Raw genomic sequence first — 42,205 nt, forward strand, 5'->3', positions numbered from 1 at the left:
ATCAGGAACTGTGAGCCTGTTGGCGAAGTCCACCTAAATCCAGAAAGAGAAGCTGCTTAATAAGCAAGCAAATGATGACAACTACCTTGAAAAACGCCGCTTGTCTCCAGTCATTGTTACGTTCGTCATATTTACTGGAGTGACAGTTAGCTGCACGTTATTTTGCATGACGGATTTATCGACACAATTGAGGACTATGTTAAAGTAACTGCTTACTTCATCTCTAATACCTTTAACCAGAGCGGGGACTTGAACGTTTGTAGGATGTGTCACACTGCATGATGCATTATAAACTGGAATGGGAGCGGTATCTGGAACATTGGTTGGACTAAAGTAGACGCCACCAGTTGTCGCCGTATTGTAGATAAAACTGACTAACCTAAATGGATTTTGAAGATTTAGTGTTACCGATGTAGCACTGCTTATTTCACCAGATTTAATGACATCAAATAATGGTTGGTTGAACGTTCCACTTACATTTTGATTGTTAGAATATTGCGGCTTTTTGAACTGTTTGAATATAACCTCATTATTAAAGCTTGCCGCCTGTGCTACTGTGAATTTTGCCTCAAGAACAATCCCAGCAACATTACTGTTATACCGCTTAGCACTTATGTGACTGTTTCCTGCTCCTCTAGTTCCAACTTGGAGTACCACACTATTATTTGTTATCGAGTTTGTCTTACAAGAATAGTTGGTTGACAATATAAGTTGCCCCAAAACCTCACCATCTTTATACACGTCATTTGAACTAGGAAGGTTAACCCCTGAGTATGTTAGTTTTTGATTAGAGTATGTACATTCACCACTATTTAGTGCATAAGTATAGTAAGAAAAAAATAACGACAACGAAAATAGTACGAATTTAATTAATTTCATTGATTGTCAATCGCTTCTGGTCTAAGAATACATGTCTATTATATATTCTGTGCAATTATCTTTAAGTAAGATTTTTCCCACCTGAATGCCGGCATTTTCCTTCACTAAATCATATCGTACGCTTAGTATTACTAAATAAAAGGCTCCTTAATAGGAACCTTTTAAATGTTTAAGCTAGGTAAATCTTGAATCAATCCCCAAACTTGAGTTGTAAACCACTTACCAACCAACCATTGGACCAAACGTTCAAACCTTTGACCTCCTGCCCCGCAGGCACAGCCGCACTTTGCTCTGTACGATTAGTCGCATAGCGCTTAGAACCGATCAACTTTTGACTACCATTCTGATAGTGAAATGTTAGAGCAACTAACTGACGGCCACCCCATCGAAAATCACCTCTTGTCGCCGTAACCGATTTTAGACCCGTTAGGCTAACTTGATACAAGCCGCCACCTGAGCCACCATGAAGGTTACTACGAGAGGTTCCTATGGCATCAATGGCAGCTCCCGCTCGAATATATAGCACTTTCGAAGAGGAAACTGACTGCGTAGCTGCGTTGTTACTTTTTACGCCTAAAACCGAACTCCAAGTAACCTCGCTATCGCTTTTATCACCACTTAACACCCACTGATTATTGATATAGGTAACGACTAAGGTTTCACCACGTTTAGGTGTGTAAGTTGTATCACCATTAACCACATTAAAGTGGTATGTAGATTTACGCTCAAACTTCAAACGGGTGAATTCTGGAACGCCCTCAGGAAGTACAAAGTTTCTAGTCCAATGCCCATCAGACGTGACCAGGTGTAGATCGCCCTTCTCAGTGATGAGGTTTTTTAAAGCCAGGCTACTGTTTTCGAGACTGCGTAACAGCGTATTACCGTTGACTAGGTAAAAACTGTAGTTTTTATCTACGGAAATACTAAACGACTTCGCGCGATCATTTGGATAGCCAGAGCCAGTCCAAAATCGTGCTTGGTTGTAAGTTCCGAGCTTACTGTTACCACCAAGGTCAGAATATAAAGTAATGGTAAGACCCGGATGCATTGTGATGGTAGAGAGCGTACGCTGAAGTCCAGATTTCAGCGGGGTAAGTTGCTCGATTTTCTCTCCAACTTCTACACACTGGCTGATTGCCCGTTCGAATTCACCATAATGCAATGCATGGTGCTGAAAGAAACAACCATAAGTGTCATCTCTCTCAAGAAAAACGTGTTTACCCTTATCCCCAACTGTATTACCTAGGTAAGTAGCGGATTTATTCCATGTGTCGTTAATCGTTGAGTTATGGCCAGAAAAATTACCGACCGTTGCTCGGTACCCTGATTTGATAGTAAGGCTGCTCGAATCTACCAATCCATAATTTGCCATTAAGTGTGGAAACTTCGGCGAGGTCATGTCCTTAGAATGGTTTATCTCTTCTTCATCAAAGCACTTCTTGTTGCCCTTATAGTTGGGGTGCTGATACAAGCATAGAACAGATTCTTCAGGCTCCGGTTCTACTGGAGAACTATCAATTTCATAACTTGGTGTGCATGATTCAATGTAAGTCGGCTCATCTAAATAGAAACCACCGACCGAACACGCTTTAATGGTCTTCATATTAGACTCAATAGACGGCAGCGTGAGGAAAATTGAAGGTTGGCTGTAGCTGATCATATTCATTACCACATGACCATGTTGATCGAGTTGTTCGGTGTAGTGAAAACCAAACCTTCCACTAATAATGTCGAAGTTACTAATCGAGGTAGCAGGTTCCTCATATTTTAACGAATCATTATCGAGTACGCGCACTGTTAGATTAGCGGTATTTCCCGCAGTGAACTTAGGCGACGAAGCTGACCTTAACGCATGGTTGGTCGACCATGATGTCGAACAGGTTGCTGTCTGTTCACTTGACACACAAAAACGTATATCTTTCATCGAACTGTTGGGAATTAAATAAGGTTTAGTGGAAATCGTTTTTCCTTCTTTCGTCACCCATTTAAGTTCAATGAGCTTATCGCCGACATAGTTTGTTGCAAGCTCATTATTTATTCTACCTAACAATATTTCACTGTCTTCAACTTTACTTTCAATATCAACTGACATTGCGTAAGCGCTTCCTAAAGGGCCAATTGCACCCAAGAGGAACAATAACGATGTTTTATTCATCATTAACTCCAATTTTGGTTTTATTATTTCCAAAGCTCTTTTAAATGAGACATAAAGCTTTTATTTAGACTCATCTTTAACAATACAACTTAGATATCCGTTATAGACTTCGCTTGGGGCAATTTGGGTTGTATTCGTGCCTGAGATAGATACTGTTTCAGCCCAAGTAATTCCAGCAAAGGTAAACGGACCATTAGTCGTTGTAGTATTGGTCCAATAGTTGGTCATTCCAGGCCAGCTATCATCAAATATCGATGTGTTTTGAGCTAAAGACTTAAGCTCACTACTTGTTGGTGGAGTGGCGCGTGGCGAAATGTATTTACAGTAGCTTTCAACAAGGTTGATACCTGTATTGGTCAAACGTGGTGATGCTACATACGTTTTACTGCCGACGGTTTCCTGCAGATAGCTCTGACCAGGGAACAACAGAGTGAATTGCTCTTTTGTTGGCGGCTGTACCCAATTACCAAGGTTTTCCGGTCTTTCTGTTACGAGTCTAGTGCTGCAAGACGAAGGTTCGATTGTAGGACTCGCCCCATGTGAGGATAAGCCAAAAGTGCAAAGACTAACCAAAGGTACCGATGAAAGGTTCAACTGTGAGATTGTTGTGTTATAACTTGTAGATTGATTGGAGGTATTATGAGTAAAACCTGGCAAACGAGAGGTTGACTGAAGTACTGTAGTATCAGACTTCAGTGTATAAAATAGATCTGTGACATATGGAGAGCCAGATGGTAATTCATCTATACTTGCTGCTCCAATGTAATCCACACTTAATTTGATTTTTACAGAGGTATCTTCGTCATTGATAATCTCTTCATTGGTTATCGTATTATTCACCTCCCAGTAATCATTAATATCAGTATTAGGTGCTCTGCTGTTTCGAAGCTGAGCATCGTTATTACCAAATTTAGTAATTATCTTTAATGTATTTGAACAGTTAAAATCACCTTTTTCAATTAAACAGAGTTTTATGTCTTTATTTGTATCACTCTCACTTGGAGTATAAGCCACTCCCTTCGATATGATTTTATCATCGACCATCCAAACATAGTCATTAACACTACCATCTTCTTTATAATGATAGATTAAGTCTGAATTATCTGACGCAATAATAGGAAATCCTACAGTAGTAAACTCATCCCCTCTTGTTACTGATTCAATTTCAAGCCCATAAACTAAAGACGAACTTACTAAACTACCAAATACTAATATGTAGTTTTTCATACTTACCTCATATTTAAGATTCAATGTAAATCGAAACGACTTACATATCCAAGCTTAAACACAAGAAAATAACAAACCATCCTATTATTCGGTGTTAATTATTATTAATCCAAAACAGAGATCAACATCACTCAATTGACTTCAATATTTAAGTAGTAGCTCTATTTATCAGATGTAGCTGACGATTAGAACAGAAGCACTTTCGACTGTTCTCTCATTAAATACTTCGATTTTTTCGGCTGTATACTCAACACAGTTATTTGTTTTCTTTTGTATCTTGGTTGAGAAATCCCTTACATTTAACGCACAAGGTTCCTGCATGATCTTTCCTTTAAAGGTAATTTGGCCACTAACAGGGTTGCTGTTCACCTTCGAAACCTCGTTAACTGGCTTCTTTAACATACTTTCTGATAGTACAGATGTAGAGGTTAAAAGCAAAAATAATGACAAATACTTCATTTCTTACACACCTTATATTTTTCCTACATCTATTATTTAGCAAATATTCTCACGTAAGCAAGTTATTTCTTACATATAAATAGATTAATAAATATTATTTTTCTCACGATTCAATAAGTGATTATTTAATATGGGTATTTTTTAGAGAGAATTAGTACTTATGTAGGAAGCAGATTGCTGAAGTAATCTGCTTTAAAGAGATTGGATAGTAATGAAGAGAGTTACCTTCTTAGATACTAAAACGGCACTTCCACCTGCATCATCATATCGCCTTGGTAGTCTTGATGCCAACGGTAGTCCAAGCGTAAACGTGGTTCTTTACCTTTTTCACCAAAGCCAACGCCGAAATGAAGCCCTTGTGCCATCAGCCATTCTTGCATCGACATTTCGTCTTTATGACGAGCGATTTCCTCAGGTACCCATAAACCAATACCAACAAAACTATTTTCTATGTTACCTGTTAGCACAGGTTCGGATTCTTGCGTAAGAAGCCATTGATCCCAATAAGAATCTTGTAGAGAGTTGATAGGAGGTTCGTCTTCTATTAAACCACCAAGCGTAATAACTTGGTTGCCAATATAGTTGAAGGGTTTAGAAATAAGCGAGCAAAACGACTCTTCCTCCGTCGCTTTTAAAACAACAGATTTGTTCGTATTGCTCTCACAAAATGCGAATGCGAGAGGACTATTCACCACTACTACTAAAGCAATACAACTCCACCTTGCTTTCATTTTTATTTTTCGTCCTTGTTATAATCTTTATCAATATAGCTTATGTGCGACCAAATGTTGAGCGACGCTAAGCGTCGTTAAGTGATCTACATTCAAACCTTGTGACAAACTATATCGTATCGTCGTCGAGCGGATCTTCACTTTTTCAGGGCAAGCGAGAATGGACCACCGCTCAACAATATCTTGCGCTTTATAAAACTTGCTAAAGCTGAAGAAATTGTCGGGACCAACAACAAAAGTTAGTTCAGCTTCTGGGTATCTTTTTTCTAACGCCTCCAATACAGCAAAAGTTGTCACAGAGGTTCCTGGTTCGTAAAGAGACTCTTCAATGTTGGAACGTTCAACATTGGCTTGTCCAATGTCAGAGATAAACATGTCCACTAACTGACAACGTATGCTGTAATCGAGCATACTTTTCCCCCATGCATGAGAGATACTAGGAACTAATAGTACTTTGTCAAAATGATTCAGAGATTGAATAACACTCTTATGCCCAAAGCTAGGAGGATTAAAAGCGCTACCAAATATCGCTATTTTTGTCATATGTATCTCAATAAATCGTCTCTCTGCATAGATTGACCCTAACTGTAACTTTTTTTCAGCGATTTTCGTAGGTATCATACGAGAAAATATTTTTTGCTTGCAGGAAAAGGGATCCCACATGGAACAACTAATTCGAGACGAAATGCGCGTGCTTCCGTCTATTGACCCACGCTTTGAGATTGAACGCCGCGTTGCTTTTATCAAGTCAAAACTTCAGCAATCTGGCTGCAAATCTATCGTCCTGGGTATCAGTGGTGGTGTTGACTCAACAACTTGTGGTCGCCTTGCTCAACTTGCAGTGAATGAACTGAATGAAGAAAGTAATTCTAGCGACTATCAGTTTATCGCTGTTCGCCTACCTTATGGTGAACAAAAAGATGAAGACGAAGCACAACTAGCCTTGTCTTTCATTGAACCAACTCATTCTGTTTCTGTGAACATTAAAGCGGGCGTTGACGGTTTGCACGCCGCTTCACATATAGCTCTAGAAGGCACAGGTCTACTACCAGAAGACAGCGCAAAGGTCGACTTTGTAAAAGGTAACGTAAAAGCTCGTGCTCGCATGGTTGCTCAGTATGAAATCGCGGGATACGTGGGAGGGTTAGTGCTAGGTACGGACCACTCGGCAGAAAACATTACTGGTTTCTACACCAAATTTGGTGACGGTGCTTGTGACCTTGCCCCGTTATTTGGCCTGAGCAAACGCCAAGTTCGTGAAGTAGCGGATACCCTTGGCGCGCCAGAGCAACTCGTTAAGAAAACACCGACTGCAGATCTGGAAGAACTCGCACCTCAAAAAGCGGACGAAGATGCGCTCAACCTGACTTATGATCAGATTGACGATTTCCTCGAAGGTAAGCCTGTATCTCAAGAAGTCAGTGATCGCCTCGTTGCCATTTATAAAGCAACACAACATAAACGCGAGCCAATCCCAACGATCTACGACTAAGTTGATTTCCTTCATAGAGCCAGCAATTATTTGCTGGCTTTTTTTAACCCTGTGATTTACCTCTCTGAAATCAGATCTTGCCATCGCTCAACTTTTAATCAGCTTAAAGATGTGCCATTGTTATAACAGCACTAGTGATCACAAGTGCCGTTGGCACCCAGAGTCACTTGTGCGAATGCCCAAGCGAAAACTATTGTTCACCAATAAAAGGGGTTGCTATGTTAGGCGAAGATCACTCTCTTCTGAAGGAATTTCCAGAGCATCAAGACGTTATTCATGCCCTTGCGGCAAGCGATGAAGGCTTTGCAGCTGACACGAAAAACTACAACGCGCTGGATAAAGAAATTCGTGTGTTAGAACTGAACGGTTCTCCTATCGAAGATACCGAAATGCATCAACTGAAACACAATAGAGCGGTACTAAAAGATTCGTTGCATCAACGTATAGTGAGTGCTTCAAAGTAGGCAATAAATAGAAAGTCGGTGCCAGTTGGACACTGGCACCAAACAGCCTCGCAATTCCCTATTTAACTGACAATATCCACATCTGTCTGTGGTACTGCACAACAAGCTAAAACCTTTCCTTCTGCAATTTCACTGTCTTGAATCGCCGGTACATCAGGCTGATGAACTAAGCCCGACTCTACCGTAACCTTACACGCGCCACAAAACCCCGCACGGCAACTGTGAGCAACTGCAAGACCGGCTTTTTCTGCTTGCTCTAGAATCGTTTGCTGATTGTCCCCCTCAAACACCGTACCATCTAAACTAATTTGTACGGTTTTAACCACTTGTTCCGTTGCAGTAGCGACCCCAAAAGCCTCTTGGTGGTAGTGATCTTCAGGTAGTCCTTTCTTCAACATCAAGTTCTTTGCTTTTTGCATAAAGCCGTCAGGTCCACAAACGAAGACTTGTCTCTCAGTAAGGTCGGCAATTTGTTTTAGATGGGACAAACTAAAACGTCCTTTTAATCCCTGCCAATCCTCTGATGGTTGCGTCAGTGCCAATATCACCGTGAGATTTTTATTTTGCTTCTCTAGGTTTTTCAACTCATTCGCAAATGGGATATCAGCGTAAGTCGAACATTGATGGTAGAACACCACATCTCGTATATCGTTTTGGTCGGTAAGGTCGCGCAACATCGACATCATCGGAGTTACGCCACTTCCTGCAGATAATAATAACAGCGGCTCATGTTCAGAGTTGGCAATATGGAATGAACCGTTAGGCTTATCGGCAATCAAGGTGTCACCTACTTGAAAATGATCAAACAGCCTATTCGATACTTCTCCACCATCAACTCGTTTCACCGATATCGCTAAGCGTCCAGGACGACTTGGACTTGATGATAAGGTATACAAGCGCTTGACCGCTTTACCATCCATATTGAGTTCTATCGGTAAATGCTGGCCTGCTTTGTAGCTTGGCATTGCACCTTTCTGAGGTTCTAACCAAAAAGTTTCAAAATTCCTCGCGACATGCTCTCGCTCGACACAAACAAATTCTTGTTTGTTCGCATCCAGATCCTCGTAGTACTCTTTGTCTTTGTATTCCAGTACTTCGATAGCATCACCAGTGCGAATCATACCCTCATTCTTTGCCACAAGGTTTTGACCAAAGAACACGCCACCGCGTTCATTGGCACGGAAGCGTGAGAAGGTCGTTAGCGGTTCTTTGCTGGCTCTGAATTCCGCTCTTTCGACATCAACTGTTGTCAGAATGCAACGCTCACATGGCTTTACAGCTTCAAACTCTACATCACCGATCTTAATTCTCTTCCATGAGTCCTCGATAAATGGCTCGTCCGAGTCAACCACTAAGTTGGTTCTGAATTGCTCCATACTATGTACTTCACTGCTTCGCTTATTCAATTCCGCTAGTGAACCGGAGCTAATGATAAGTAAAGGATAGCCGTCTGCAAAGCTCACATTATGACCCAGTTTTTCTCTTACCCGGTTTGATTGCTCGCCAGTGAAAAGTAGCTCAACCCTTTGATTCAATACTTCACTGAACCAATCATCCGCTTCATCTGTTGTCGTGTAAGCAGAGAAACTGTCTGCCCATACTGTAGCGGCCGTATCCTGCATTTTAAATGTACTGTATTGCAGCTTTAAAGGAGGCAGTCCAGGGTAAGTGAAGATAATACCTGTCGGTAGAAGGCTGGATGACACTTTTACCATGTTAGGGTATTTGCGTGCGGTCACCATTGAACCATCGGCCAATGCCACCATAAAACGACGGTCAAAACAAAGCCCTTGTTTTTCAACCCATGAAGAGGAAAGAGAAATACCTCCAACTGACTTAACTGGATAGATATTGATTTGGGAAAGCAGAGTAGATTTTGCCACGACTGAGCCCTTTTTGTTGTTATGTCCATTTGCAGAGCACAATGTTAACGCCTTTTTGCACATTGTCCCAGAAACATAGTGAAATCTAAGTCGTTTTCCTCTATCATCCTGTCGCCTAAACGTAAGCGATTGCATTCACATTTTTCGCGGCCGTTTAGGCTCCGTTTCAAGAAGAATCTAACTTGGTGGGAGCCCAAATGACTACATTGACTATTACTCGTCCTGACGACTGGCACGTTCACCTTCGCGATGGCGAAGTACTAAAAGATACCGTTCGTGACATCAGTCGCTACAACGGCCGCGCATTGATCATGCCTAACACTATCCCACCTGTCACTGACACTGAAATGGCACTTGCGTATAAAGCGCGCATCATGGCCGAAAAACCATCTGAGCAGTTTGAGCCTCTAATGGCGCTGTACCTAACCGACAACACCTCTCAAGAAGAAATTCGTAAAGCCAAATCGGCAGGTGTGGTAGCGGCAAAACTGTACCCAGCAGGTGCAACAACGAACTCAGATTCTGGCGTGACTTCAGCAAAGAACATCTACTCTGTATTAGAGACAATGGAAGAAGTTGGAATGCTACTTTTGGTTCACGGTGAAGTGACTACTCACGACGTTGACATCTTCGACCGTGAAAAAGAGTTCCTCGATACGGTACTGGCTCCAATCGTTAACGACTTCCCTAACCTTAAGATCGTTCTTGAGCATATTACGACAGCCGATGCAGCTCAGTTTGTTAAAAATGCCAATGACAACGTAGCAGCAACAATTACCGCACACCACTTGATGTATAACCGCAACCATATGCTCGTTGGTGGTATCAAGCCACACTTCTACTGCCTACCAATTCTAAAACGCGGTACGCATCAACAAGCATTAGTAGAAGCGGCAACTAGCGGAAGTAAGAAGTTCTTCTTAGGTACTGACTCTGCACCACACGCTAAAGGCAAAAAAGAAGCGGCCTGTGGCTGTGCTGGCTCATACACTGCTCACGCAGCAGTAGAGTTATACGCAGAAGTATTCGAGCAAGAAGGCAAGCTAGAGAATTTAGAGGCATTCGCAAGCCACAACGGCCCAGACTTCTATGGACTACCACGTAACACAGATACTATCACGCTAGAGAAATCTGAATGGAACGTGCCAGAAACCATGCCATTCGGTAATGACATTGTTGTACCTATCCGTGGCGGAGAAACGGTCAACTGGCAAGTGAAGTAATTTTTACTGATGTACTTATCGTCAAGGCTCCCATTCTCAATGGGAGCCTTTTTTATTGATTAGGGAACGTTACTGAATCGGCAGCGACGTCATCCCAAAATGAATCGCAACTGGCAAAATTAAAGCTTGAATGAACAAGATAAAACTAATATTGCGGCTTTTTACTCGCACCAAAATTGGCGACAGTGCAAACAGCAGCAAACAGATTGCCGTTAGGGTGGAGTTATCCAAATAGAGCCACAACACTAAATATCCACTTAACAAAGCGAGCGCTATGTTGGAGAATGCAAGCTTGCGAGCTAAGGCGAGAATAAACATCACGCCAATAATTAAAAAGAGTGTCGTCATTTATTTTTTGCAAATGATAATTATTACCATTTAATTCTACCGCTCTAGAACAAACTGTGCAACCTATTGATTTAAATCTATGACTAAAACTATTGCTATCGCCACTCCCTGTAAAGCCGCCTGTAAAAACGAAGGTGGCATGTGTTCTGGTTGCTTTCGTACCATGGACGAGTTGTCTGCATGGCGTTTAATGGAAGAAGAAGAACGCGATGACAAAATGGAGCAGTTAGCAGGTTCTGCAACCACACACGTTTGCCCCAAATGTCGAGAAGCCGCCTATTGTGACATCTCGGCGGGCCACGATACCTGTTGGTGCTTTGAACTGGACAAGCGCGATACGTCTTCCATCGAAAAATCCGATCTGTGTTTGTGCCGAAAATGCCTCTCAACCCTACCTATTGAATAAACCCCCAAACGGGGTACTCAACTTCGCACCGTTAATGTTGCATTATTGTTAATTCCAAAATAGAGTAAATGCACAAACTTAATAAGGGATAACAATATGGAATCATTACTTAAGGACTACTCTGTCGTTACAGAGATCCCTGTCGCTTGGGGCGAAATGGATGCACTTAATCACGTCAATAACGCAGTGTATTTTCGATACTTTGAAACCGCGCGACTCGACTACTTCAGTCACATTAATCTAATGGAAGACATGGCAGTCACGAATATAGGCCCAGTACTTGGGGAAACCTATTGCCGCTATAAACTGCCTGTCACCTACCCCGATACATTACTTGTCGGCTCTCGAATTACTGAGGTACAAGAAGACCGCTTTAAGATGGAATATCAAGTGGTCAGCAAGAAGCTTGGCAAAGTCACCACGACGGGGACAGCCACGATCGTCATGTTTGATTTCACCACCAATCAAAAAGCCCTGATTTCTGACAAACTCATGTCAGCGATTGAACAAGCAAACCGCGATTAAACGCGATCAATCGAACCGTTTGGACCGCTAGCTCAGTGGTCCGAAAATGATTTGTCACAATCTTCACACCATGCTCGTTGCACGTTAAACCTTGCAAAGCTATTCTTGCAGCACAAGCAATATCGAGAATGGAAACCATGAAAAACCAGTTTCACTACCCTATCGGTACCCCAGGACAGAAATGGACTGAGGAAAACGTTATCCAATGGCGCGAATCGACTACTGTTAAGCGTCTGTACAGCGAAGATGTACTCCCAAAGATCGCAGCGTTAAAAGATACCTTCAATATTGAGCAATATGGTGCGCTTTCATATGATGTTGATCGATTCCCACTCTTCGTATTAAAAACCAAATCTTGGGATTCACAGAAGCCAACGGTTCTTGTTACTGGTGGTGTTCATGGTTATGAGACTTCTGGCGTCCACGGTGCGCTTCAGTTCGCCAGAGAAAACGCCTCTCACTACGAGTCCCTGTTCAACATTGTTATCGCACCATGTGTCAGTCCTTGGGGTTATGAAACGATCAATCGTTGGAACCCGAATGCTGTCGACCCTAATCGCTCTTTCTATACAGATTCACCAGCAGAAGAGTCTGCGAACCTCATGGCGATGGTTGCATCGTTAGATACCACTGTTTGGGCACATATCGATTTACATGAAACAACGGATACAGATGAAAGCGAGTTTCGACCAGCACTAGCGGCACGCGATGGTCTCGACTACATCGAGGACAATGTTCCTGACGGTTTCTATCTTGTCGGCAATACCGAGAATCCCGCAGATGAATTTCAAGCGACGATCATTCAACATGTAGAAAAAGTGACTCATATTGCCCCGCCAGACCAAAATGGCAATATTATCGGTTCTAAAGTCGTTCAGCATGGCGTCATCAATTACCCACTGAAAAAGCTCAGCCTTTGCACCGGCATGACGGATTGTGAGTACTCAACCACAACTGAAGTTTATCCAGACAGTCCAAAAGTCACCTCACAAGAGTGTAACGATGCTCAAGTAGCGTCTGTGGTTGGGGCTTTGGAATATTTAAAGGCACGTATGTAGTAATCTTCACTCGCTACTCTATAACCCAAGCCACGGCTTGGGTTTTCTATATTTGCACGTATAACCACTAAATTTACAAAACCATTGTTAAAAAGCCGCCAAAATAACCACTTAGTGTTTTCTATCTCCTAAAATAACGTTAGGCTATTTATCGTTACACCATAATAAGAATGAAAAATCTCACAAGGAAGTCTAACTCGTATGACATATCGCCGTATTATAAGTGTCATCGCTGCTATATCGTGCTCACTCACTGCAGTGGTGGCGCAAGGAGCGACACCAACTAACGTCAAGTCGCGTATTGACCGACAGGAAACGCCAGACAGAATTAGAGAATCCATGGTACTACCTTACCTATTTAGTACAGAAACCATGGGGCTTAATGTCGGTGTTGGCGGCATGATAAAAGGTATCTACCAAGACCAGATGACCATAGGTGGCACTGTCTTTGGAGGTGAAACCAGTTATGCACTAGCTGGAGGTGTTTGGAACTACATGATTCCAGGAACCGAACGCGTGTTCTTGAGTGCATACGGCATGTTTGGATATTACCCAAAACAACGTGCTTATACTTCAGGTAATGCCTATTACACCCCACCTCGTCCCGGTAGCAATGGCTCATCTAATCTAGATTATTTGGAAGCGGATGGCGCATCTAACTGGTTTGATATCAAGATGGAGTATGTACTTCCTATTGGTGTAACCAGAGACAAAGGACTCGTTGACTATCAGATCCGCAACGGTTTGTTAGTCTCAGAGCCTTCCGGAGGTAAAGAGTGGAATCCGTTGACCAGCGGCTCAACTATCTTTGTAGCTCGCCAATTTAATCGATACCAATCTTTTGAGTTTCAACAAGGGGACGTCGACGGCGCGATTCATGCGATGGAGTTTGGCATACTCTACGATAATACCGACTTTGCCCCCAACCCTTCCTACGGTAGCCGACAATACATCGCAACTTCTCACGATTGGGGCTGGTTTGAGTCTAAAAAGCAGTGGTCGTTCAACGAACTTGATATGAGCAAATACTTTTCGCTCGGCAAGTCGGATTGGGCATCACAACGAATTATCGCGATGAACTTCTGGACCGGTTATTCACCTACTTGGGAAGTTACGGATAACCCTAATGGCACTCAGTCTATAAACGGAAATGCACCTTATAATGAGGGGGCAACTTTAGGTGGCTTTACTCGTATGCGTGGTTACGACAATAACAGATTCCACGACAAAGCCGTGATTTATGGCTCTGCAGAATATCGTTATACGTTGGCCTATAACCCTATTAAAGATATCTCTTGGTTGAATTTCTTGAGAGTAGACTGGATCCAACTTGTAGGCTTTGTTGAGGTAGGTCGCGTAGGTTCTGCCTACACGGCGAACGAACTTCTTACCGATCTCAAGTACGATGGCGGCGCATCAGTTCGTGCATTGATGGCCGGATTGGTCGTTCGTGCCGATTTAGCTAAGTCTCCAGAAAGCACTAACTTCTGGATTATGGTTGATCATCCATTCTAAATTTTCGTTCCGATAGCCAACATTAGAGTTGGCTATCGATCCAATGAATAAATGTCCGGATTTTTGGTCTTTCTTCATGACCATTTAGACATACCAAATCATAAGTTTGGCTAGTGCTCATTGAAGGGTAAGGGCAAACCAACTCGCCTCTCTCAATATAGTCTTTAACAAAATAATACCTCCCCATCGCTAAGCCAAGTGAGTTCAGGGCTCCGGTCAGGTCTAACCCTCGATGCCCAACACAATAAAAGTGTCTAAAGATATTGAGATCATAGTCGTGATATTTAATCCAGCGCTCCCAGACATTTGACCCTAGTGCATGTATAAGATTGACCTCTTTCAGTCCATCTAGGCCACGTTCAAAGAGCTTAAATCGTTGAGCGTATTCAGGCGAACAAATAGGAATATAGCGCTCACCAAAGAGAGGTTTAACGAAGCAGTCCTTTGGTTTGTCATCGCCATAATAAAACGCGATATCAACTTGGTCATTCTCGAAGTTCTGTTGCTCTTCGTGGACAAGAATATTTACATTAAAGTTGGGGTAGCGCTGATTAAAATCTTTGAGTCTTGGTACTAACCAAGACGAGGCAAAATTTGGCGAACTGGCTATCGTGATCTCCCCACTCATATCCGTCGATTTAATTTCTTCGATCTCACCAAAAATGGAGTACAACGATTTTGAAAGCGTTTGATGAAACCGTTCGCCCTCCTCTGTAAGCCCCAGCTTCCTTGTGCCTCGGGTGAATAGATTAAAACCAAGCGACTTCTCAAGCACCTTAATTCGATGGCTCACCGCACCCTGAGTCAAGTGCAATTCCTTCGCTGCAAGGGTAAAACTCAGTACTTTTGCTGCGACATGGAAGGTATGCAGATTCCTCAATAAGGTTTGTTCATTCGCCATAACACGGCCTCTACTTATTAAAAATTTTAATTCATAGTACCCGAAAATTAGTTTGTTCGCATCGATAAATAAGTTTCAAATAGCAACTAGAAAACGAATAAACACCCTGTCGTTGTAAGCAAGTACAGGGCGCAAGTTCCGTGGATAATAAACACAAAGAGGTTTGAATGAACATACTCGGCTATATGCAAAAAGTAGGTAAGGCATTAATGGTTCCAGTGGCCACCCTGCCTGCCGCTGCGATTTTAATGGGGGTTGGATATTGGTTGGATCCAACAGGTTGGGGAGCAGACAGTACCCTTGCTGCGTTTTTAATTAAGTCCGGCGGTGCAATCATCGATAACATGGCAGTGTTGTTTGCCGTTGGTGTTGCATTTGGTTTAAGCAAGGACAAGAATGGCTCTGCTGCATTGTCTGGTTTTATCTGCTTCTTAGTACTGACAACTCTTCTTTCTCCAGAAACCGTGCAGCAACTTAAAGGTATTAGTGCTGACGAAGTTCCGGCAGCCTTTGGCAAAATCTCCAACCAATTTGTTGGTATTATTGTCGGTATAGTCTCTGCTGAAATCTACAATCGCTACTCAGGTGTAACGCTACCTAAAGCGCTGGCATTCTTCAGTGGAAAGCGCCTAGTCCCTATTCTGACTTCTATTGCGGGTATGCTGTTAGCCTTCGTGCTTCTATATGTCTGGCCTGTAGTGTATGACGCTCTTATCGTGTTCGGCGTTAAACTTCAATCTATGGGTGCATTAGGAGCAGGTCTATTTGGCTTCTTTAACCGATTAATGTTGACCGTTGGCATGCACCACGCCCTGTACCCTGTTTTCTGGTTTGATGTCGTTGGCATTAATGACATTCCTAATTTCTTAGGCGGTGCTCAGTCTATTGCTAACGGAACGGCTACGGTTGGTGTGACTGGCATGTATCAAGCGGGCTTCTTCCCAATCATGATGTTTGGTCTTCCTGGTGCAGCATTGGCGATTTACCACTGTGCAGATAAAAAGAACAAATCAGCCGTGTTCTCTATCATGCTTGCTGCTGCGATGGCCTCTTTCTTTACAGGAATTACTGAGCCACTAGAGTTTAGCTTTATGTTCCTAGCTCCAGGTCTGTACTTACTTCACGCCGTACTGACTGGTATTTCACTATATATTGCTGCAAGTATGCAGTGGATCGCAGGATTTGGTTTCTCCGCCGGTTTTGTCGACCTAGTCCTGTCTAGTCAAAACCCGCTTGCTGTTCAGTGGTATATGCTTATTGTGCAGGGCTTAGTTTTCTTCGCCATTTACTACTGCGTGTTCCGTTTCGCTATTTTGAAATTCAACTTAAAAACGCCAGGTCGTGGTGAAGACATGGCTCCAGAGCAAGAAACAGCGGTAGGCGGTGATCAAGGTATCGAAGGCTTAACTCACCAGTATATTGAAGCCCTAGGTGGTAGTGACAATATTACTGAAGTAGACAATTGTATTACTCGCCTACGCCTATCAGTAAAAGACTCTGGCATTGTAGACAAAGAAAAACTCAAACAACTTGGTGCCGCAGGTGTTGTTCCAATTGGTAAGAACGGTATTCAAGTCATCATAGGACTAGGAAAGGTCGACAAAGTCGCCGAACAGATGAAAGTCGCTTTAGCGCAATGATAACGGACTCGTGATGTAAACCCTTTCTCAATTTGTTGAATCACCTTCAACAGAGAAAAATCGGCGGTATCACCTTACCGCCTCCCCCTCGAAGTGCAGAGTCGCTTAGTCACCGACTTTGCACTTCTTTTTAATCCGCTAACCTACTAATTTATAATATAAATATTCTCATAACATTCAGGCTAATCAAATTTCGACTATTTCTATAAAATCTGCGCTAGTTTGCTATTCAAACCTACTGTTACTCTTCAATCAACGATAAAAAGCACCTCTAAAGTGGTAGTACGAGTGCATTACTGCCCCCGCGGTAATGCCACTGTTTCTTGAGATGTGCGGTCAAAAATATTATTAAACATTGAACGAGGTAGAGCATGTCTAACGCTTTCTATATTCCATCATTAAACCTAATGGGTGTCGGCTGTCTTGAAGAAGCGGTAAACGCTATCAAATCACATGGCTTTACTAAAGCTCTTATCGTTACCGACAAGGTTTTAAACGAGCTGGGCGCAGTAAGTAAACTCACTACTTTGCTTGATAGTGCAAACGTAGCAGCGGTTGTGTTTGACGAGACTAAACCAAACCCAACTATCGAGAACGTGAACGATGGCTTAGCGCTACTAAAAGGCAATCAGTGTGATTGTGTGATTTCATTCGGTGGCGGCTCCCCTCATGATTGCGCAAAAGGTATCGCATTGCTTGCGACTAACGGCGGAGAAATCAAAGACTACGAAGGTGTTGATGTATCAGCGAAGCCTCAGCTACCGCTGATCTCAATCAATACAACGGCAGGCACTGCTTCTGAAATGACACGTTTCTGCATCATCACAGATGAGGCTCGCCACATCAAAATGGCGATTGTAGACAAGAATGTGACGCCAATTATCTCTGTAAACGACCCTGAGTTGATGCTGGCTAAGCCTGCGTCTCTTACAGCGGCAACTGGGATGGACGCACTTACGCACGCGATTGAAGCTTATGTGTCTATCGCAGCTACACCAGTCACGGATGCCGTTGCGATCAAAGCTATCGAAATGGTGCAAGCAAACCTTCGTGAGGCGGTGCAAAACGGTGACAATCTAACTGCACGTGACAACATGGCTTATGCGCAGTTTATGGCAGGTATGGCGTTTAACAATGCTTCACTGGGCTATGTTCACGCTATCGCTCACCAACTTGGTGGCTTCTACGATCTTCCTCATGGTGTATGTAACGCAATCTTGCTACCACACGTTCAGCAGTATAACGCTAAGGTAGTACCTGCACGCTTAGCTGACGTCGCGCGCGCCATGGGTGTTGATACTAGTGGCATGACTGATGAGCAAGCCGCGAATGCAGGTCTTGATGCTATTCGTCAGCTATCTAAAGATGTGAACATTCCGGCTGGTCTTGAACAGCTTGGTGTAAAACGCGACGACTTCGATGTACTTGCAGAGAACGCGCTAAAAGACGCTTGTGGTTTCACCAACCCTAAACAAGCAAACCACGAAGAAATCGTAGCCATCTTAGATTCAGCGCTGTAATTATTCGACACGTTTAACGTGCAACATCACAAAAATGCAGGCCAACCGATTGCCTGCATTTTTGCGTTTAAAAAGCTCCCGCCTTTCCTAACTCAGATCAATGTTACCTTCTTGCCATCTCCCTACTATTAGCTTTCAGGCGATGAAAACAGAAAGACGCATTATTTATGCATAAACTAAACAGCTTTAGTCGAGTGGCAGAACGTGAGTACGCACTATCTACCGGTAGCTTAAACTTACTCTATTACGATCTTCCAAAAGACTTTCACGATGAGTACCGCTCTTACGATGCTCCTCGCCTGTGTACCATTTTAAAAGGCACCAAATCGGTGAGTGTCAATCAGTCGCAGAGCTTCCAATACAACCGTGACCAATTTGTTCTGTTACCACCTAATTCGAACATCTACATGAAGATGCCTGAGTACACCAAAGCACTGGTGTATGAATTCGATGAACAAATGATTGATGGCGTCAGTCAACGTGTTGCTGATACTCTAGAAGTCGATTCACCAACAGCATTAGAGTCACAAAGTTTCGCGGTCAATTCCATCGACAAAAGAATCGACAAACTACACACTCGAATGCAAGAGATCCTTCGAGAGCAAGAAGCCTGCATGGACTTTCTGATCGACCTGACCGGACAAGAATTGGTGTTTGAGTTGCTGCGCAATAATACTTGCCAAAGTATCATCTCGAACCATCGCTCTCACCCCATCAGTAAAGCGATTAGGATTATGAATTCACCTATGGGACTAAAGATGACGTTAGCTCAGGTAGCAGAAGAAGTGGGATTGTCTCAGTCGAGTTTTTCTCAGAAATTTAAAGCAGCAACACAGCTAAGTCCTAAACAATACCTCACTCAACTTAGACTGCAGTCCTCAAAACAAAGTCTCAACAAATTGAGTGTTACTGATGCTGCCTATGAAGCCGGATATGACAATATTTCTCACTACATAAGACTGTTTAAGAATGCTTACGGCCTAACTCCAAAGCAATACCAACGTTCGCTAATTCATGGCAGTCATTAAAAATGGTGCCTTAATTAAAAGGCACCTCCTGTTCTAATCGTCGCTAGAACACTATTCAGCGTTATTCTTGCCTGAACTCCAGCGACGAAGTTCAAACCAAAACATCATAAAGGCCGCACCGATTAGAAACGCCAAAATAAAACTGCGGTCATCCATGACACACATGGCAACAATGTCTAGTGTGTCTTCCACAGGTTTACCTCAACTAAAAGTAATAGCTGGCTTGTAGCCAACTGACCGTGTCTTTCTTGCTCACTTTATTGTCCGCGGTATGCTCAACTTTGAAACCAATGGACGCGTAATCAGTCACCATATAGCCGCCGCCAATTTCTATTTGTGAAACAAATTCTTTGGCGCGAGTAATGTATGTCGCTTTAGGGTTGGCATAGAGCCAGTGACCAGCATCAAACCCATACATCGCATAAAGACCGCCTTGAACTAACGCCGAGTTTTTAAAGGACGATTTACCTTCTACCGCGATGTCGTGCTTGCTATCCATATAGCCACCGTAAAGCATTGGAAACACAGAGATATTAGGGGTAAGTTCGATCTTGTAGATAGCACCCGCTAGCGTCGTCGTGATATTTCGATTTCCGATGACATCCAAGGAATAACCTAGGCCGTCGTTAACCTTAAAATAGCGAACGCGGTAATCTATATCTGTCTTGCCTTCAATATCTTTCTTGTCACCGATACCTAAATCAGCGAAGACCATATGCCCTTGTCCCCAACCAAATACACTGTTGAGTTGAGTACGATCGTTTGATCTAGACAGTCCAACCATTGAGAATAGAGCCGTCGGGTCGCCATAGTTAATATCTTGAACCGAAGCTTCTGGAGCGACATCTTTTTGGTGAGTCGATGTCACTTCATTTGCCCAAACGCCCGCAGTAATCAAACTTAGAGCCATGGCAGTTATAGTGTTTTTCATATTTATACCTAATTAAACAAAAATCCCTTTAATTAGGTCATCCGTGGATTTCACAAGGCATTGCCAGAGTGATAAGAAGGGTTAACTACACGTAGAGAAGGTAGCGATATTTGATAGCTCAGCTTGTTCTACTAAATCAGCGCACGATACGGTTTTGATGTCGTTAAGCTGATTGAGGTCGATGCGAATCTCACTGTACGTATCAAAGTTGCGCATCTTGAATGAGCCATTTTCGAAGTTGTAGGTATATTGAATCCAGCTGGCATATGTTTCACCGTTTGCTGGGTCAATAATGTCTTGGGGCACCAGATTCCCTGAATCGAATGTGGATTGGAGCTTACCTTCTGTCTGTGCCCATGAAGCCTGTGGGTCAAACTTAACATGAGCAGAGTTGTACAAGCCTCGTAGCATTCTTTCTGGGGATGAGATGGTAGAACCGATGTCATGACCATTTTCGACATGATTAAAGTCACCTACTTTTGTCGCATTCTCATCGTGATATTGCTGCAAAGGGGCGTTCGCCATTACTCGCAGTTTGTCGTTCACAGAACCGCGATGCACCATCATTTTGCCGCCTTCATTGAGCTCAAACAAAGCAATGTCACCAGATTTGTCCTGTACTGAAATATGCAAGCCATGCTGGGTACCATGAATACCATCGGCCCAAGCAAACTGGAATTCATTTGCTTCAAACGCAGTGACCGCTTCTTCTACCGTTTTAAAGTTTTGCGCCATAAAAGCTGCGGCATCACCCCAGTTAACTGCCGGAGCACCGGTGTCCTTGTAGTCCTTGATGAATGCTTGCGAATCGTACATATATAAAGTTGAAGCAGATAAACCTTGATTGTTGATAGCCTCACCCGATGTATCAACAAACACGACACGTTCTTCTAAGTTCAATGTCGGATACTTCACCGTCCATTTCGCCGCAGTTTTGTACGATGGAACCGCTTTAGTTGCCACCTCAACACCCGCTGGTGACATAATCGCATACGTACCAAGTTTCTGTCCCCAATCAAGTGTTCTAACTTGAGATACACCATATGGCGTATCAAGCGTGATGCGAGAACATGCGTTGGCGGTTCCAACGAGTACACTTGATGCTGTAGCAGCTAATGTAAGCGCGATAATTGTCTTCTTCATTTTCAACCCTCTAATATGTTCACGGTAGCAAAACCGTGTTTTGTCACCTGTTGATAGAGCAAACTTTAATCGCTGACTAGAAGTACATCAAAGTGATTAGTATATAAATATCGAATAGGTCAATCAGAAAGAGGAAGTAGTAAGGTAGGAATATCAACCCTTTCCCTCTGGCATACAGCACCAAAGGGAAAGGTTAGTTTTAATGATTACAATGAATTAAAATCGAAAACCATCACAACAATCATACTGCTGTTGTGTTTTGATTATCTTTAACTGGAAAGTACACTCGTTTCAGTTTGCTAAAAGCTTTGCCTATATCCTCAAGAATCACATATAAGCACGGAACGGCAATGAGAGTTACGACGGTGGCGTACATCACAGCAAAGCCTAAAGCAACTGCCATAGGTTTAACAAACGCCGCCTGAAGACTGGTCTCGAACATGATGGGCAACACCCCAAAGAACGTAGTGATAGAGGTCAGCGTTATCGCCCTAAACCTCGCACAGCCAGCTTCAACCACGGCTTGCTTCGCACAATCACACCGCGCTTTGATTTGGTTGACGTAATCAGTCATCACTAACGAGTCATTAATCACAACCCCCGCCGCCGCAATCAAACCAAATGTGGACATCATGCTCATATCAAGGCCATAGAAATAGTGCCCCCATATCGCACCCGTTAGGCTAAACGGAATAACAGACATAATGATAAACGGCTGGGCATAACTTTTTAATGGCACAGCTAATAGAATGTAAACCGTTATCATCCCTGCAATAAAGAACACTATCTGCTCTGCTTTTTGCTTTTGTTGTTCTTCAATCGTGCCACCTAACTCAGTTTTCACTTCAGGGAATTGAGCGCGTAGTTCCGGAAGCACATTATCTTCAATATTCTTCACTGCTCTATCGGGTTCAATCACCGCTTCATCAATAGAACCATAGATATAAACCGTTCTAAAACCATTCTCACGTCGTATTTGGTTGATGCCCGGCTTACTGGTGATGTTAACCACATCGCCCAACATCACTTTTTTGCCTGATGGGGTATTAATCAAGGCATAGCGCAGTGAAGAGAACGCTTCTCGGGTCAACTTAGGGTAGCGAACCATTACCCTGACTTCTTCAGTATTCCGAAGTACTCGCTGCGCCTCTCCACCATAAAAGCTGCCTCCAACCTGCGACGCTACATTAGCGAGATCCAGTCCGAGATCATAAGCCACAGGTTTTAGCGAAAGTTGTACTTCGCGACTGCCCGTATCCATCGAAGAACTGATATCAAACAACCCCGTCTGGAGCTGAAGCTTTGAAATCAGCTCACGTCCAGCGGCATTCAGCACTTCCATATCAGGGCCATACAGCAAATAACCAAACTCATCGCCCTCTTCGCCACCAGCCACATTATCGTTAATAACAATGGACTTCAGACCAACAATCGTCGGCATTTTTTCACGCCAACGACGAGACAGCTCAAACGCATCAACTGGACGTACGTCTTCATCAACAAGAGGAAGGATGATCATGCCTTCGGTGCGACTAGTGTTAATCGTCATCATGTCGCGAATAACAGGCTGCCCGTACTCTTGCTCTATATCCTTGTCGACCTCACTCACCACTTTTTCAAGAGTGAGTAACGCATCAATCGTTTGTTCATCGGACGCATTGCTGTTCATCTCAATTTTGATCATTGGAAAGTCAGACGGAACTTTAGGGCTAGGGATCATACGTACATGCCCTGACGTCAGCATTGCCGCACTGATAACCAAAATTGCGATAAAGCCAGCCATCACAGACCAACGCCACTCCACACACCACGACACGGTACGCTTGTATGGCCCATTAACAAAGCGGAAAAATGAGCGATTGAAACGGGCACGATAACTGTTCTCTTTGACTGGGGTAAATTTGGTATGAGCCAAATGCGCTGGCAGGATGAGTTTCGACTCTATCAAGCTGAAAATCAGACAGAAAATAACAACGATAGAAAGACCATAGAAAAAAGCCTTCTCTGGTCCTGTCGAGAATAAGAACGGAACAAACACAGCAATAGTTGTCAGTACCCCAAATGTTGCAGGGGTTGCGACACGCTGAGCGCCACGCACGACATTAGTGACCCCTCCACCTTCTTTTTCAACCTCGGTGTAGACACTTTCTCCTATGACGATGGCGTCATCTACCACAATACCGAGCACCATAATAAACGCGAACAGTGTGATGATATTGATACTGACATCAAACAGCGGCATCAGCATAACCGCTCCTAAGAAACAGACCGGTAAACCAACCATAACCCACATAGCTAAGCGGAATCGCAGGAAAATGGTCAGCAAAACCGCTACCAGAACCGCACCTTGCAACAGGTTCTTAAGCATCATATCCAGTCGAGCATTCAAATAGAACGTCATATCCATCAAAGTGTTGAGTTGAATACCATGAGGTAACGTTTGATTTCTTGCGTCAATAAAGCGCTTCACCGTCTCGGCCACAGGCACCATATTTTGGGTTTTGGTTGCCTTAACCGTCAAATAGATACCGTTCTCACCTGAATACTTAAAGTAGTGTTGCCCTTCAGTAAACTCGTCTTTTATTTTGGCAATATCACCCAATAAGACCTTGGAGCCATTGGCGCCAACTTTGACGGGTATCTGCCGAAATTCAAAACCATCGTAGTACTGGTTCTCAATTCGAATCGACACTAAACCCGTACTAGTCCTGACTTGTCCTGCGGAGAAATTTGCCGAGTATTTTTGAATCGCCGCAACTACATCGTCAAGCGTTAGATCATAGGTTCGTAGCTCATCTGGGTGAATTTCAATACCGATTTCATCGGGTGGAGAGCTGACTTCAACCAAAGAAACGTCATTAAGCTGTAATAGTTCTTTCTCTACCTGCTTCGCAATGGTTTTCAGCTCTGATAACGACGTATTGCCTGACAGCACCATACCAATAACGTCTTGCTTAAACTCTATCTGCGTGACCTTAATCGGCTCCATCGCCTTGGGGAAACTAGCTATGGCATCGACTCGCTGCTTTACCTTATCCAGTACTTCCATAAGGTTTGCCTTGGTATCAATTTCCAAAGTTACCGCACCGCCACCTCGATAAGCGTCAGTCACCGCTTTTTTAATCTCGGTGACATCTTTCAGAGACTCTTCCACTTTGATTAGGATCGTCTCTTCTATTTCCTGAGCAGAAACCCCTGGGTAAGACGCTGTCACATTAATGTAGTTGATTTCAAAATTTGGGAACATCTGGCGCTGAATCAGAAAGTAGCTGACGGTTCCCATGATCAAGATAAACGCCATCAAAAGGTTGGCGGCTACCGAGTTATTGGCAAAAAGGGCGATAATGCCGCGTTGAGTGGACTTACTCACTGGCTTCTCCTTGGTTCACCAATACCTCTGAATTACTATTCGAGCGAATCACCGACATTCCAATTTGCGGGAACTCGGGCACAGTTAATACCAGCTCATCGCCTGTTTTCACACCAGAATCGATAAAGAAGTTTGCCTGCTCTTCACGCAAAACATGGACACTTTTAGGGACGAGCTTGTCTTCTTGATCGACAACCCAGACTCGCTCATCAGTGACCAACTCTTGCGGCACTTTAAACAGGTTTGGGATCTGTTTACCGTTGAAGACCACTTCAACATATGAACCAAAAGGTAATGGTTTGGCATCCGTTGTCAGCGCATAAGGGTCCTTGATTCGAATCACTAGGTTTGCCATACGCGTAGCACTGTCTACCACTCCTAGATCTCGCATAATCACACCATCTCGAACCGAGTTAGTGCGACCTTTAGAAATGACGTCGGCTTTCACTCCTACAATATTGTCAGGTAAGAAAGGCGCATCGAAGCCTGCAATGGGTACCATCACCTCTGCTGATTCAATGTTATTCAGCTCCGCAACTTGTGCGCCTGAAGTAATGTACTGACCAACACCGATGCTTCTGGAGACCACCAACGCATCATAAGGCGCTTCAACTTCACAGTTGGCAAGATCACGATTGGCTCTGCGCAATGCAGCCTGCGCCGATTTAACGCTGGCCTCAGCGCTTAGCACTTGAGGAATACGCAGATAGAGGTCCGAGACTTGGGTATCTTTGATTTTCTTTGCCTGTCTTTCGGCAACTTTCGCCTTAGCACGCTCTTCAATTAAGGCCGCTTGCGCCTGCGCGAGTTGTGCTTGGGCTTGCAGCACCGCTGCTTGATAGTTATCTTTTTCGATGGTGAAAAGAATTTCGCCGCGTTTTACCACGCCGCCTGCCACAAAGTTCGGATGCCAACTGGTAACTTCACCGGAAACTTGTGTTGATAACGCAGTGCGCTCAAGTGGCACTACCTCACCAAAACTTGAGATTTGCACCTGATGATTTTCGGCTTTTAGGATTTGGGTTTTAACTCTTGGGACGGTATCGACTTGTTTTTGGTCTTCAATTTCTGGAGCCGTTTGCTCCACTAGCATAAAGCCACCAGCGGCCACACCTAAAATCGCGAATGGTAGAATCCATTTAATACTGCGCTTGAACATAGCTTCCCTTGATTTATATTCTTCTGCTTTGATTATTGTACGTAATTTCAGCTAGAGAAACTGTAAGGAAACCTCATCTTTTTCTGTGTTTGTGTGAAGAGCAGCAATAAGAACAAGAAGGTATGCATCACAACATACCTTCTACACTAGATTCATTCGATGGGATTATGAGTGCGACAGCGAATCACATTTAGCCGCGCAGATAAAATCGTTTTGGTGTAATCCTTTTATTGAGTGGCTCCACCAAGTCACGGTTACCTTCCCCCACTCCAAAAGAATTGCAGGGTGATGAAACTCATCTTCTGCTAGCTCAGCAATCTTATTAGAAAAGGCCCAAGCCAATTTAAAATTCTTAAAACTAAACTGTTTTTCTAACTGAGGAATCCCATCTCTCTCGATAATGCTCCAGCCGTTCAGTTCTGTCAGTAGTTGTTGCTGTTCTTCCTTCGTTAATGCCAGTGCATCGCTACTACACGCTTCACAGCGCAGTTCATTAAGCATGAGTCTTATCCTTTGGTTCAAATAGTGGTGGCAACAATCCAGCGTTCATCGCTCGATTAACGTATTCGGTGAGACCGCCCGATCGTAGTTGGTATAGTTGGTCAATATCGTCCAGTACAAAGTAGGTCGGCTGCATGATATCAATGCGGTACGGAGTTCTTAACACGGTATCCAAGTCGAAAGCTTGGCGCAGTGCTCGTTCATCATCTAACGCATAGAGAGTTTCTCCCGGTGAAGAGAGAATTCCACCGCCGTAAATTTTAGTTAGACCGTTTTGTTCCACTAAACCAAACTCAACGGTAAACCAGTACAGTCGAGCCAAATATACTCGCTGTTTGGCGTCAGCATCACTGCCTAGCTTGCCGTAGATTCGAGTAAATTCGGCAAATTGCGGATTGGTCAACATGGCACAATGACCAAATACCTCATGAAAGAAGTCGGGCTCTTGTAAGTAGTCAAACTCTTCTCTCGACCGCAAAAACGTCGCAACAGGAAACTTGCGGTCGGCCAATAACGCGAAAAATCGGTCAAAATCAATAAGCGCCGGTACTGGCTCCACTTGCCACCCCGTTTCTCTATGTAGCACTCGGTTAATTTCAGGTAGCTGCGGAACACGATCAAGGGGTAGATCTAACAAGTCTAGGCCGTGCAAATACTCCTTACACGCTCTCTCTTTCACCAAATCGAGCTGTCGAACAACCAAGTCATGCCATATCTGATCTTCCTCGCTGCTCCACTCCACAAAACCGAGCTCGTTCACAGGTTTTGATACGTACTGAGTCATCTCGTCACCATTAACAACTTTGTTACATTAAGCCTATGTGCGGAGAAATTTGCTGACAATAATTCAATCAGACTCTAATGCGCATCGCGGTGTAACAATTTATTTACATTTGAACGAATTCTTTCGACTTATCAATATATTGTTTTCAGCTCCCTCAATTTGACGTATTGAGGATTCGCACCAAAACTTAATCACAATTCATCGCATTAAGTACAAAGGAAGCGCATGCCAAATAACGACATGGATCACATCCCACTCTGGTCGCCTTCTCCCGAGCGAGTCGAGGGTTCTCATCTCAAAGCGTTTATGCAAGTACTGGAACAACAAGGGCTCAGCTTTAGTGATTATGCTCATTTGCATCAGTGGTCCATCAGCCAGCCAGAGTCCTTTTGGAATGAAGTATGGGATTATTGTGGTGTAGTTGGAGACAGGCATGCGCCGAGTTGCCAGTTAGGTTCGCCAAAATGGGACAAACCTGTCGTCGCTAGAGACACGTTCTGGTTCCCCAATGCGACATTAAATTATGCCGAAAATCTCCTAGCTTACGGCAAGGCTCACCCTTCTGAACTTGCTATTTACTTTCAGAACGAAAATCATCAGTCGTCTCACCTTACTTGGCAGCAGTTAATTGAGCAGGTCTCCATCGTCCAACAATGGCTTATTGAGTTGGGTATTGCTGAAGGCGATGTCGTAGCGGGCTATTTGCCACATATTCCTCATACAGTTATCGCCATGCTCGCAGCAACCAGTTTAGGTGCGATATGGACTTCCACCTCTCCCGATTTCGGCGTGGACAGTGTCATCGAACGGTTTGGGCAAGTTGAACCTAAAATCCTATTCTGTTGCGACGGTTACCATTTCAATGGCAAGGCTTTCGGAATGATTGAGAAAAACCAAAGCCTTATCGACGCTCTGCCTTCGATTAACCAAGCTTGCCTGATTCGCTATTCTGACCAGCACGATGCCCAAATGGAAAATGCTGTGGATTGGGACTCCCTAGCACAGCGTTTTTCGCCTATGCCAGTCACCTTCCATCGCGTTAAGTTTAATGCACCTTTGTTCGTTCTCTACTCTTCGGGTACAACAGGCAAACCCAAATGTATTGTGCATTCTGTCGGTGGCACTACTATCAACCACTTGAAAGAGCATCAACTCCATTGTGATATCAAGCCCCAAGACCGCGTGTTCTATTACACCACTTGTGGTTGGATGATGTGGAACTGGCAAGTCTCTGCCTTGGCATCGGGGGCAACATTGGTGATATTTGATGGCAGCCCTGTCTATCCCAAAGTAAACACCCTTTGGCAACTCGCTCATAAAGCTGAGGTTACTCTGTTTGGCACATCTGCAAAGTACCTTGAGACTTTACAAAAGCTCCATTACCAACCCAACGAACACTTCGCTTTACCACAACTCAAAACACTGTGTTCAACAGGCTCCGTCCTTTATCCGCAACAGTTTGATTTCGTCTATGACGCGATAAAACCAGACTTGCATCTGGCTTCTATATCAGGGGGAACCGATATTTGTGGCTGTTTTGTCTTGGGTAACCCTGTGTCCCCAGTCTACAGAGGAGAATGCCAAGCACCGGGACTAGGGCTGGATATAAGAGTATTCAATGAACAGGGTAATAGCGTGGTTGAACAGCGTGGAGAGCTGGTATGTCGCAACAGTTTTCCCAATCAGCCTATCGGTTTTTGGAGCGATAAGGGCGAACGCTATCACAATGCGTATTGGGCTGAATTCCCAGGAGTTTGGAATCATGGCGACGATGTAATGCAAAGTCCTACTGGCGGTATGACCTTTTTTGGTCGAAGTGACGCTACTCTTAATCCGGGAGGTGTTCGTATTGGAACTGCAGAAATATACCAGCAAGTGAACCAGTTGGAGGAAATCAGTGACGCTATCGCGGTTGGTCGGGTTCAGAATGGCAATGAAACCGTGGTCCTGTTTGTTCAACTTAGCGACACGGCCACGCTTGATGACGTCTTAAAACAACGCATTAAACAAACCCTGAAAACACACTGCTCTCCACGTCATGTTCCTTCAGAGATCTATCCGATCAGCGAAGTACCGCGAACCAAGTCAGGCAAGTTAGTAGAGCTAGCGGTCAAGCAAACGCTACATGGTCAACCGGTCAAGAACCAAGGGGCGATTGCTAACCCCTGGGTTCTAGAAGAAGTGAAAAGCCACTTTGTATAACGTAACTTCAAGGTTTGATCACTAATCGCTATACACTCATACGCAATGCGAAGAAAAAGAAGAACGCTAGATAGCCAGTGAACACCAGAGCCAGTGATAAATACTTCATTGTTTCTACCTTAGTCAGCTATTTCCGATGTTATAACAAACTCACTAGTGCAAACCGAGGAATTGGAGAAATTCATTTCTGAACCGCAAAACTGAATTTCTCTAATTCATCGTAAAGGCTTTCGGAACCGTGAAGAATAGCGCTCAACAATTAAACAAAAATCAATCTATGTTGAGAGCCAGTATGAGAAACTACATTACTAAAACGATGACCGCACTATCATTAACGGGAGTGATGACCGCCTCTGTTATGGCAAGCATCACAATACCCGAGCGCACGATTCCGACCCCTCCCGGAGTGTCAGAGGAACTTGCTTCGATAATAGAACAAAAAGTTTATCCGACAGGTGTTCCCATTCCAACAACGGATGAAGAGTGGCAAGCCGCGCGATCTGCTCTAGACTCTCTCCATGCGGACATTGCTGTTACAGCGGCAGAGCGACTTGGCGTCCATTATGAACGAAAAATCTTCGCGGGTGTCGATACCTTTTTCGTTACACCTAAGAAAGTATCACCTCAATATCAAGATAGATGGCTGGTACACGTTCACGGAGGGGCATTTGTCTTTGGCGGCGATGAGTCCGCATTACGTGAGGCTATTTGGGTTGCTGATGGATTAAATGCAAAGGTTATTTCGGTGAACTACCGACAACCACCTGAACATCCATTCCCAGCAGCGATCGACGATACTGTTGCCGTTTGGAAGGAACTAATAAAAATACAACCAGCAGAAAAAACCGCTCTATTTGGTACGTCAGCAGGTGGTAATATTACTCTAACCACAACACTCAAACTCAAAGAACTCGGTGCACCACTGCCCGGTGTTCTGTTTGCAGGAACCCCTGCCACTGACCTGAAAGAAACATCGGATAGTTGGCTTACATTGCAAGGTCTCGACCCATTAGGCGGACGAGACGGTATTATTAACGCAGCTTTCGATGTCTACGCCAATGGAGAGCCACTGGACAATCCTTTATTGTCTCCAGTTTATGGCGATCTTTCTAACTTCCCACCAACGATATTAATTTCAGGCACTAGGGATTTGTTGCTAAGTGACACGGTTAGAATGCATCGAGCGTTAAGAGCTCAGAACATTGACGCACAGCTGCATATCTACGATGGTCAAACACACGCTGATTACTTACAGAGCCTCGTTCAGCCAGTACCTGAGTCTGACGATGCCCTCAAAGAACTATCACGCTTCTTTGATAAACACATCAACTAACCGTCACATTGCTGAGTTGAAGCGAGTACTCTCGCTTCAACTCCCCTCCTCTAGCAATTGTCAGGAGTATTACATGTCACTCACTCATCGATTTCGCTGGTTAACACCACTGCTTCTTTGCGTACTTTGTTCTCCTAGCTTTGCTGCTACTTCTAGACAGCTATCGAGCACCTCTTCCCCTCAACAAACCCTTAATAGCTTCATACAGGCTTCTGATGAGCTCATCCAATACTGGCAACAGGAAGAACTACGTACTATTGGAGCCGAGCTTGCATTAGCACAAGCTATTCGAACCATGGACCTATCGCTCGTTCCGAACCGAACTCGAACCGTAGTCGTGATGGAGCGCATTATTTTACTTCGTGAGATTATAGATCGTCTTGATTCAGAAGCCCTAAAAGCGCTACCAAAATCGTCATCCTACGATTTTTGGCGCTTTGATAATACAGACATAACAATCACCAAACTGACTGATGGTGAACGTGCAGGCCAATACGTATTTTCGGCAAACACGATCCAGCAATTACCTAGGTGGTACCGAACACTACAGCCTTTGCCCTATAACAGCTCAGAACGGCTCGACTATTATACGGTTTTCATACATTCACCAGGCCCACTTTTCCCCAAACAATTTATCGCGTCACTGCCTGATAAGGTCCATATTCTTTACGGCCCATTACCACTTTGGCAGTGGATTGCTGTTCTACTACTTGCCAGCACCTGCTATGCGTCCATAAAAATGAGTGTTTATTTAGGCCAACGTTGGAACCAACATTGGGCACAGAAAAATTTGAAATGGAAAGTTGGCAAACTGATTTCATTAATCAGCTGTGGCTTTATTCTTTACCTCACTCGTCAAGTCATGGATCAAGGTATCTGGTTAACCGGAGGGGTATATCAGTTCATAACAACGTGTTTCTTTTTAGCACAGTTCTATATTTTATCTTGGCTCATTATGGCTACTTTTAAGTACGGCGCGGCCTTATATGCCTTTAAAAGAAACAATGGAAAACACGTAGACTCCTCACTAATTACCGTTTTGTCGCGTATTTTCGGTGGCCTCACTATCATCATACTTGGTATTTATGTCATCGAATTTATGGGGTTTTCCATCTCCCCTTTACTCGCAGGTATTGGTGTAGGAGGTCTAGCCGTTGCCTTGGCAATTCGACCGGTACTGGAGAACGTCATCAACGGGTTAACGCTGTATGCTGATGGCGGTATAAAAATTGGTGAGTTGTGTCGTTATGGCGACAAGCTCGGCACTATCGAGAGCATTGGTTTACGATCAACTCGGATCCGTACTCTAGAGCGATCATTAATCACCATACCTAACTCTGAGTTTGCAAACATGGAAATTGATAATCTTGAAAGGCGTGACAAAAGGAGGATGGAGCACACTCTGCGCATTCGACCAGAGCTCACTCAAGAGCAGCTTAAAGTTCTCATTGTTAGCATACGCCGAGTACTTTTACAGCACCCTAAAGTCGAACCCGAGCCGATACGTGTACGTTTTTGTGGTATAGGTGAGTTTGCTATTTTGGTCAACACTATGTGCTATATCCATTGCAAAGACAACGAAGAATTCTTGTCAATACAAGAAGATATTCTCTTTCTTATGGCCCAGAAAATTGAAACTATTGGTGCGCAACTCGCCTTCTCGACCCAATACCAGTTCGCCGGGCACCTCTCCAAAACTGACCAAGGATTAGCCGAAGAAGCGAAGCAAATTGTAGAAACTTGGCATACCACCAATAACTACCCATTTCCTGACTTTAGCTACGAATACAAACATGAAATCAAAAGTAGTACAGTGTTTCCGGCGAAGACCTCCTCGGTCAATAGACATGGTTAGACTAATATTCCGGCTGTACTACATCATCAAAATAGGACTGTAACGCTTGGTGCACCAGTTGATTCAATGGGTACCCTCGTTTTGTTTGCAGGTATCCACCAACAATATTGACTTCACGTAACTCTTTAGGAAACTTAGGCAGAGGGTAACAAGCTAACTCAGGCTCCAGCTCCGTCATATAACTGCTTCCGTAAAGAATCGCGTCAGAGTTCTTTAATTTATGCAGCAGTACCTTAACGCTGTGGGTAACCAACGCAACATTCGCTTGGTAACCTTTTGATTGGTAGATATCTTCGATGGGTGATCGCTTTGAGTTAATTCCATCCATCTCAACTCGTGTTAAAGGCAGAGAATGGATCGCATCCCATTCGCTAGATTTAGTCAGAACAGGGTGATTCTTTCGCGCTACCAGACATAGTTTAATCGCACTCAGGTGGTGCTGATAAATCTCTTGTGGTAGAGGGTAACCCTCAAAATGAATAAGGTAGTCAATGTGACCGTTAAAAACATCCGTCAACGAATCAGGCTGCCAATAAACAAGCTTGAGCTTCGCTTTAGGCAGTACCGCCCTAAGCACCTCAAAGATACCTACCCCATATACTTCTAAGAAAAAGATATGCATCGCGATAACAAGCTCACCATCAAACTCACGCGGTTCAAAATCTCGATACGACTCAACAACTTTTATAATCGGCGTGAACATTTCATCGGAAGCTTGAGCCAGCTTCTCAGCGAGCTCTGATGGTTCGACTCCATGCGCTTTACGGATAAAAAGTTGGTCGCCAAATACTTCTCGAAGTTTAGCTAAACCTCGGCTAACACTGGTTTGGGAAATCCCAAGCTGACTAGCGGCTGCATGAGTATTTTTTGTTTCTACCACGGCACGGAGCAGCTTCAAGAGATTAAGATCCAACTCTTTGATTTCTTTCATTCTCTAACCTATTTATTTCCTTATATATTCAACTATGAGCGAATATGACAATCGAAGCAAATGGTATTATTGCTGTTATATCCTCCCTCTCCTTCTGCTCAGTAAATCAAAGACTGAAAGGATCTTCTCGCCCCTACACAACATTTAAGCCACGAATGAATTTCTCTAATTCATGGTCGGCACCCTTTCTAGCAATTAATGTTCACCCAAAGATCTACTGATAGGAATCAGTAGCCTATGCCATCAATCTGTCGTTAAAAGGAGGCAACGACATACTGGATCTCATAAAAGGCTGAACATGTTCAAGGCTTTAAAACAAGAGTACACGCTGCTACTTGGCATCGTGGCCATCGTTTTTTTTAAACTAATTGGTGATAACTTGCTCAACGGCAGTCTTTCCGTTGTCCCTTATATCCTCACTACCGGATTACTATTCTACGTGGTGATGACTGCGATATTTGCTGTGGTAAGGCATTCCGATGCCCTGGCGATCAAACTAGGCGACCCCTACGGCACGCTGATTCTTACGCTTTCTGTTGTGTTACTTGAAGTCATTATGGTGTCGTCGGTCATGTTAACGGGAGAGTCTAATCCGGTTTTAGCCCGAGACACCATGTTTGCCGTTGTTATGGCCGTATTGAATGGATTTGTCGGCATTACCCTCCTGATTGGGGGCCTAAAATACCATACGCAAACCTATAACCTAGATGGAATAAAAGCTTACCTTGTTGCGATCATTCCACTCGCCATGCTGTGCCTCATTCTGCCTAATTTCACCAGTATGGACTCCTTTGGCAATATGTCAGCAGGGTTAACGTGGACACTAGTACTGACATCTATCGCTCTGTATGGTGTGTTTTTGTTTGTTCAAACCAGAAGCCATACTCACTTTTTCATAGACGCAGATAATGAAGATGAGCACGACTACCACGGTCCGTTGCACAGCAACGCTTACCACACGCTCATGCTCATCTGCTACCTTGTAGTGGTTATCCTTCTTGCTAAGAGTCTCGCCATACCTATCAACGATGGTATCAGTGAACTTGGCGCTCCCGCGGCACTTGGCGGCCTCGTCGTAGCCTTAATCATTCTTGCTCCTGAAGCCGTTGGCGCTATCAAAGCGGCCATCACAAACCAACTGCAACGTGCTATGAATCTTTTTTTCGGTTCAGTGCTTGCCACGATTGCTCTGACCGTGCCTGCCGTTCTTTTGATTTCCGGCACTATGAACGAGCCGATCCGCCTGGGATTAGGGCCAGCGGAAATGGTGCTTTTGGTTGCCACCCTCCTCATGACAAGCGTGAGTTTCAGTAGCGGTCGAACTAACTCACTAAATGGTGCTACGCATTTAGTGTTGTTCTTTGCCTACATCATTTTGATGTTTGATTAACGCACGACATATCCCAAGTGCTGGCAGCCTTCGGACTGCCAACATTAGAACGCGGATATATTCGCAACAAACGTTAAGGTTCTCGTCATGTCTTTTCTTACAGTATCACTAGATTCGGAAGAAACCGTTACTCTGTACAATGAGGTGTTAAATGGCATTAAATCTTCAAATGTTACAACAATTCAATTAAACATTGAGCAAGCGGATGCAACGCTGCTTCCCCATGTATTACGTAAACTCACGTCTGATGAACGAGTTAAACTGTGGCAGCTAGTCAGTGAAGCCTCACCTATACTGGCCGCTAATCTGCTTGACCACTTTAGCGACACTGAGCTAATTCATTTGGTTCAGGCGCTACCGCTTTCTGTAACAACTGTCCTCTTTCAATATATCCGTGCAGCTGACCGACGTATGTTGATCAGCCATCTACCCGCTGAAGCTCAACACCAGTTAAAACTAGCATTGCCACCGACTTGGAAACATGAAGAAAAAGCAGCACTCGCCTATCCGGCAAGTTCCGCGGGTGGGATCTGTAAGAGCGAAATCCTCAAAGTGGACGAGAGCACCACAGTGGCCGATCTAGGTGCTATTTTGAGAGCCGAAGAACATAGTGCTGATCGTTTAGAGTGGCGTCATATCTATCTACATGACTCTACAGGGGCATACCTAGGTACACTCAAGATCCGCGATATATTCCTGCGCCCGTATAGCGCAAAACTCTCTGGCTATCTTGATCCAAGCGTTCCTACCGTATTACCCGAGCAGGATCTCAACACATTGAAAAGCATATTGGACAATACGTTTCACCCAATTATTCCAGTGGTGGATGAAGCAGGCTTTCAAATCGGCGCTGTCGGTTCAAAACAGCTAAACGAGGCGTTATATGAACGCTCGAAACAACAGCTGCTAGAGCAGTCAGGCATATGGGGAGGCGATGAATGTCGTACCATGCCCAATAACGTGAGGAATTTACGTCGGTTAGCCTTCTTAATCCCGTCGGTCATATTAAGCTACGCCGCTGTGTCGATCATTGCAGCCTACGAACCTATTGTTGAGCAAATCGCGGTGCTAGCAGCGATTTTGCCGCTAGTTGCCAATCTTTCGGGTGCAGCAGGAAACCAAGCGGTCGCAGTCTCAATTAGAGAGCTATCAACCGGACATCTTTCGCCTAAAGATCTATTGTATGTCGTCAGCAAAGAACTTCCTATCGGCGCTATAAATGGGATTCTAATCGGTCTAGTACTTACCGTCTTAACACTGCTGTCGCACGGTGGTGCCCACGTCGATCTGCCATTACTGATTGGCCTCGCCTACGCTTTTTCCTCTTCAGTCGCAGTGGTGATTGGCGGCTCCCTACCGCTGCTGCTTAAACGGCTCGGCCTCGATCCAGCCATGCTCTCAAGTCCAATCCTAACCACATTAACTGATGCTATCTCATTCTTTAGCGTCCTCTATTTAGCACAGTCTTTCTTATTGTAATAAAAAGCAAATTCCGGAATTAGATATGAATATAGAAACCCTCTTAACTTACTTAAGTTTAACGGTCGTTGGTTTATTGCCAATGATGAATCCACCTGCCGCCGCGACGGTCTTGCTTGGATTGAGTAAAGGTAGAAACAAAAGTTATATCGTCTCACAGGCAAAAACCGTCGGCCTTTATTTGTTCTTTGCTTTGTGTATTACCTTTTTTATTGGTGCTTCCGTCCTTGAATTATTCAGTATTTCCATTCCTAGTCTTCGCTTGGGTGGCGGGATTATTATCATCGCGATTGGATTCAATATGCTGTTTCCAAAGAAAGACGTGGATAATACAAGCCCCGGCCAAGACTCTATCGCGCTAGTACCACTGACCATTCCCTCTCTTTGTGGTCCTGGAACCATGGCGCTAATTATTAGTCTTGCAGCTGAGCTCGCCATTCACAAAGATGAGCTGCACATGATAAGTGTATACAGCGGCGTCATTTCTGGATTTGCTGTCGTTTCTCTCATAGCAGCTTTCACGCTGAGTATGGCTTATCCACTACTCAAAGCGCTTGGCCAGAATGGAATTAATGCCTTCACTCGAATTATGGGATTTCTATTGATTTGTATGGGGGTTCAGTTCTTTACCTTGGGTATTGAAGAAATTGTTCAGGATATCTATCACGCCTTTTAGTTAGAAAATAGGTTTATACATATAGTTGCTTTCACCTTAGTGGGCACTTATTCACGCAACCACTCAACGTCTCTTTTCGACGTTGAGTGGTTGCAAAAATGAATCGCTGCAATTCATAGTTTTAACGCCTATCGCTCCGTACACTTGCTTCCAAACCAACTGGGGCAGAACCCCATAACTTGTGTCCCAATTAATCACTTAGTCATCGTTAAACATGGAAAGCAGATATTGAGTCGTGATGTTACCGGACACCACAATGTAGACAGGTTTACACCATGAAAACAAACGCTTCTCTTACATCTATAAAACCTCTAACTATAACCATTATGAGTTTGGCACTTGCCGGAACAGTAAGTGCTTCACAGAATCAGTACGGGATGTCTTTGCACCACGAGCTGGTGACAACCCACAATGGAGCAATTACGACACAACCACAGGCAGCCGTTAACGCTGAATGGGATGTTGCGGCAAAGCAAGTCACCCAAATCACCGACGGTGTATATCGAATTGCTGGTTGGGGTATTGGCAACATCATAGCGTTGGAAGGTCCTGAAGGATGGATAATCGTCGATACGGGTGACAACACCGAATACGCCACTCAGCAACGCAAAGCGCTTGAAAAAGAGGTCGGTCATGAGATCACCGTTGCTGGTATTCTCTACACACACTCTCACTATGTTCACGGATCAACTGTCTGGCTTGATGACAATACTCTGGTCTTCGGTCATGAAGACCTCATGGACAATCTACAAGCAGATGCTGGTGTCAATGTACTAAGCGGCAATTTTAGCACCAGAGCCGCCATTCAGTTTGGAATGCTGCACCCTGAGCAAGGAGAGGACGCCTTTCCTAGTATGCTAGGGTTTAGCATTAATAAACTCACTGGTGACTCTGGCTTTATCGCCCCCGATATTACATTCCAAAACGGTATGGTAGAAACCCATTCCATTGCGGGTCTCACTGTAGAGGTATTACCGAGTCAAACCGACGTACTCGACTCGGTCGCGTTTTACTTCCCACACCAGAAGGTATTAGTGACCAATGCCATCAATCAGGGAAGTCTCTTCAACTTATACACACTAAGGGGTGATATTTATCGAGATCCAATGCGCTTAGTTCAAGCTGCAGATTTAGCTTTAACGCGTGATATTGAGTTCCATGTAGACATTCACGGCGCAGCAAATATTGGTAAGGACAGTGCCCGAGAAGCCATTACATACTTCCGCGATACGATGCAGCTTATCCACGACCAAACGTACCGAGGAATAGCAATGGGTAAAGACGCTCAAGACATTGCGGAATGGATTTACATGCCCAAGAACCTCCGTGCCAATAATGAGACCTATGGTCAAGTCGAGAGCTACGCTAAGCAAGTATACAATGCCAGAATCGGATGGATGGGTTGGGATGTTTACGATATCAATCCGTTAACAAAACAACAGCAAGCTAAAAGAACTATCGAAGCCATGGGTGGTGTCGACAAAGTTACCTCAATAGCTCAAACAGCGCTTGAAAAAGGAGATTTAGCAAGTATCCAATGGAGTTTGTTTTTAACATCGCAATTGCAAAATTTAAACGCGATGTCAGATCAAGCCAAACAGATTCGGGCGAACAGCGCACGAAAACTGGGGCAACACACCACGTCAGCGAATGCTCGAGGGTTTTATATTTCGGAAGCTATACTCCATGAAGGAAGTATGACTTTTGGTAATGAGACCATCACCCATTACCAACAGCTAAGCAACATACTGGGGGCGCTTGATGCGCACAAGCTTGCTAACTCCACTCTAGAAGACAACGTTCAATATCTACGCTTTATGATTGATTCACGTTTAGCCGAAAATAAGCAGGTGCAATTTAACTTACGATTCACCGATAAAAAAGTGAATTACGCTTTAGAACTTAGAAACGGTGTTATCGCTATCACAGACCATCCGAATTCAGGCAAAACAATTGAGCTAACTAAAACAGAATGGGACGAGATTATTCTTGGAAAGAGTAACTTCGCTACCCTTGACGAAGAGCTGAAACTGCTCGATCACGCGATAGGACGATAAGCTTCCAACTTACTCTGTTTTATCTCCTTTCTATCTCATATAGAGAGGAGATATCTGCAAATTTGAATTTCTCTAATTCATCGTCAACATCAATCACAAAACATAAAGTAGCGTTATTGAAACGGCTCACAGACGACGGATTGCACGCTTATTCATGGATGAGTTAAATATTGATTAATACAGAGAGTAACAATGAAAAAAGTAACCACTGTCGCAGCAATTTTAACTACCCTATTTTCTACTTCGGCTTTAGCAAATAAAAATATCGACTTCTCAAACCCATACACATTGTATAACGGTCTTTCCGTTGGTTACGGCAGTAATAATTTCGACGTAAACGCGCAATTTGCTAGCCAAGTTAATAACAGCTGGAGTTTATTAGGGACATATCATAGTGACGACAATTTTGACAATCACGACCTAAGGCTTAATGTCATCCACAATACTGGTGTTGGCTATTTTGTTGGTTATAACTACGATTCCAACTTCGACAATAGAAACCTCCGTGCAAACACTGGCGAACTTGGTGTGCACGTAAACGTGCCGCTAAATAAAGAGCTTCGCTTGGTCCCAGAGTTAACCTTAGGTTCATTTGAGCACCAACATATGTCGAACACCGCTTACTATACGCAGTTGTCGCTAAGTATGGTTTACAACACAAGTAACAACATCTGGTTCAGTGTTACTCCAGAATACACCTATAGCTTCAACGACCTTAAAGAAGACAATGGGCATCGTTCTAGTTTTAGGAGTTGGGATGTCATCGCGGATGCGGGTTACAAGATTAATAACAACCAGAGTTTGGTTTACACCTATCAATACGACAAAGGGGATCATCTCTCCCTCATCTCATACCGAATTGGTTTCTAGCTTATTTCCAGCCCGCTTAACGCGGGCTTCTTGTTTAATTTAGCGCTGTAGGAAAATCGGGTACACAGCGGCTGGATGTCCCTGCTTTATCGCTTCCAACATAGCTCCAAAATAAGGCATAGAATGGATAAAAAACTTCTTATATCCCAAACATAAGTTATTCAGTCCGGGTTCAAGGTCGACCGTCATGGCCGTTCGCTCTTTTGGACACCCCCCGTTACACATAGGACGGAAGTGACAATCACGACACTGTTTTGGTAAAGATTTGAGCTTATTGACACCAAATTCAATCTGTTGTTGAGAAGACGCCACAGAACCTATGTCAATGACATCAATATCACCCACCTTGTAGTCTTCATAACTGTAATGATCACAAGAATACACGGAGCCATCATGTTCAAGCATCATTTGCTGGCCACACGTTTCTGAGTGAAAGCACATCTGACTTGGCTGCCCTGCTAAAATGCCAAGCGTGTTTTCAAAAAACTGCACAAAGACTTTGCCCACATCATTTTTGCGCCACTCGTCAAACACATCACACAGAAAGTGTCCCCATTGATGAGGCGTTAACGACCAGTCTTTATCACTTCGCCTATCCAATGGATGCTCAACACAGGGCTGAAACTGGATAACACTCGCCCCTAAAGCCTTTAATTTGAGGTAAGTCGCCTTACCTAAACGAGCGTTATCACTATGGACGACCGTCAGTGTATTGAACTGCACCTTGTACTTTTTCAATAATTCCAATCCACGCAGAACTCGGGAATATGTGGGGTTTCCTTTTACGTCAGGACGGCCATGATTGTGATTAAGTTCGTCACCATCAATACTCAGTCCGATTAGAAAGTTATTCTCTTTGAAGAACTTTGCCCATTTCTCATTGATGAGCGTGCCATTACTCTGGAAGGTATTCGTAATGGTCATTCCTGGACGAGCGTGCTTTTTTTGTAACTTTACAGCCAACAGATAAAAGTCTAATCCGCGCAAGGCGGGCTCCCCCCCCTGCCAGCTAAAGTCAACAAATTTGATGTGCTTAGGTTGCGCAGCAATATACTGTTGAACATACATTTCGAGCATTGCTTCAGACATCTGCATCGTTGCACCCGATTTATAACGTTCTTCTTTTCTTAAGTAGTAGCAATAGTGACAATCTAGGTTGCACTTAGAACCAACAGGCTTAACTAGCAGATGAAATGGATGTTTGGATGAAGTGCTCATAAATAGCCCCTATTCGATTTTTTACCATTATCGTTGCAGGGCATTTATCACTCTACTAGGAGATTTCCCAATTGAGTGAAGTCACGCTCACACCAGATTACGGCTATGGGCCCAAGCGATCAACTCAGAAGCACTTTTCAAATCCAACTGTTCCATCATTTTGTACTTGTGATACTCGACTGTTTTAGAGGAAATATTCAGTTCTAGTGCGACCTTCTTAGCCGACAGGCCTTGTGCAAGAAACTTTAGGATATCAAGCTGGCGAGCAGTGAGCTGCGTTTTTTGTTCAATAATTGTCTGCAATTCATCGGGCACATAGGATTCGCCAGCAAGTACTTTCTCCATGGTTTTTGCCAATTCAAAGCCAGCTTGGTGTTTAAGCACATATCCGTTGGCACCATATTCAAACGCTGCTTTCACGATTTCCGGCTCATCGTGCATTGATAAACACACTATTGCGCTGTTCGGAGCGGCTCTTTTAATTAGGGAGATCGTGGTATTGAGTTGCATACCTGGCATCGAGATATCAGTAATCACCAGATCGGGTTGATGTTTTTTGACCAATTGTACTAACTCGTGGGCATCAACACCAATACCCACTACTTGATGGCTCAATTCTACCAAGCGCGCAATGCCTTCACTCACTATTTGGTGATCATCGGCTATCACTACTGTCGCCATACATAATCCTCATGTCGATTGATTTGCAGTTTTACCCGAGCGCCAGAAAGGGTTGGACTTGAATCTAATGTTACCCCCCTCTGGCAGGATTGTTGTCACTGTTAAAATTTAACCAGTATGGGCGGTATTGAGTAAACTTTGTCTCGTATACCAGCAGAAAGAAAAGAAGCC

General features: G+C 43.9%; 36 protein-coding genes. 18 read left to right on the forward strand and 18 right to left on the reverse strand.

Features of this window, described 5'->3' with window-relative positions; translation table 11 throughout:
• Positions 1-81: 81 nt before the first annotated feature.
• The 5 genes from L2W36_RS25400 to L2W36_RS25420 form a co-directional block, all read right to left on the reverse strand.
• Positions 82-879 (reverse strand): hypothetical protein, encoded by a 798-nt coding sequence (locus L2W36_RS25400; protein WP_236111909.1) that lies wholly within the window; start codon positions 877-879, stop codon positions 82-84.
• A 190-nt stretch (positions 880-1,069) separates the two neighbouring features.
• Positions 1,070-3,034 (reverse strand): beta-prism lectin domain-containing protein, encoded by a 1,965-nt coding sequence (locus L2W36_RS25405; protein ID WP_236111910.1) that lies wholly within the window; start codon positions 3,032-3,034, stop codon positions 1,070-1,072.
• A gap of 60 nt (positions 3,035-3,094) precedes the next feature.
• Positions 3,095-4,261, reverse strand: a complete 1,167-nt coding sequence (locus tag L2W36_RS25410) for a hypothetical protein (protein ID WP_006070926.1) — start codon at positions 4,259-4,261, stop codon at positions 3,095-3,097.
• A gap of 695 nt (positions 4,262-4,956) precedes the next feature.
• The gene (locus L2W36_RS25415) at positions 4,957-5,451 is read right to left on the reverse strand and encodes a hypothetical protein (RefSeq protein WP_006070923.1); all 495 of its coding nucleotides are present in this window, start codon (positions 5,449-5,451) and stop codon (positions 4,957-4,959) included.
• Positions 5,452-5,481: 30 nt separating this feature from the next.
• On the reverse strand, positions 5,482-5,994 hold the full coding sequence (locus L2W36_RS25420; protein WP_038222203.1) for a nicotinate-nicotinamide nucleotide adenylyltransferase: 513 nt from the start codon (positions 5,992-5,994) through the stop codon (positions 5,482-5,484).
• A gap of 118 nt (positions 5,995-6,112) precedes the next feature.
• Between L2W36_RS25420 and nadE the strand changes: the two genes are divergently transcribed.
• Both nadE and L2W36_RS25430 read left to right on the forward strand, forming a co-directional pair.
• On the forward strand, positions 6,113-6,943 hold the full coding sequence (gene nadE, locus L2W36_RS25425) for an ammonia-dependent NAD(+) synthetase (RefSeq protein ID WP_006070921.1): 831 nt from the start codon (positions 6,113-6,115) through the stop codon (positions 6,941-6,943).
• 218 nt (positions 6,944-7,161) lie between these two features.
• Positions 7,162-7,407, forward strand: coding sequence for a YdcH family protein (locus L2W36_RS25430; RefSeq protein WP_006070919.1), 246 nt, complete (start codon positions 7,162-7,164; stop codon positions 7,405-7,407).
• A 62-nt stretch (positions 7,408-7,469) separates the two neighbouring features.
• Here L2W36_RS25430 and L2W36_RS25435 read toward each other — a convergent pair whose 3' ends face one another.
• Entirely contained in the window at positions 7,470-9,353 is a 1,884-nt protein-coding gene (locus L2W36_RS25435; protein ID WP_268980858.1) for a hybrid-cluster NAD(P)-dependent oxidoreductase, read from the reverse strand.
• Between the two features lie 134 nt (positions 9,354-9,487).
• On the opposite strand from L2W36_RS25435, the gene pyrC reads away from it, so the two are divergent.
• On the forward strand, positions 9,488-10,513 hold the full coding sequence (pyrC, locus tag L2W36_RS25440; protein ID WP_031495203.1) for a dihydroorotase: 1,026 nt from the start codon (positions 9,488-9,490) through the stop codon (positions 10,511-10,513).
• Between the two features lie 69 nt (positions 10,514-10,582).
• Here pyrC and L2W36_RS25445 read toward each other — a convergent pair whose 3' ends face one another.
• Positions 10,583-10,861: a hypothetical protein gene (locus L2W36_RS25445; protein WP_006070915.1), complete on the reverse strand. Its 279-nt coding sequence runs from the start codon at positions 10,859-10,861 to the stop codon at positions 10,583-10,585.
• A 97-nt stretch (positions 10,862-10,958) separates the two neighbouring features.
• Here L2W36_RS25445 and L2W36_RS25450 point away from each other — a divergent pair, with 97 nt between their 5' ends.
• The 4 genes from L2W36_RS25450 (at position 10,959) to L2W36_RS25465 (ending at position 14,365) form a co-directional block, all read left to right on the forward strand.
• The gene (locus L2W36_RS25450) at positions 10,959-11,267 is read left to right on the forward strand and encodes a DUF1289 domain-containing protein (protein ID WP_236111924.1); all 309 of its coding nucleotides are present in this window, start codon (positions 10,959-10,961) and stop codon (positions 11,265-11,267) included.
• Positions 11,268-11,363: 96 nt separating this feature from the next.
• Positions 11,364-11,792 carry an acyl-CoA thioesterase gene (locus L2W36_RS25455; RefSeq protein ID WP_038227218.1) on the forward strand — a complete coding sequence of 143 codons (429 nt, stop codon included), beginning with the start codon at positions 11,364-11,366 and terminating at the stop codon, positions 11,790-11,792.
• A gap of 137 nt (positions 11,793-11,929) precedes the next feature.
• The gene (locus L2W36_RS25460) at positions 11,930-12,850 is read left to right on the forward strand and encodes a M14 family metallopeptidase (protein ID WP_236111925.1); all 921 of its coding nucleotides are present in this window, start codon (positions 11,930-11,932) and stop codon (positions 12,848-12,850) included.
• Positions 12,851-13,051: 201 nt separating this feature from the next.
• Entirely contained in the window at positions 13,052-14,365 is a 1,314-nt protein-coding gene (locus L2W36_RS25465) for a BamA/TamA family outer membrane protein (protein WP_006070910.1), read from the forward strand.
• A 22-nt stretch (positions 14,366-14,387) separates the two neighbouring features.
• Here the strand turns inward: L2W36_RS25465 and L2W36_RS25470 are convergent, their stop codons facing one another.
• Positions 14,388-15,266, reverse strand: coding sequence for a LysR substrate-binding domain-containing protein (locus tag L2W36_RS25470; protein ID WP_006070908.1), 879 nt, complete (start codon positions 15,264-15,266; stop codon positions 14,388-14,390).
• Positions 15,267-15,433: 167 nt separating this feature from the next.
• Here L2W36_RS25470 and nagE point away from each other — a divergent pair, with 167 nt between their 5' ends.
• The 3 genes from nagE (at position 15,434) to L2W36_RS25485 (ending at position 19,454) form a co-directional block, all read left to right on the forward strand.
• The gene (gene nagE, locus L2W36_RS25475; RefSeq protein ID WP_236111912.1) at positions 15,434-16,906 is read left to right on the forward strand and encodes an N-acetylglucosamine-specific PTS transporter subunit IIBC; all 1,473 of its coding nucleotides are present in this window, start codon (positions 15,434-15,436) and stop codon (positions 16,904-16,906) included.
• Between the two features lie 371 nt (positions 16,907-17,277).
• Positions 17,278-18,426, forward strand: a complete 1,149-nt coding sequence (gene yiaY, locus L2W36_RS25480) for an L-threonine dehydrogenase (protein WP_236111913.1) — start codon at positions 17,278-17,280, stop codon at positions 18,424-18,426.
• Positions 18,427-18,593: 167 nt separating this feature from the next.
• Complete coding sequence (locus L2W36_RS25485; RefSeq protein ID WP_236111914.1) at positions 18,594-19,454, forward strand: helix-turn-helix transcriptional regulator; 861 nt, start codon at positions 18,594-18,596, stop codon at positions 19,452-19,454.
• A 51-nt stretch (positions 19,455-19,505) separates the two neighbouring features.
• On the opposite strand, the gene L2W36_RS25490 is transcribed toward L2W36_RS25485, so the two are convergent.
• The 7 genes from L2W36_RS25490 to phhA form a co-directional block, all read right to left on the reverse strand.
• On the reverse strand, positions 19,506-19,646 hold the full coding sequence (locus L2W36_RS25490) for a hypothetical protein (RefSeq protein WP_006070900.1): 141 nt from the start codon (positions 19,644-19,646) through the stop codon (positions 19,506-19,508).
• Positions 19,647-19,659: 13 nt separating this feature from the next.
• On the reverse strand, positions 19,660-20,385 hold the full coding sequence (locus L2W36_RS25495) for a hypothetical protein (protein WP_236111915.1): 726 nt from the start codon (positions 20,383-20,385) through the stop codon (positions 19,660-19,662).
• An 81-nt stretch (positions 20,386-20,466) separates the two neighbouring features.
• Positions 20,467-21,528: a linear amide C-N hydrolase gene (locus tag L2W36_RS25500; RefSeq protein WP_236111916.1), complete on the reverse strand. Its 1,062-nt coding sequence runs from the start codon at positions 21,526-21,528 to the stop codon at positions 20,467-20,469.
• Positions 21,529-21,769: 241 nt separating this feature from the next.
• Positions 21,770-24,898, reverse strand: a complete 3,129-nt coding sequence (locus L2W36_RS25505) for an efflux RND transporter permease subunit (protein WP_038227225.1) — start codon at positions 24,896-24,898, stop codon at positions 21,770-21,772.
• Positions 24,891-26,057: an efflux RND transporter periplasmic adaptor subunit gene (locus L2W36_RS25510; RefSeq protein WP_038227226.1), complete on the reverse strand. Its 1,167-nt coding sequence runs from the start codon at positions 26,055-26,057 to the stop codon at positions 24,891-24,893. Before L2W36_RS25510 ends, L2W36_RS25505 begins: the two co-directional genes overlap by 8 nt.
• Before the next feature lie 165 nt (positions 26,058-26,222).
• Positions 26,223-26,558: a 4a-hydroxytetrahydrobiopterin dehydratase gene (locus L2W36_RS25515; protein ID WP_006070894.1), complete on the reverse strand. Its 336-nt coding sequence runs from the start codon at positions 26,556-26,558 to the stop codon at positions 26,223-26,225.
• A complete protein-coding gene (gene phhA, locus L2W36_RS25520) occupies positions 26,551-27,342 on the reverse strand; it encodes a phenylalanine 4-monooxygenase (protein WP_062458479.1) in 792 nt (263 codons plus the stop codon). The genes L2W36_RS25515 and phhA overlap by 8 nt, the downstream gene beginning before the upstream one ends.
• 225 nt (positions 27,343-27,567) lie before the next feature.
• Here phhA and L2W36_RS25525 point away from each other — a divergent pair, with 225 nt between their 5' ends.
• The 3 genes from L2W36_RS25525 to L2W36_RS25535 all read left to right on the forward strand — a co-directional run bounded on the left by L2W36_RS25525 (position 27,568) and on the right by L2W36_RS25535 (position 32,732).
• Entirely contained in the window at positions 27,568-29,544 is a 1,977-nt protein-coding gene (locus L2W36_RS25525; RefSeq protein WP_236111917.1) for an acetoacetate--CoA ligase, read from the forward strand.
• Positions 29,545-29,836: 292 nt separating this feature from the next.
• The gene (locus L2W36_RS25530) at positions 29,837-30,877 is read left to right on the forward strand and encodes an alpha/beta hydrolase (RefSeq protein WP_124941403.1); all 1,041 of its coding nucleotides are present in this window, start codon (positions 29,837-29,839) and stop codon (positions 30,875-30,877) included.
• Positions 30,878-30,950: 73 nt separating this feature from the next.
• On the forward strand, positions 30,951-32,732 hold the full coding sequence (locus L2W36_RS25535; protein ID WP_236111918.1) for a mechanosensitive ion channel family protein: 1,782 nt from the start codon (positions 30,951-30,953) through the stop codon (positions 32,730-32,732).
• 1 nt (position 32,733) lies between these two features.
• Here L2W36_RS25535 and L2W36_RS25540 read toward each other — a convergent pair whose 3' ends face one another.
• Positions 32,734-33,663: a LysR family transcriptional regulator gene (locus L2W36_RS25540; protein WP_124941405.1), complete on the reverse strand. Its 930-nt coding sequence runs from the start codon at positions 33,661-33,663 to the stop codon at positions 32,734-32,736.
• A 298-nt stretch (positions 33,664-33,961) separates the two neighbouring features.
• Between L2W36_RS25540 and L2W36_RS25545 the strand changes: the two genes are divergently transcribed.
• From L2W36_RS25545 to L2W36_RS25565, 5 genes are all read left to right on the forward strand, one after another.
• On the forward strand, positions 33,962-35,053 hold the full coding sequence (locus L2W36_RS25545; protein WP_236111919.1) for a calcium:proton antiporter: 1,092 nt from the start codon (positions 33,962-33,964) through the stop codon (positions 35,051-35,053).
• A gap of 87 nt (positions 35,054-35,140) precedes the next feature.
• Positions 35,141-36,532, forward strand: coding sequence for a magnesium transporter (locus L2W36_RS25550; protein ID WP_236111920.1), 1,392 nt, complete (start codon positions 35,141-35,143; stop codon positions 36,530-36,532).
• Between the two features lie 25 nt (positions 36,533-36,557).
• Complete coding sequence (locus L2W36_RS25555; protein WP_124941407.1) at positions 36,558-37,208, forward strand: MarC family NAAT transporter; 651 nt, start codon at positions 36,558-36,560, stop codon at positions 37,206-37,208.
• Between the two features lie 275 nt (positions 37,209-37,483).
• Positions 37,484-39,265 (forward strand): alkyl sulfatase dimerization domain-containing protein, encoded by a 1,782-nt coding sequence (locus L2W36_RS25560; RefSeq protein WP_236111921.1) that lies wholly within the window; start codon positions 37,484-37,486, stop codon positions 39,263-39,265.
• A gap of 192 nt (positions 39,266-39,457) precedes the next feature.
• Positions 39,458-40,135, forward strand: a complete 678-nt coding sequence (locus tag L2W36_RS25565) for a hypothetical protein (RefSeq protein WP_236111922.1) — start codon at positions 39,458-39,460, stop codon at positions 40,133-40,135.
• A 39-nt stretch (positions 40,136-40,174) separates the two neighbouring features.
• Here L2W36_RS25565 and L2W36_RS25570 read toward each other — a convergent pair whose 3' ends face one another.
• Entirely contained in the window at positions 40,175-41,353 is a 1,179-nt protein-coding gene (locus L2W36_RS25570) for an anaerobic sulfatase maturase (protein ID WP_236111923.1), read from the reverse strand.
• An 87-nt stretch (positions 41,354-41,440) separates the two neighbouring features.
• Positions 41,441-42,034: a response regulator gene (locus L2W36_RS25575; RefSeq protein WP_006070887.1), complete on the reverse strand. Its 594-nt coding sequence runs from the start codon at positions 42,032-42,034 to the stop codon at positions 41,441-41,443.
• Positions 42,035-42,205: the final 171 nt, after the last annotated feature.

It is taken from the genome of Vibrio sp. McD22-P3 (assembly GCF_021568915.1).
Lineage (GTDB): Bacteria > Pseudomonadota > Gammaproteobacteria > Enterobacterales > Vibrionaceae > Vibrio > Vibrio mediterranei.

Bases quoted from the DNA above. Each gene is read 5' to 3' on its own strand.
- L2W36_RS25470 (WP_006070908.1), bottom strand. From the start codon at position 15,266: ATGGCGAATGAACAAACCTTATTGAGGAATCTGCATACCTTCCATGTC.
- L2W36_RS25405 (WP_236111910.1), bottom strand. From the start codon at position 3,034: ATGAATAAAACATCGTTATTGTTCCTCTTGGGTGCAATTGGCCCTTTA.
- yiaY (WP_236111913.1), top strand. From the start codon at position 17,278: ATGTCTAACGCTTTCTATATTCCATCATTAAACCTAATGGGTGTCGGC.
- L2W36_RS25455 (WP_038227218.1), top strand. From the start codon at position 11,364: ATGGAATCATTACTTAAGGACTACTCTGTCGTTACAGAGATCCCTGTC.
- L2W36_RS25420 (WP_038222203.1), bottom strand. From the start codon at position 5,994: ATGACAAAAATAGCGATATTTGGTAGCGCTTTTAATCCTCCTAGCTTT.
- L2W36_RS25560 (WP_236111921.1), top strand. From the start codon at position 37,484: ATGAAAACAAACGCTTCTCTTACATCTATAAAACCTCTAACTATAACC.
- nagE (WP_236111912.1), top strand. From the start codon at position 15,434: ATGAACATACTCGGCTATATGCAAAAAGTAGGTAAGGCATTAATGGTT.
- L2W36_RS25435 (WP_268980858.1), bottom strand. From the start codon at position 9,353: ATGTGCAAAAAGGCGTTAACATTGTGCTCTGCAAATGGACATAACAAC.
- L2W36_RS25485 (WP_236111914.1), top strand. From the start codon at position 18,594: ATGCATAAACTAAACAGCTTTAGTCGAGTGGCAGAACGTGAGTACGCA.
- L2W36_RS25500 (WP_236111916.1), bottom strand. From the start codon at position 21,528: ATGAAGAAGACAATTATCGCGCTTACATTAGCTGCTACAGCATCAAGT.
- pyrC (WP_031495203.1), top strand. From the start codon at position 9,488: ATGACTACATTGACTATTACTCGTCCTGACGACTGGCACGTTCACCTT.
- L2W36_RS25535 (WP_236111918.1), top strand. From the start codon at position 30,951: ATGTCACTCACTCATCGATTTCGCTGGTTAACACCACTGCTTCTTTGC.
- L2W36_RS25410 (WP_006070926.1), bottom strand. From the start codon at position 4,261: ATGAAAAACTACATATTAGTATTTGGTAGTTTAGTAAGTTCGTCTTTA.
- L2W36_RS25575 (WP_006070887.1), bottom strand. From the start codon at position 42,034: ATGGCGACAGTAGTGATAGCCGATGATCACCAAATAGTGAGTGAAGGC.
- L2W36_RS25495 (WP_236111915.1), bottom strand. From the start codon at position 20,385: ATGAAAAACACTATAACTGCCATGGCTCTAAGTTTGATTACTGCGGGC.
- phhA (WP_062458479.1), bottom strand. From the start codon at position 27,342: ATGACTCAGTACGTATCAAAACCTGTGAACGAGCTCGGTTTTGTGGAG.
- L2W36_RS25400 (WP_236111909.1), bottom strand. From the start codon at position 879: ATGAAATTAATTAAATTCGTACTATTTTCGTTGTCGTTATTTTTTTCT.
- L2W36_RS25550 (WP_236111920.1), top strand. From the start codon at position 35,141: ATGTCTTTTCTTACAGTATCACTAGATTCGGAAGAAACCGTTACTCTG.
- L2W36_RS25570 (WP_236111923.1), bottom strand. From the start codon at position 41,353: ATGAGCACTTCATCCAAACATCCATTTCATCTGCTAGTTAAGCCTGTT.
- nadE (WP_006070921.1), top strand. From the start codon at position 6,113: ATGGAACAACTAATTCGAGACGAAATGCGCGTGCTTCCGTCTATTGAC.
- L2W36_RS25465 (WP_006070910.1), top strand. From the start codon at position 13,052: ATGACATATCGCCGTATTATAAGTGTCATCGCTGCTATATCGTGCTCA.
- L2W36_RS25555 (WP_124941407.1), top strand. From the start codon at position 36,558: ATGAATATAGAAACCCTCTTAACTTACTTAAGTTTAACGGTCGTTGGT.
- L2W36_RS25510 (WP_038227226.1), bottom strand. From the start codon at position 26,057: ATGTTCAAGCGCAGTATTAAATGGATTCTACCATTCGCGATTTTAGGT.
- L2W36_RS25430 (WP_006070919.1), top strand. From the start codon at position 7,162: ATGTTAGGCGAAGATCACTCTCTTCTGAAGGAATTTCCAGAGCATCAA.
- L2W36_RS25525 (WP_236111917.1), top strand. From the start codon at position 27,568: ATGCCAAATAACGACATGGATCACATCCCACTCTGGTCGCCTTCTCCC.
- L2W36_RS25415 (WP_006070923.1), bottom strand. From the start codon at position 5,451: ATGAAAGCAAGGTGGAGTTGTATTGCTTTAGTAGTAGTGGTGAATAGT.
- L2W36_RS25460 (WP_236111925.1), top strand. From the start codon at position 11,930: ATGAAAAACCAGTTTCACTACCCTATCGGTACCCCAGGACAGAAATGG.
- L2W36_RS25545 (WP_236111919.1), top strand. From the start codon at position 33,962: ATGTTCAAGGCTTTAAAACAAGAGTACACGCTGCTACTTGGCATCGTG.
- L2W36_RS25530 (WP_124941403.1), top strand. From the start codon at position 29,837: ATGAGAAACTACATTACTAAAACGATGACCGCACTATCATTAACGGGA.
- L2W36_RS25540 (WP_124941405.1), bottom strand. From the start codon at position 33,663: ATGAAAGAAATCAAAGAGTTGGATCTTAATCTCTTGAAGCTGCTCCGT.
- L2W36_RS25515 (WP_006070894.1), bottom strand. From the start codon at position 26,558: ATGCTTAATGAACTGCGCTGTGAAGCGTGTAGTAGCGATGCACTGGCA.
- L2W36_RS25565 (WP_236111922.1), top strand. From the start codon at position 39,458: ATGAAAAAAGTAACCACTGTCGCAGCAATTTTAACTACCCTATTTTCT.
- L2W36_RS25445 (WP_006070915.1), bottom strand. From the start codon at position 10,861: ATGACGACACTCTTTTTAATTATTGGCGTGATGTTTATTCTCGCCTTA.